The sequence below is a fragment of the uncultured Oscillibacter sp. genome (genome assembly GCF_950073225.1).
Taxonomy (GTDB): domain Bacteria; phylum Bacillota; class Clostridia; order Oscillospirales; family Oscillospiraceae; genus Oscillibacter.
This window is the reverse complement of sequence record NZ_CATMPS010000019.1, coordinates 1-54,187: the sequence shown is the minus strand read 5'-3', so window position 1 is coordinate 54,187 and position 54,187 is coordinate 1. Positions and strand designations below refer to the sequence as shown.

General features: G+C 59.7%; 59 protein-coding genes, 1 tRNA gene and 3 pseudogenes. 27 read left to right on the top strand and 36 right to left on the bottom strand.

Annotated elements, in window-relative coordinates; translation table 11 throughout:
- Window positions 1–358: 358 nt before the first annotated feature.
- The 4 genes from Q1M04_RS10415 (at window position 359) to Q1M04_RS10400 (ending at window position 4,560) form a co-directional block, all read left to right on the top strand.
- On the top strand, window positions 359–718 hold the full coding sequence (locus tag Q1M04_RS10415; protein WP_295757405.1) for a helix-turn-helix transcriptional regulator: 360 nt from the start codon (window positions 359–361) through the stop codon (window positions 716–718).
- A gap of 1,485 nt (window positions 719–2,203) precedes the next feature.
- Complete coding sequence (locus tag Q1M04_RS10410; RefSeq protein ID WP_297999585.1) at window positions 2,204–3,097, top strand: site-specific integrase; 894 nt, start codon at window positions 2,204–2,206, stop codon at window positions 3,095–3,097.
- Window positions 3,090–3,380, top strand: coding sequence for a helix-turn-helix domain-containing protein (locus tag Q1M04_RS10405; RefSeq protein WP_295757407.1), 291 nt, complete (start codon window positions 3,090–3,092; stop codon window positions 3,378–3,380). Before Q1M04_RS10410 ends, Q1M04_RS10405 begins: the two co-directional genes overlap by 8 nt.
- Window positions 3,367–4,560, top strand: a complete 1,194-nt coding sequence (locus tag Q1M04_RS10400) for a site-specific integrase (protein WP_297999584.1) — start codon at window positions 3,367–3,369, stop codon at window positions 4,558–4,560. The genes Q1M04_RS10405 and Q1M04_RS10400 overlap by 14 nt, the downstream gene beginning before the upstream one ends.
- Window positions 4,561–4,637: 77 nt before the next feature.
- On the opposite strand, the gene Q1M04_RS10395 is transcribed toward Q1M04_RS10400, so the two are convergent.
- The 7 genes from Q1M04_RS10395 to Q1M04_RS10365 form a co-directional block, all read right to left on the bottom strand.
- Window positions 4,638–4,711, bottom strand: a tRNA-Gly gene (locus tag Q1M04_RS10395).
- Between the two features lie 149 nt (window positions 4,712–4,860).
- Complete coding sequence (gene rpsR / locus Q1M04_RS10390) at window positions 4,861–5,112, bottom strand: 30S ribosomal protein S18 (protein ID WP_204789867.1); 252 nt, start codon at window positions 5,110–5,112, stop codon at window positions 4,861–4,863.
- 60 nt (window positions 5,113–5,172) lie between these two features.
- Window positions 5,173–5,643: a single-stranded DNA-binding protein gene (locus Q1M04_RS10385; RefSeq protein ID WP_297294013.1), complete on the bottom strand. Its 471-nt coding sequence runs from the start codon at window positions 5,641–5,643 to the stop codon at window positions 5,173–5,175.
- A 13-nt stretch (window positions 5,644–5,656) separates the two neighbouring features.
- On the bottom strand, window positions 5,657–5,953 hold the full coding sequence (gene rpsF, locus Q1M04_RS10380) for a 30S ribosomal protein S6 (protein WP_293279943.1): 297 nt from the start codon (window positions 5,951–5,953) through the stop codon (window positions 5,657–5,659).
- 143 nt (window positions 5,954–6,096) lie between these two features.
- Window positions 6,097–6,918 carry a metal ABC transporter permease gene (locus tag Q1M04_RS10375; RefSeq protein WP_297999581.1) on the bottom strand — a complete coding sequence of 274 codons (822 nt, stop codon included), beginning with the start codon at window positions 6,916–6,918 and terminating at the stop codon, window positions 6,097–6,099.
- Window positions 6,915–7,628, bottom strand: a complete 714-nt coding sequence (locus Q1M04_RS10370; protein ID WP_297999579.1) for a metal ABC transporter ATP-binding protein — start codon at window positions 7,626–7,628, stop codon at window positions 6,915–6,917. The genes Q1M04_RS10375 and Q1M04_RS10370 overlap by 4 nt, the downstream gene beginning before the upstream one ends.
- Before the next feature lie 39 nt (window positions 7,629–7,667).
- On the bottom strand, window positions 7,668–8,183 hold the full coding sequence (locus Q1M04_RS10365; protein ID WP_297999577.1) for a GNAT family N-acetyltransferase: 516 nt from the start codon (window positions 8,181–8,183) through the stop codon (window positions 7,668–7,670).
- Window positions 8,184–8,444: 261 nt separating this feature from the next.
- Between Q1M04_RS10365 and recQ the strand changes: the two genes are divergently transcribed.
- From recQ to iolG, 5 genes are all read left to right on the top strand, one after another.
- On the top strand, window positions 8,445–10,289 hold the full coding sequence (gene recQ, locus Q1M04_RS10360) for a DNA helicase RecQ (protein ID WP_297301489.1): 1,845 nt from the start codon (window positions 8,445–8,447) through the stop codon (window positions 10,287–10,289).
- 317 nt (window positions 10,290–10,606) lie between these two features.
- The gene (locus Q1M04_RS10355; RefSeq protein ID WP_297999575.1) at window positions 10,607–11,662 is read left to right on the top strand and encodes a sugar ABC transporter substrate-binding protein; all 1,056 of its coding nucleotides are present in this window, start codon (window positions 10,607–10,609) and stop codon (window positions 11,660–11,662) included.
- Window positions 11,663–11,816: 154 nt separating this feature from the next.
- Window positions 11,817–13,319 carry a sugar ABC transporter ATP-binding protein gene (locus Q1M04_RS10350; protein WP_297999573.1) on the top strand — a complete coding sequence of 501 codons (1,503 nt, stop codon included), beginning with the start codon at window positions 11,817–11,819 and terminating at the stop codon, window positions 13,317–13,319.
- Window positions 13,312–14,325, top strand: coding sequence for an ABC transporter permease (locus tag Q1M04_RS10345; protein ID WP_293279937.1), 1,014 nt, complete (start codon window positions 13,312–13,314; stop codon window positions 14,323–14,325). The genes Q1M04_RS10350 and Q1M04_RS10345 overlap by 8 nt, the downstream gene beginning before the upstream one ends.
- A complete protein-coding gene (gene iolG / locus Q1M04_RS10340) occupies window positions 14,325–15,341 on the top strand; it encodes an inositol 2-dehydrogenase (RefSeq protein ID WP_297999571.1) in 1,017 nt (338 codons plus the stop codon). Before Q1M04_RS10345 ends, iolG begins: the two co-directional genes overlap by 1 nt.
- A 65-nt stretch (window positions 15,342–15,406) precedes the next feature.
- On the opposite strand, the gene pgsA is transcribed toward iolG, so the two are convergent.
- The 4 genes from pgsA to Q1M04_RS10320 all read right to left on the bottom strand — a co-directional run bounded on the left by pgsA (window position 15,407) and on the right by Q1M04_RS10320 (window position 18,233).
- Window positions 15,407–15,994: a CDP-diacylglycerol--glycerol-3-phosphate 3-phosphatidyltransferase gene (pgsA, locus tag Q1M04_RS10335; protein ID WP_295757417.1), complete on the bottom strand. Its 588-nt coding sequence runs from the start codon at window positions 15,992–15,994 to the stop codon at window positions 15,407–15,409.
- Complete coding sequence (locus Q1M04_RS10330; RefSeq protein ID WP_204789879.1) at window positions 15,991–16,266, bottom strand: helix-hairpin-helix domain-containing protein; 276 nt, start codon at window positions 16,264–16,266, stop codon at window positions 15,991–15,993. Before Q1M04_RS10330 ends, pgsA begins: the two co-directional genes overlap by 4 nt.
- On the bottom strand, window positions 16,263–17,585 hold the full coding sequence (rimO, locus tag Q1M04_RS10325; RefSeq protein ID WP_295757419.1) for a 30S ribosomal protein S12 methylthiotransferase RimO: 1,323 nt from the start codon (window positions 17,583–17,585) through the stop codon (window positions 16,263–16,265). Before rimO ends, Q1M04_RS10330 begins: the two co-directional genes overlap by 4 nt.
- Window positions 17,586–17,984: 399 nt before the next feature.
- Window positions 17,985–18,233 (bottom strand): helix-turn-helix domain-containing protein, encoded by a 249-nt coding sequence (locus Q1M04_RS10320; RefSeq protein ID WP_295757420.1) that lies wholly within the window; start codon window positions 18,231–18,233, stop codon window positions 17,985–17,987.
- A 74-nt stretch (window positions 18,234–18,307) separates the two neighbouring features.
- Here Q1M04_RS10320 and Q1M04_RS10315 point away from each other — a divergent pair, with 74 nt between their 5' ends.
- A complete protein-coding gene (locus Q1M04_RS10315) occupies window positions 18,308–18,556 on the top strand; it encodes a hypothetical protein (protein WP_297999567.1) in 249 nt (82 codons plus the stop codon).
- Here Q1M04_RS10315 and Q1M04_RS10310 read toward each other — a convergent pair.
- The 8 genes from Q1M04_RS10310 to Q1M04_RS10275 all read right to left on the bottom strand — a co-directional run bounded on the left by Q1M04_RS10310 (window position 18,553) and on the right by Q1M04_RS10275 (window position 26,127).
- A complete protein-coding gene (locus Q1M04_RS10310) occupies window positions 18,553–19,173 on the bottom strand; it encodes a regulatory protein RecX (RefSeq protein ID WP_297999566.1) in 621 nt (206 codons plus the stop codon). The genes Q1M04_RS10315 and Q1M04_RS10310 overlap by 4 nt on opposite strands.
- 2 nt (window positions 19,174–19,175) lie before the next feature.
- Complete coding sequence (recA, locus tag Q1M04_RS10305; RefSeq protein ID WP_293280182.1) at window positions 19,176–20,285, bottom strand: recombinase RecA; 1,110 nt, start codon at window positions 20,283–20,285, stop codon at window positions 19,176–19,178.
- Between the two features lie 60 nt (window positions 20,286–20,345).
- Window positions 20,346–20,540: a PspC domain-containing protein gene (locus Q1M04_RS10300; protein ID WP_293280180.1), complete on the bottom strand. Its 195-nt coding sequence runs from the start codon at window positions 20,538–20,540 to the stop codon at window positions 20,346–20,348.
- A gap of 11 nt (window positions 20,541–20,551) precedes the next feature.
- Window positions 20,552–21,418 carry a peptide chain release factor N(5)-glutamine methyltransferase gene (prmC, locus tag Q1M04_RS10295; protein WP_297999667.1) on the bottom strand — a complete coding sequence of 289 codons (867 nt, stop codon included), beginning with the start codon at window positions 21,416–21,418 and terminating at the stop codon, window positions 20,552–20,554.
- Between the two features lie 14 nt (window positions 21,419–21,432).
- Window positions 21,433–22,407 carry a DUF1385 domain-containing protein gene (locus Q1M04_RS10290; RefSeq protein WP_297999669.1) on the bottom strand — a complete coding sequence of 325 codons (975 nt, stop codon included), beginning with the start codon at window positions 22,405–22,407 and terminating at the stop codon, window positions 21,433–21,435.
- A gap of 192 nt (window positions 22,408–22,599) precedes the next feature.
- Window positions 22,600–24,063 (bottom strand): cell wall metabolism sensor histidine kinase WalK, encoded by a 1,464-nt coding sequence (locus Q1M04_RS10285; RefSeq protein WP_297294022.1) that lies wholly within the window; start codon window positions 24,061–24,063, stop codon window positions 22,600–22,602.
- 4 nt (window positions 24,064–24,067) lie between these two features.
- Window positions 24,068–24,757: a response regulator transcription factor gene (locus Q1M04_RS10280; RefSeq protein ID WP_295757425.1), complete on the bottom strand. Its 690-nt coding sequence runs from the start codon at window positions 24,755–24,757 to the stop codon at window positions 24,068–24,070.
- 29 nt (window positions 24,758–24,786) lie between these two features.
- Window positions 24,787–26,127 (bottom strand): VCBS repeat-containing protein, encoded by a 1,341-nt coding sequence (locus Q1M04_RS10275; protein WP_297999671.1) that lies wholly within the window; start codon window positions 26,125–26,127, stop codon window positions 24,787–24,789.
- Window positions 26,128–26,382: 255 nt separating this feature from the next.
- Here Q1M04_RS10275 and Q1M04_RS10270 point away from each other — a divergent pair, with 255 nt between their 5' ends.
- The 5 genes from Q1M04_RS10270 to Q1M04_RS10250 all read left to right on the top strand — a co-directional run bounded on the left by Q1M04_RS10270 (window position 26,383) and on the right by Q1M04_RS10250 (window position 32,922).
- Window positions 26,383–27,150, top strand: a complete 768-nt coding sequence (locus tag Q1M04_RS10270) for an ABC transporter ATP-binding protein (RefSeq protein ID WP_204791339.1) — start codon at window positions 26,383–26,385, stop codon at window positions 27,148–27,150.
- Window positions 27,143–29,137, top strand: coding sequence for an FtsX-like permease family protein (locus tag Q1M04_RS10265; protein WP_297999674.1), 1,995 nt, complete (start codon window positions 27,143–27,145; stop codon window positions 29,135–29,137). Before Q1M04_RS10270 ends, Q1M04_RS10265 begins: the two co-directional genes overlap by 8 nt.
- Before the next feature lie 753 nt (window positions 29,138–29,890).
- Window positions 29,891–31,063, top strand: coding sequence for a glycosyltransferase family 4 protein (locus Q1M04_RS10260; protein WP_297999677.1), 1,173 nt, complete (start codon window positions 29,891–29,893; stop codon window positions 31,061–31,063).
- Complete coding sequence (locus tag Q1M04_RS10255) at window positions 31,060–31,662, top strand: TVP38/TMEM64 family protein (RefSeq protein WP_295757429.1); 603 nt, start codon at window positions 31,060–31,062, stop codon at window positions 31,660–31,662. Before Q1M04_RS10260 ends, Q1M04_RS10255 begins: the two co-directional genes overlap by 4 nt.
- A gap of 183 nt (window positions 31,663–31,845) precedes the next feature.
- On the top strand, window positions 31,846–32,922 hold the full coding sequence (locus Q1M04_RS10250) for a glycosyltransferase (protein WP_297999678.1): 1,077 nt from the start codon (window positions 31,846–31,848) through the stop codon (window positions 32,920–32,922).
- A 131-nt stretch (window positions 32,923–33,053) separates the two neighbouring features.
- On the opposite strand, the gene Q1M04_RS10245 is transcribed toward Q1M04_RS10250, so the two are convergent.
- Window positions 33,054–33,689 carry a YigZ family protein gene (locus Q1M04_RS10245; RefSeq protein ID WP_297999680.1) on the bottom strand — a complete coding sequence of 212 codons (636 nt, stop codon included), beginning with the start codon at window positions 33,687–33,689 and terminating at the stop codon, window positions 33,054–33,056.
- Window positions 33,690–33,916: 227 nt separating this feature from the next.
- Complete coding sequence (locus Q1M04_RS10240) at window positions 33,917–34,150, bottom strand: helix-turn-helix domain-containing protein (protein WP_297999844.1); 234 nt, start codon at window positions 34,148–34,150, stop codon at window positions 33,917–33,919.
- A gap of 83 nt (window positions 34,151–34,233) precedes the next feature.
- Here Q1M04_RS10240 and Q1M04_RS10235 point away from each other — a divergent pair, with 83 nt between their 5' ends.
- Window positions 34,234–34,452, top strand: coding sequence for a hypothetical protein (locus tag Q1M04_RS10235; protein WP_293280671.1), 219 nt, complete (start codon window positions 34,234–34,236; stop codon window positions 34,450–34,452).
- Here the strand turns inward: Q1M04_RS10235 and hflX are convergent.
- The 5 genes from hflX to Q1M04_RS10210 form a co-directional block, all read right to left on the bottom strand.
- A complete protein-coding gene (gene hflX / locus Q1M04_RS10230) occupies window positions 34,439–35,710 on the bottom strand; it encodes a GTPase HflX (RefSeq protein ID WP_297999842.1) in 1,272 nt (423 codons plus the stop codon). The two genes, Q1M04_RS10235 and hflX, sit on opposite strands and share 14 nt — an antisense overlap.
- A 16-nt stretch (window positions 35,711–35,726) precedes the next feature.
- Window positions 35,727–36,245, bottom strand: coding sequence for a flavin reductase family protein (locus Q1M04_RS10225; protein ID WP_297294029.1), 519 nt, complete (start codon window positions 36,243–36,245; stop codon window positions 35,727–35,729).
- A 78-nt stretch (window positions 36,246–36,323) separates the two neighbouring features.
- A complete protein-coding gene (locus tag Q1M04_RS10220; protein WP_297999839.1) occupies window positions 36,324–36,947 on the bottom strand; it encodes a CatA-like O-acetyltransferase, family 2 in 624 nt (207 codons plus the stop codon).
- Window positions 36,948–37,042: 95 nt separating this feature from the next.
- Window positions 37,043–37,246, bottom strand: coding sequence for a 50S ribosomal protein L31 (gene rpmE, locus Q1M04_RS10215; protein WP_297999837.1), 204 nt, complete (start codon window positions 37,244–37,246; stop codon window positions 37,043–37,045).
- A 178-nt stretch (window positions 37,247–37,424) separates the two neighbouring features.
- Window positions 37,425–37,985, bottom strand: a complete 561-nt coding sequence (locus Q1M04_RS10210; protein ID WP_297999835.1) for a macro domain-containing protein — start codon at window positions 37,983–37,985, stop codon at window positions 37,425–37,427.
- Between the two features lie 156 nt (window positions 37,986–38,141).
- Here Q1M04_RS10210 and Q1M04_RS10205 point away from each other — a divergent pair, with 156 nt between their 5' ends.
- The 3 genes from Q1M04_RS10205 to Q1M04_RS10195 all read left to right on the top strand — a co-directional run bounded on the left by Q1M04_RS10205 (window position 38,142) and on the right by Q1M04_RS10195 (window position 40,395).
- A complete protein-coding gene (locus Q1M04_RS10205) occupies window positions 38,142–38,900 on the top strand; it encodes a MerR family transcriptional regulator (protein WP_297999833.1) in 759 nt (252 codons plus the stop codon).
- 167 nt (window positions 38,901–39,067) lie between these two features.
- Window positions 39,068–39,547, top strand: coding sequence for an RNA polymerase sigma factor (locus Q1M04_RS10200; protein WP_297999831.1), 480 nt, complete (start codon window positions 39,068–39,070; stop codon window positions 39,545–39,547).
- Entirely contained in the window at window positions 39,547–40,395 is an 849-nt protein-coding gene (locus Q1M04_RS10195) for an RsiV family protein (protein WP_295758772.1), read from the top strand. Before Q1M04_RS10200 ends, Q1M04_RS10195 begins: the two co-directional genes overlap by 1 nt.
- A gap of 406 nt (window positions 40,396–40,801) precedes the next feature.
- On the opposite strand, the gene Q1M04_RS10190 is transcribed toward Q1M04_RS10195, so the two are convergent.
- The gene (locus Q1M04_RS10190; protein WP_300447633.1) at window positions 40,802–41,245 is read right to left on the bottom strand and encodes a transposase; all 444 of its coding nucleotides are present in this window, start codon (window positions 41,243–41,245) and stop codon (window positions 40,802–40,804) included.
- Window positions 41,202–41,639 carry an IS630 transposase-related protein gene (locus Q1M04_RS10185; RefSeq protein ID WP_300447630.1) on the bottom strand — a complete coding sequence of 146 codons (438 nt, stop codon included), beginning with the start codon at window positions 41,637–41,639 and terminating at the stop codon, window positions 41,202–41,204. Before Q1M04_RS10185 ends, Q1M04_RS10190 begins: the two co-directional genes overlap by 44 nt.
- Window positions 41,640–41,875: 236 nt before the next feature.
- On the opposite strand from Q1M04_RS10185, the gene Q1M04_RS10180 reads away from it, so the two are divergent.
- The 4 genes from Q1M04_RS10180 (at window position 41,876) to mnmA (ending at window position 45,087) form a co-directional block, all read left to right on the top strand.
- Window positions 41,876–42,211 carry a hypothetical protein gene (locus tag Q1M04_RS10180; RefSeq protein ID WP_300447627.1) on the top strand — a complete coding sequence of 112 codons (336 nt, stop codon included), beginning with the start codon at window positions 41,876–41,878 and terminating at the stop codon, window positions 42,209–42,211.
- Window positions 42,212–42,388: 177 nt separating this feature from the next.
- Complete coding sequence (nifS, locus tag Q1M04_RS10175; RefSeq protein ID WP_300447624.1) at window positions 42,389–43,576, top strand: cysteine desulfurase NifS; 1,188 nt, start codon at window positions 42,389–42,391, stop codon at window positions 43,574–43,576.
- 16 nt (window positions 43,577–43,592) lie between these two features.
- A complete protein-coding gene (gene nifU, locus Q1M04_RS10170) occupies window positions 43,593–44,024 on the top strand; it encodes a Fe-S cluster assembly scaffold protein NifU (RefSeq protein ID WP_204791958.1) in 432 nt (143 codons plus the stop codon).
- Window positions 44,014–45,087, top strand: a complete 1,074-nt coding sequence (gene mnmA / locus Q1M04_RS10165) for a tRNA 2-thiouridine(34) synthase MnmA (RefSeq protein WP_300447621.1) — start codon at window positions 44,014–44,016, stop codon at window positions 45,085–45,087. Before nifU ends, mnmA begins: the two co-directional genes overlap by 11 nt.
- Window positions 45,088–45,195: 108 nt before the next feature.
- Here the strand turns inward: mnmA and Q1M04_RS10160 are convergent, their stop codons facing one another.
- The 4 genes from Q1M04_RS10160 to Q1M04_RS10145 are packed head-to-tail and all read right to left on the bottom strand — an operon-like array spanning window position 45,196 to window position 48,613.
- Window positions 45,196–45,843, bottom strand: coding sequence for an ABC transporter ATP-binding protein (locus Q1M04_RS10160; protein ID WP_295757643.1), 648 nt, complete (start codon window positions 45,841–45,843; stop codon window positions 45,196–45,198).
- Window positions 45,833–46,705 carry a hypothetical protein gene (locus Q1M04_RS10155; RefSeq protein ID WP_300447618.1) on the bottom strand — a complete coding sequence of 291 codons (873 nt, stop codon included), beginning with the start codon at window positions 46,703–46,705 and terminating at the stop codon, window positions 45,833–45,835. The genes Q1M04_RS10160 and Q1M04_RS10155 overlap by 11 nt, the downstream gene beginning before the upstream one ends.
- On the bottom strand, window positions 46,680–47,495 hold the full coding sequence (locus tag Q1M04_RS10150) for a hypothetical protein (RefSeq protein ID WP_300447615.1): 816 nt from the start codon (window positions 47,493–47,495) through the stop codon (window positions 46,680–46,682). The genes Q1M04_RS10155 and Q1M04_RS10150 overlap by 26 nt, the downstream gene beginning before the upstream one ends.
- Window positions 47,492–48,613 (bottom strand): hypothetical protein, encoded by a 1,122-nt coding sequence (locus Q1M04_RS10145; protein WP_300447613.1) that lies wholly within the window; start codon window positions 48,611–48,613, stop codon window positions 47,492–47,494. Before Q1M04_RS10145 ends, Q1M04_RS10150 begins: the two co-directional genes overlap by 4 nt.
- Window positions 48,614–49,517: 904 nt before the next feature.
- Here Q1M04_RS10145 and Q1M04_RS10140 point away from each other — a divergent pair.
- Entirely contained in the window at window positions 49,518–50,468 is a 951-nt protein-coding gene (locus tag Q1M04_RS10140; protein ID WP_016316869.1) for a DUF3658 domain-containing protein, read from the top strand.
- A 144-nt stretch (window positions 50,469–50,612) separates the two neighbouring features.
- Here the strand turns inward: Q1M04_RS10140 and Q1M04_RS10135 are convergent, their stop codons facing one another.
- Entirely contained in the window at window positions 50,613–51,044 is a 432-nt protein-coding gene (locus Q1M04_RS10135; protein WP_297294340.1) for an Rrf2 family transcriptional regulator, read from the bottom strand.
- A gap of 249 nt (window positions 51,045–51,293) precedes the next feature.
- Here Q1M04_RS10135 and cysK point away from each other — a divergent pair, with 249 nt between their 5' ends.
- Window positions 51,294–52,226: a cysteine synthase A gene (cysK, locus tag Q1M04_RS10130; RefSeq protein ID WP_300347330.1), complete on the top strand. Its 933-nt coding sequence runs from the start codon at window positions 51,294–51,296 to the stop codon at window positions 52,224–52,226.
- A 240-nt stretch (window positions 52,227–52,466) separates the two neighbouring features.
- Here cysK and Q1M04_RS10125 read toward each other — a convergent pair.
- Window positions 52,467–52,775, bottom strand: a pseudogene (locus Q1M04_RS10125) (tyrosine-type recombinase/integrase); the annotation flags it as partial.
- A gap of 2 nt (window positions 52,776–52,777) precedes the next feature.
- On the opposite strand from Q1M04_RS10125, the pseudogene Q1M04_RS10120 reads away from it, so the two are divergent.
- Window positions 52,778–53,125, top strand: a pseudogene (locus Q1M04_RS10120) (endonuclease); the annotation flags it as partial.
- A gap of 75 nt (window positions 53,126–53,200) precedes the next feature.
- Complete coding sequence (locus Q1M04_RS10115) at window positions 53,201–53,434, top strand: helix-turn-helix domain-containing protein (RefSeq protein WP_300347332.1); 234 nt, start codon at window positions 53,201–53,203, stop codon at window positions 53,432–53,434.
- 180 nt (window positions 53,435–53,614) lie between these two features.
- Here Q1M04_RS10115 and Q1M04_RS10110 read toward each other — a convergent pair whose 3' ends face one another.
- A complete protein-coding gene (locus Q1M04_RS10110; protein WP_120424403.1) occupies window positions 53,615–53,980 on the bottom strand; it encodes a cysteine-rich VLP domain-containing protein in 366 nt (121 codons plus the stop codon).
- A gap of 82 nt (window positions 53,981–54,062) precedes the next feature.
- Window positions 54,063–54,173 (bottom strand): annotated as a pseudogene (locus Q1M04_RS10105) (helix-turn-helix domain-containing protein); the annotation flags it as partial.
- Window positions 54,174–54,187: the final 14 nt, after the last annotated feature.

Below are 54,187 nucleotides of genomic sequence, written 5' to 3'. Positions count from 1 at the left end.
AGGTGTGCCGGACGGGTATTGCTGGAGCTTGCCCAGGAGGCCGGTATTGAGGGGGTAGAATTGCTTTTGTGAATAATGCACAAAAAACAATTTTAGATTTTTCTGCATTTAACCCTTGACATTTTCCTCACATTTTCACCCGCTTTCTTTAGTTGATTTTTGAATCTGGCTGTGATAAAATAACATGACTTATAATCATAATGGACGCTAGAAAGCTATCGCTCCTCCATGCCTATGACTTCCCGTCATGTCATGGTTAGAGCATAATCCATAAATTGTTGGATGTCAATTATAAATCCGATAATTATTGGATTTTTGTATATATTGCTCTATTCTTTTTTAAGTGGTGTAGTCTTCAATGAATATTGACTTTTTTGTGCATAATATCAAAGCCCGTTGCCGCATAATGGGAATTAGCCCAACGGAAGCATGTCGTGAAAGCGGCGTTGGCAGGGGTTTTATGGATAGCATAAAACGTGGAAGTTCCCCGTCCATTGACAGAGTTGAAATGCTTGCCAGATTCTTTGACTGCACCATTGGCGAGCTGATAGGAGAAGACACGACAGGGCTGTCCAGGGGCCCGGATCAGCCTTTTTTGGTCATGCGTTTCAACGCCTTGTCAAAGGATGACCAGGAGGAGATTTTGACCCTGGTGGAAATGAAATACCAAAAGGCGCTGCGGGAGATTGCGGAGGCCCAGGAGAAATCGGATAAATGAAAAAAGGGATGTGTCCAACTTGGACACATCCCTTTTCTGCGCTTGCGTTTTTTGCCGGTTTGTGGTATCCTCTTTTCATGCAAGAAGGACGGGGCCAGCTCCGAGAGGAGGGACGCCCATGAGCGCATTGGAAGTCATAGCGCTACTTACGCTCGTGATTGCGGCTGTTTCTCTGGGCTACCAGATAAAGAAATAACCGCCCCCCGACGCTAGCGAGAAGCGGCAATTTCAAGCTACAAACTTGACAAGTTGGCCGACTTCCCTGCTTGCACCCAGGGAGACCGTCCTTCTTGCTTTTTATTATAGCCATGTAACCTGTGGTTGTCAAGTGGAGTGTTGACGGGGATGTGTCCATTCTGGGCACATCCTTTTATCGTTAGTTGACAAAACTTCACCTAGACGGGCCCAGCGACGGGCAGTATAATAGTCCCGTACCTCGAAGGCGCGAGTCCCTAGGTGGAACACTTCCACCTAGACGGGCCGTTTTCGAGCTGGTAGAATGGTTCTACTTTAGGGCGGAGCAGTTTAGGGCGGAGTAAGTTAGGAGAGGAGCGGTGCGGAAAAGGCGTAGCCTTCCCGTCGTTCTGGACAGATCAAGAACAGAAGATACCGAAGCAGGCATTGACAAAATTTGTATATTGTGATATAAAGAAACCATTATTGATTGTTTGTGCGCCCTCCGTGGAACTCGGAGCTGGGCCGCTGGCCTGGGGGCTGCCAGAGAGCAGCATTGCATACGTTGTTAAGGTTGTACGTTGCCGGTGACCCTGGTCCGCAGAAAGGCGGAACGGATGCCGGAGGCATTTAGGGGGCAGTTTGCCCATTTTTGAATTATGACGAAGGAACCGGAACGGGTCTTGACTTTCTGCGAGGCGTCTGCTATGCTGTAGCCATACAGTATCAGAGCTTTGCGAAAGCAAGCGCAGTATCCGTGTTTCAAAGTGTCCGGGTTTTCCCACTGGGAAGGCGCGGACTTTTTTGCGTCCAAAAGTAGCAGAACCCGGCGCTCCGCGCAACGGGAGGGGACCAGTCACCCCCGACCGCCAAGGGTAAAGAAAAGGAGGATTTCCCATGCAAAATCAGATGAAAAGTTATTCTATTTCCGGGCCGGTCCAGACTGCCGGCCAGTTCCGCCTCCGGCAGGGCGGGACTTCCTTCAACCCCTCGCCGTCCTTCTGCCGGGGACGGGACCACGGACGCAGGCGGGATGTTTCCCGCGCCTTGCCCAAGGCTTCGCGTCTGCCGCGGGAACTTTCTTCCCCGTCGCTTTTAAGCGGCTTCACGGCGATCATACTGACCACGATATACAACGGAGACGGACCAGCTAGATCGGCTGCTTCCGGCCTGTAAAACCTGCTGTTTTCAATGGGTCTAAGCTCATTGGCGAGGGTTCGGCCTGGGAGGTCCGGCGGCAAAGAGCCGGAAATGGCTGGACCACGCCAATGGGCGAGGTGCGTCCTTTTTCAAAAAAGAAAGGATGTACTTATGGCAAATCATTACCTTAATCTCATGTTCCAGGTGGACAAGCTCCACCGTCACAACCGCCAGGGCAGCTATAAGACGCGGGCCCGGTACTATGAAGCCATGCAGCGGTTCTGCCGCTTCCTGGCGGAGGTCTACCGCTTGGAGCGGCTGGCGAATATTGCGCCGAAGCATATTTATGCGTATGTCGCTTATCTTCAGGAGCAAGAAAAATCCGCCTCCACTATCAAGACGGATCTCTCTGCCATCCGCTTTTTCCATGACCTCATCCCCAACGCTCGGTATGAACTGCCGGGAAACGGAGACCTGTCCCTCCAGCGCCGGACGTTCGGCGGCGTTGACCGGACGTGGAGCGATGCAGAATTTAGCCGGATGCTGTCCTGCGCAGCAAAGGCAGGCCGGGAAGACTATATTGCTATTCTGCATCTGGCCCGCTTCGCTGGGCTCCGTATCCATGAGTGTTTCCGTATTGACACCGCCACGGCGGCCAAGGCGGTTAAAGAAAAGGCTATCACCATCAAAGGCAAGGGCGGTTTGATTCGGACGGTTCCGCTCTCTGAACGCCTGGTCAATTACCTCCAATTCCATCTGGAGCAAACCCGGCGGGGACACAAACTCTTTGTTCCCGATGCCCAACAGACCCACGAGGCCATCAAGGAGCTGCAGGTATTCATTTGGCTGAACCGCTCCCTGGCCCAGGATGAAGATTCCACCCGGCCTATGACCTTCCACGGCCTGCGCCATACCTGCGCTGCGGAGAAGTACCAGGGCTTCGTCAATGCTGGGAAGACCCCCTATGAGGCCAGGAAGGCCGTCTCCAAGCTCCTGGGCCACGGCCGGGACGATGTAACAAACATCTACTTGGCTTCGCTGAAGGGAGGGGAAGAAGATGCTTAACCGCCCTTTGAGCTTCGACGATATCCCCTTGGTGCTGACGGTGGAGGAGCTGATGCCTATTCTCTGCATCGGCAGGAACACGGCCTTCGCCCTGGTGCGCTCCGGCCAGATCAAGAGCATCCGCACTGGCAAGCAGATCCGCATCCTCAAGCATGAGCTGTTGGAGTACCTGACCGGTGGAACCGGGACAACTGCGCCCTGGACAGACGCCGCCGAGCCGCTTACGATGGAGGATGATTCCTGCCGGGCGGCGAAAGGAGGTATTGACAATGCCGCGCGGTAAAAAAAGCGGACGGGCCGCCTCTGGGGACGGTTCCATCCGAAAGAAGATCGTGAAGAAGAACGGAAAAGAGTATACATACTGGGAAGGTCGCTATACCAGCGGCTTCGATCCCAAGACGGGGAAGCAAAAGCAGCACTCCATCTCCGGGAAGACCCAGGCCGAGGTTGCCCAGAAGCTCCGGGAGGTCACGGCAGAGATCGGACAGGGTATTTTCCAGGAGGCGTGTAAGCTGACAGTTGGGCAATGGCTTACGGCCTGGGAACAGGATTACTTGGTCGGTATCAAACCAAGGACTCAAGAAGCATATCGGAGTATTATCAAAAACCACCTTCAGCCGGAATTGGGGGCAGCCAGACTTGACATACTGAACGCGCACACCATCCAGCATTTTTACAATGGCCTTCGTAAAAAGGGCTTATCTCCCAAAACTATAAAGAATATCCATGGAGTGTTCCATGAAGCTCTTCAACAGGCCGTTATGATCGGGTATCTGCGAGTAAATCCTTCAGAGCCCTGCGCACTGCCTCGGGTCGTAAAGAAGGACATCAAGCCGCTGGACGATGACGCTATCCGCCGGTTCCTGGAGGCGGTACAAGGCCACCGCTTCGAGCTATTGTACCTCGTCACTCTTTTTACAGGGCTGCGGAAGGGCGAAGTGCTGGGCCTTGCCTGGGACCGCGTTGACTTCGACAAGGGTACATTACTAATCGACAGGCAGCTCCAGCGGGCCAAAGATGAAACCGGGGAACGCCGGTATAGCCTTGTGTCCCTCAAGAACGATAGATGGCGTCGGATCACACCCGCCGATTTCGTGATGGAGTTGCTTCGTCGCCAGCGGAGCCGTCAGGCGGAGTGGCGTCTGCGGGCGGGCCCGGCCTGGGAGGACAGCGGCCTGGTGTTCACCGACGAGCTGGGAAAACATCTCTCTCCGTATACCGTCTATAACAACTATAAGCGGTTGGTGGCTCTGATTGGCCGACCGGATGCCAGAGTGCATGACCTTCGTCACACCTATGCCGTCGCCGCAATCAAAAGCGGGGACGATATCAAGACGGTTCAGGGCAATTTGGGCCACGCCACGGCCGCCTTTACCCTGGATGTCTACGGCCATGTGACGGACCAGATGAAGCGGGACAGTGCGGAGCGGATGCAGAAGTTTATCAAGAGCGTTTCTGGCTAATGAGGGAAACTAAAGGGAAAATATCTCCCGCGGGGGACAGAAAAGCCCTGGAACCATTGCGGTTCCAGGGCCCCTTGTGGAGCAGGGTACGGGAATCGAACCCGCCTCCACGGCTTGGGAAGCCGTTGTACTACCGATGTACTAACCCTGCGTATTCAATTTACACAACAATATTATTATAAACGAACCGGCGGGAAAAATCAAGTCCTTTTCCGCCGGGAAAAGAAATTTTTACCCCGGGAAAGACCCGGCCCGCCCCAAAGGGGACGGACCGGACTTTTTCAGTTCCTTGTTCCTCCGTCAATCGGTGACGTAGGGCAGCAGGGCGATCTGACGGGCCCGCTTGATGGCCTCAGTCAGCTGGCGCTGATGCATGGCGCAGGTGCCGGTGGTCCTGCGGGGCAGGATCTTGGCGCGCTCAGAGATGAAGCGGCGCAGCTTGGCGGCATCCTTATAGTCGATGTGCTCGCACTTCTCGGCGCAGAACTGGCAGACCTTGCGGCGCTTGCCCCGCGTCGGGCGGGCGGGCCGGGATTCACGATCGAAAGCCATGAGATTTCCTCCTTTATTCCGGTGTCCGAAGAGCTCCGCGCCCTTCGGAATCCATCAAATTCAAAACGGCAGCTCGCCGTCCTCCTCGCCGATCTCGGTGAAATCAGACCCTCCTCCAAAGCCGGAGGCAGGAGCCCTGCCGGACGCGGCGGGGGCGCCGTAGGCGGGGGGCGCTCCGTAGGAGGAGCCGCCGTATTCGCCGCCGCTGTCCCGCTTGGAGTCCCCGAAGTAGACGTTGTCCGCCACGACCTCGGCGCTGCGGCGCTTGCCGCCCTCCCGGTCGGTCCAATCGCGGATCTGCAGCCGACCCTCCACCACGGCCATGCGGCCCTTGGCGAAGTACTTGCTGACAAACTCCGCCGTGCTCCGCCAGGCGACCACGTCGATGAAGTCCGTCTCCTTCTCGCCGCTCTGGGACTTGAAGTCCCGGTCGCAGGCGATGGAGAAGGACGTGACGGCGGTGCCGCTCTGGGTGCGGCGCAGTTCGGGGTCACGGGTCAGACGGCCCATGAGAATGATCTTGTTCAGCATGCGGGGTTCCTCCTCACTCGCCCTTGCAGACGATCAGGGAACGCATGATGCCGTCGGTGATACCGAGAACGCGGTCCAGCTCCTTGGGGAAGGACGGTTCGCTGGTGAAGCTCATCAGCACATAGTAGCCGTCGTTCTTGTAGTTGATGGGATAGGCGAGACGCCGGGCGCCCCACTCCTCCACCTCGACGGCGGAGCCGTTCTGCTCAGCCAGGGTCTTGAACTTCGCAACCAGAGCGGCGATGTTCTCCTCCCCCTGTGCAGGGTCGATGATATACACGACCTCGTAATTGGCAGTAACCTTTGCCATGTTTGCACCTCCTTTTGGACAAATGGCCCTCATACTCCGATGAGAGCAAGGATATGCCTGCAGCTGCAAGCCTACTTATTATATCGGAATTTGGGGAAATGTCAAGGAAAAGTTTCCACTCCGCCCCATGATTTTCGCCTTTTTCAGCGGCCCCGCCGTCCCCGGAGGGCCGCAAGGCCGCAGGCCAGGAGGAACAGCGCCAGGTTCGCCGCCACCACCGTGGCCCCCACCGGCGTGGACCAGGCGAAGGACACGGCGAGTCCCGCGCAGAAGCACCCCACCGACGTAACGGCGGCGCAGAGGGTTACCCCCAGGAAGCTCTGAAACAGCCGCATGGCTGTCAGCGCCGGGAAAATCACCAGGGAGGAGATCAGCATGGCCCCCATCATCCGCATGCCCAGCACGATGGTCAGCGCCGTCAAAATGGCCAGCAGGGCGTTGTACCGCTCCACCCGCATCCCTGTGGCCCGGGAGAAGCCCTCGTCAAAGGTCACGGCGAAAATGCGGTGGTAAAACAGGAGGAACAAAGCCAGCACGGCGGCGCAGAGGACCACCGACAGCCCAACGTCCGCCTTGCTCATGGCCAGAACGCTGCCGAACATATAGTTGTCCACGTCCGTGGTCATGCCGGAGGTCTTGGAAATCACCAGCACCCCCAGGGCCAGGGAGGAGGCGCTGACCACGGCGATGGCCGCGTCGCTGTTCCACCGGGGGCTGTCCGCCACCCGGAGGAGGAGAAAGGCCGCGGCGACCACCACGGGGATGGAGAAATACAGCGGCGTGAATCCCAGAGCCGCCGCCATGGCCAGGGCCCCGAAGGACACGTGGCTGAGGCCGTCGCCGATCATGGAGTACCGCTTCAGAACCAAGGGCACCCCCAGCAGGGCGGCGCAGAGGCTCACCAGCACCCCGGCGACGAGGGCCCGCTGAATAAAGGGGAAGGAGAACATTTCCAGCAAGCTCATTCCGCAGCCTCCTTAAAGCGCTTCCCATAGGGGGAGGCCAGATATTCCGCCGGAGTCCCCAGGAAGGACCCGCCATGCCCGATGTGGAGCACGGCCCCCGCGTCCCGGAGGGCGGGGCGGAGGTCGTGGGTGACCATGACCACAGCCATGCCCTCCTTCTTATTTAGATAATTCAGCGTCTTGTAAAGGTCCTGGGCGGCGGCGGGGTCCAGGCCGGTGACGGGCTCGTCCAGGATGAGCAGGCGGCTTGCGGCGCAGAGGGCCCGGGCCAGGAGGACCCGCTGCTGCTGGCCCCCGGAGAGGTCCCGGTAGCTCTTGGCCCGAAGCTCCAGAACCCCCAGCTTCCCCATGTTCATCAGCGCCCGGGACCGCTGGGCGGCGGTGTAGAAAAACCGCAGCCCCTTCTGGTTCAGGCAGCCGGAGAGGACCACCTCCTCCACCGTGGCGGGAAAGTCCCGCTGGGCCCTGGTCTGCTGGGGGAGGTAGCCCACGGCCCCCCGCTCCAGCTCCGCCGCCCGCTGGATGCTCCCCGCCAGGGGCGGCAGAAGCCCCAGGAGCCCCCGGAGCAGGGTGGACTTCCCGGAGCCGTTGTCCCCCACCAAGCAGAGGTAGTCCCCGCTCCGAACCCGGAGATTCAGATGGTTCAGGACGCTCTGCCCCTCATAGCCCAGGGACAGGTCCCGGCAGACAATCAGATCGGTTTGCTCCATGTGTTGCCTCCAAGCTCGTACTTGTCAATTGCTGCCATTTTACAGCGGGGGCGGGGGGAAGTCAAGGGCCGGTGTTTCCCGGGCCGCAAAACCCTCCGGCAGCTCCATCTCGTGGTCCATCCCCACGAAGCCGTATTTCTCATACAGGGGGCGGCCCATGGCGGTGGCCTCCAGGGAAACCGCTGTGACGCCCCTGCTTCCGGCCTCCTGGACCAGCAGGCTCAGGGTTTTGCGCGCGATGCCCCTTCGCCTGTATTCGGGACGCGTGTACATATTCATAATGTAGGCCCTCTGCCCGCTGGGATTGTGATAGGTGGGCATGATCCGAAAAAAGCTGACGCCGCCCGCGCCCGCCAAACGATCTCCGTCCAGCACCAGATACGCGGTGTGCGTGCCCTCCGGGAGCGCCGTTTGATAGTAGCGGCGGGTCTGCTTTCGCACCTCGTCCATGTCCGTGCCCTCCGGCAGTCCGTTGGCCGCCAGCAGCACATTGATTCTTGTCTCCGTCAAGAGTTCCAGGTCGTCCAGGGACGCCTTTTTAAAAGTCAAGTTCATGTCCTGTCCTCCGGTCCCGATGAATGGCTCTGATTATACCGCCTCCTCGCCGGTGCGTCAATGGGGCCCGGGCGCGTTTCCTTTCTTGCATCGCCGGGGGCCTTGTGATAAAATCAAAAAAATAAGGAGGCGGACCCCACGGCGGTGCCTGGACCGTCTTCTGGACATGCAGGAGGAGATCGAGTCGGAGGGAGCGGTCCGGGGGACCATCCGCCGCTGTCTCATAGCCGCGCAGAAAGAATCCCGACAGGAGGCCGTCCCATGGACAAGCAGATCCTTTTAAAGCAGTACTTTGGACACAGCGGCTTCCGCCCCGGGCAGGAACCTTTAGTAGATGCGCTTCTTTCGGGCCGGGACGCCCTGGGCGTCATGCCCACCGGGGCGGGGAAATCCGTCTGCTACCAGCTTCCCGCCCTGCTGCTGCCGGGGCTGACCCTGGTGATCTCCCCCCTCATCTCGCTGATGAAGGACCAGGTGGCCGCCCTGGCCCAGGCGGGCATCCCTGCCGCGTACATCAACTCGTCTCTGGACGCGGAGGAGTACCGGGAGGTCTATCGCCGGGTCCGCCGGGGGGACTGCAAGCTCTTATACGTCGCCCCGGAACGGCTCCAGGCCGAGGGCTTCCGCCGCCTGCTGGGGGAGCTGCCCGTCTCCCTGGTGGCGGTGGACGAGGCCCACTGCGTCTCCCAGTGGGGCCAGGACTTCCGGCCCAGCTATCTGGAAATCGCGGAGCTGGTGCGCGCCCTGCCCGTCCGGCCTCCCGTGGGGGCCTTTACCGCCACGGCCACGGCGGCGGTGCGGCGGGACATCGAAACCCTGCTGGAGCTCCGGGACCCCCTGCGCGTCACCACCGGCTTTGACCGGCCAAACCTCTTTTTTGAGGTGGTCCGGCCCAGGGACAAGGACCTCTGGCTCAGCCGCTTTTTGGCGGAGCGGCCGGAGCAGAGCGGCATCGTCTACTGCGCCACCCGGAAGGCGGTGGACGCGGTTACCGCCGCCTTGCTGGCCCAGGGCGTCCCCGCCGCCCGGTATCACGCCGGAATGGAGGACGGCGAGCGCCGCCGGAGCCAGGAGGGCTTTGTTTACGACCAGGCCCGGGTCATGGTGGCCACCAACGCCTTCGGCATGGGCATCGACAAATCCAACGTCAGCTTTGTGGTCCACTACAACATGCCCAAGGACCTGGAAAGCTACTACCAGGAGGCGGGCCGGGCGGGGCGCGACGGCAGTCCCGCCCGCTGCGTCCTGCTCTACGCCCCCGGGGACGTGCAGACCGCCAAGTACCTCATCACCCACTCCCAGGAGGCCCAGGAGGGGGACCCGGAGCGCCTCCGCCGGGATCTCATCCGCCTGGACCGGATGGTGCGCTACTGCAAGACCACCGGCTGCCTCCGGGCGGATTTGCTGGACTACTTCGGGGAGATCCACAGCGGAAACTGCGGGAACTGCGGAAGCTGCGCCGGGGATTTCGTGGAGCGGGACATCACCGTGGAGGCCCAGAAGATCCTCTCCGCCGTGGCCCGAGTGGAAAAGCGCTGCGCCTACGGCTTGGGAGCCGCCGCCATCATCAAGCTCCTCCGGGGCAGCCGGGACCGGCGGACCCTCCAGCTGGGTTTGGACCGGCTTCCCACCCACGGAGCCCTGAAGGGCGTGGACCAGGAGCGGGTCCAGCGGTACATCGATCACCTGATGGAGGAGGGCTATCTCCGCGCCGACGGGGAGGAGTACCCCGTCCTCCGGCTGACGGCCCGGGCGGGGGACGTGCTCTTCCGGGGGCAGCGGGTCCTTCTCCGGGAGCGGGCGGCGAAGTCGCCGCCTCCCCAGGCCGGCCCGGCGCCCGGCCCGTCTTCCGGGTCCGCGCCCCAGGAGGCGGACGGCAGCCTGCTGGCGGCGCTGAAGGCCCTTCGCTCCCGTCTGGCCCAGGAGGCGGGGGTCCCCGCTTACATCGTCTTCTCCAACGCCGCCCTGGCGGATATGGCGGCGCTCCGCCCCCTGGACATGGAGGAGTTTTTGAAGGTTTCCGGCGTGGGACGGGTCAAGGCGGAGCGCTATGGCGAGGATTTTCTGAGGGCCATCCGGGATTGGAGGGCCGGAGTGAGAGAATAATTCCTCTGCTTAAGAAACCGTCCGTCGAAAAGTTGGGTATCTTTGGAAATTGCCGCTTTTTACCTTAGATACTATTCACAAAAATGCCTGCTCATTTTTTCAATAGTGTATAAATATGGTATACTCTTCTTGACTGGCGGAGGATGCCTGTGCTAAAATACGGACGTATTTGCCGGAGACATGACGGCCGCTTCTTCAAGGGGACTTTGGAAAGGGAGTACTCCCTTTCCCCGCGCTTTTTAAGCGCGGGGAGTTAGGAGCTTTTGAGGAGGCGCCCCACGTTTCCGGGAAACTATTTGAAAAGGAGAAAAGAAGTTATGAAGAAGTTCCTTGCACTGCTCCTCACTCTTGCCATGGCCCTGTCTCTGGCCGCCTGCGGCGGCAGCGGCGGCGGCAATGACGGCGGCTCCTCCGCCCCCGCGGACGGCGAACAGCAGCAGGCCGAGCCCGCCGACTCCGGTTCCTCCGACGGCGGCGACGAGAGCTACAACATCTCCGTTATCCTGAAGACCACCGCCTCCGAGTACTGGAGCTATGTGGTGGCCGGAGCCAACGCCTATCAGAAAGACCATCCCAATGTGACCGTCACGGTCAAGGGAGCCACCTCCGAAACCGCCTATGACGAGCAGCTGAACATGATCGAAACCGACATGAACAACGGCGACATCGACGGCTATGTCATCGCCCCCCTGCAGGCGGACATGGTGGCCAACATGATTGCCGACCAAACCAAGCCCATCGTGGCGGTGGATACCGACATCGACGCCCCCGAGGTCCTCTCCTTCGTGGGCACCGGCAACGAGGCCGCGGCCAAGCTGGGCGGCGAAGCCGCCGCGAAGCTGGCCAAGGAGCGCGGCTGGGAAGAGATCAAGTGCATCGAGATCGCGGGCGTCCAGGGCGACTCCACCAACGAGGCCCGTATGGCGGGCTACAAGGCCGGCATCGAGGCCGCCGGCGGAACCTTCCTCTCCGACGAGACCCAGTATGCCAACGCCGTGGCCGACCAGGCCGTGACCTGCATGGAAGCCATCATCCAGAACCACCCCGAGGGAATCGCGGTCATCTGCGCCAACAATGACGACATGGCCATGGCCGCCGCCCGTGCCGCCGCCGCCTCCGGAAACGAAAACTACAAGAACACCGTCTTCCTGGGCTTCGACGGCATCCAGTCCGCCTGCAACTCCATCCTGGCCGGTGAAGAGACCATGTCCGTCTGCCAGGAGGGCTACAGCATGGGCTACAACTCCGTTGACGCCGTGGTCCGCGCCCTCCAGGGCGAGCAGCTGGACGAGTTCATCGACGCCGGCGCCAGCATCGTCGATCCCTCCAACGCCCAGGCCCGTCTGGAGCAGCTCCAGGGCTACCTGGCCTAATAAGCAAAGCCGTACATCCCTTTTGAAGTGAGCGGAAGGGGCCCCGTTCCGGCTCCGCCGGAGCGGGGCCCCTTTTCTCTTCCTCCTGTAACATATTTCCAGAACCGGTGTGTTGCGAAACCACGGATTTCCAAGAGAATGAGGTGATGATTAGGTGGGCGAATACGTAGTTGAGCTGAGAAACGTAACCAAACGATTCCCCGGCGTTGTGGCCCTGCACAACATGCAGCTGGCCGTGAAGCCGGGCGAGATCCACGGACTGATCGGAGAGAACGGCGCGGGCAAATCCACGCTGATTAAGGTTCTCACCGGCGTCCACATGGCGGACGAGGGCGAGATCTATGTCCACGGAGAGCGGAAGATCTTCAAAAACCCCAATGAGTCCGCCGCCGCGGGCATCGCCTGCGTGTACCAGGAGCTGAACATTGAAAAGCTCCTCAGCGTCACGGACAATATCTTTATCAACAAATGGACCAAGAAGGGCTTCCTCCTGGACTATGAGGGCATGCACAAAAAGGCCGCCGAGGTCATGCAGTCCCTGGGCCAGGACATCGATCCCCGGAAGGCTGCGGGCACCTTCGGCATGGGCGTCCAGCAGATGATCGAAATCGCCAAGGCCGTCCTGATTGACGCCAAAATGATTATCATGGACGAGCCCACGTCCTCCCTGGGCGAAAAAGAGGTCAAGCAGCTGATGCAGACCTGCCGGGAGCTGAAGGCCCGGGGCGTGGGAATCCTCTTCGTTTCCCACAAGCTGGAGGAGCTCTTCGAGCTCTGCGACCGGGTGACGGTCATCCGGGACGGCGAGTTCATCGAGACCCGGGACATTGCCGGCTGGAACAACGACTCCCTCATCTCCGCCATGGTGGGCCGGACCCTGGAGAACCAGTTCCCCAAGGAGTTCGGCACCAAGGGCGAGTGCATGCTGAAAATTGAGAACCTCTCCATCGGCGGCGTTTTGAAGGACGTCAGCCTGGAGGCCTATGGCGGCCAGATCCTGGGCATGAGCGGCCTGGTGGGCGCGGGCCGCACGGAGACCGTCCGGGCCGTCTTCGGCGCGGACCCCATCGACGGCGGCAAAATCTACATCAAGGGAAAAGAAGTCAACGTCAAAAGCCCCAAACAGGCCATCGCCGAGGGCATCGCCCTCTTGACCGAGGACCGGAAGGGCCAGGGCCTGGTGCTTCAGGAGTCCATTCGCACGAACCTGGTGCTGGCCAGTTTGAAGCGGCACACCACGGGCTTGTTCCTGGACGAAAAGCGCATCCAGGAGTCCGGCGAGGGGCACATCCGGACCCTGCGGATCAAGACCCCCTCTATCGACGAAATCGTGGGCCAGCTCTCCGGCGGCAACCAGCAGAAGGTGGTCATCGGAAAATGGCTCAACAGTGAGGCGGACATCTACATCTTCGACGAGCCCACCCGGGGCATCGACGTGGGCGCGAAGGTCGAGGTTTACAATGTTATGAACAGCCTGGTAAAGGCGGGAAAATGCGTCATTATGATTTCCTCCGAAATGCCGGAGATCCTGGGCATGAGCGACCGGGTGGTTGTCATGCGGGGCGGCCGGGTCATGGCCACCGTGGACCGTGACAGCAAGCATTTCAACCAGGAGGACATCATGAAAGCGGCTTGGGGAGGTAGTTTAGATGACTAAGAAAAAGAGCGGGTCCGGGTTCCAAATGGGAACCCTGCTGGCCCTGGTAATCATGTGCGTGGTTTTGTCAGTTGCAAACTCCAACTTCTACAGCTACAGCAACCTCATGGGCATCCTGAAGCAGACGGCCTTCAACGCCTTCCTGGCGACCGGCATGCTGCTGTGCCTCATCACGGCGGGCATTGACCTCTCCGTGGGCGCCAACGCCGTGTTCTGCGCCTGCGTCATGGGCGCCATGAACAAGGCGGAGATTCAAAGCGGCGTTTTGATGATGATCGTAGCCATCGTGGCCGGCGGCCTGGTGGGCTTCATCAACGGCACCCTGCTGACCCGTCTGCACCTGCCTCATCCCTTCGTGTCCACCCTGGGCATGAAGAACGTCCTCTGGGGCCTGGCCCTGCTGGTCACCGGCAGCCAGATGGTCAACAACTTCCCCGAGTCCGTCCAGTTCCTGGGCAAGGCCACCATCGGCGGCTTCCCTGTCAGCTTCATGGTGGTCATCGTCCTCTACGTCATCATGCACCTCTTCCTCAGCCGCACGGCTCTGGGCCGGTCCATCTACTGCGCCGGCGGCAACATGGAGGCCACCCGGCTCTCCGGCATCAACACGGCCAACGTGCTGACCTTCTGCTACACCATGTCCGGCATCATGGCGGCCCTGGGCGGCATCGTCTCCATCGGCCGGTCCGGCATCTGCAACGGCGCCAACGCCAACCAGCCCTATGATACGGACGCCATCGCGGCCTGCATCATCGGCGGAGCCTCCTTCACCGGAGGCAAGGGCACCATGGTGGGCACCATGCTGGGCGCCCTGATCATCGCGGTTTTGCGCAACGGCTTTACCATGCTGTCTATTGACTCCGCGGGCCAGAACATCGTCCTGGGCCTGGTCATTATCCTGGCCGTCTTCATGGACGTGGTCCGGGCCGGCATGGAGGCCAAGAACCGCCGCATGGCCGCCGCCGCCAAGCAGGAGGCCGAGGAGAAAGAGAAGGTCGCGAAATAATGAACAAAGTAAAAGTCGGCGTTGTGGGCCTGGGCCGTTTGGGCAAGGTCCACGCCCAGAACCTTCGCTATAAGATTCCCGGCGCGGAGCTGACGGCGGCCTGTTCCATCGTCCCCGCCGAGCTGGAGTACGCCAAAAACGAGCTGGGCGTCACCGACGTCTACACGGACTACAAGGAGATGCTGGCAAAAGCCGACATCGACGCGGTGGTCATTGTTACCACCTCCTCCGAGCACTGCTGGCAGATCGAGGCCGCCCTGGACGCGGGGAAGCACGTCTTCTCCGAGAAGCCCCTGGGCGTGGATGTGGCCCAGTGCAAGCAGGCGGAGGCCGCCGTGGAGCGCCACCCGGAGCTCACCTTCATGCTGGGCTTCATGCGCCGCTACGACAAGTCCTATTCCTACGCCAAACAGAAGATCGAGGAGGGAGCCATCGGCACCCCCTATCTGGTGAAGGCCACGGGCATTGACCCGGAGGCGTTCGTGGAGGGAGCCATCCGGTTCGCCAAGAACTCCGGCGGCATCTTCCTGGACATGGCCATTCACGACATCGACCTCATGCGCTGGTTCCTGGGCTGCGAGGCAACCGAGGTCTACGCCATGGGCACCACCTTCAAGCACCCGGAGTTTAAGGACGCCGGGGACGACGAGACCGGCGTTGCCGTCTACAAATTCGAAAACGGCGCCATGGGCATGATCCATGTGGGCCGAACGGCCCCTTACGGCTACCATGTGGAAACCGAGATCGTGGGCACCGAAGGGTCTATCCGCATCTCCGCCGTCCCGGAGAAGAACCAGGCCCGGCTGTACAACACCAACGGCGTGTGCGCCGAGTGCGTGGGCTCCTTCCCGGAGCGGTTTGAGGAGGCCTATCTCATCGAGGTCCAGGAGTTTGTGGACTGCGTCCTCCAGGGGAAGACCCCCGGGGTCAGCGTCTACGACGGGACCAAGTCCACCGCCATCGGCTACGCCACCACGGAAGCGTGGAGAACGGGCAAGGCCGTGAAGCTGAACTAAGCAACGAATTAAGCGATATGAAAAGCCCCGCTGTCGAGAGACAGCGGGGCTTTTTTGCGTACTGCTCAAGCCGAGCGGATCACGTCCTTGTTCTTCACGAAGTATTCCACCCCAGAGTACAGAGTCGTCAAGGTAATGACCCAGCCGCAGATAATGTCCACCCACAGGATCGGGGGACGCGGGGCGGGGAACTGGGACGACAAATGCATCTGCATCCGAGCTGCCTCAATCTGAGGCCCCAGAGCCAGCATCACCACGATACACACCATGGTGGAGGCTGTTTTCACCTTCCCGGACCACCCGGCGGCAATCACCCGCCCGTTGTCTGAGGCAATCATCCTGAGTCCGCTGACGGCAAACTCCCGGGTGATCACAATCATCACCATCCAGGCGGGCATCCGCCCGCACTCCACAAACCACAGCATGGCCGCCACCACCAGAATCTTGTCCGCCAGAGGGTCGGCGAACTTGCCGAAGTCCGTGACCAGGTTGTACTTCCGGGCGATTTTCCCGTCCAGCATATCCGTCAGGCTGGCGATGATGAAAATTGCCAGGGCCGCATAGTCCGCGCCGGGGAAGCCCCAGTACAGCACCGCCAGGAAAATGGGCGTCAGGATGATGCGGAGCATGGTCAGTTTATTGGGCAGATTCATAGGTCCTCCTTCTCCGGATAGGGTTTGTCCTTCCAGTACCACCATTTCAGCTTCTCCGGGTCCCTGGTTTCGTGGTCCGCGTAATACACCGCCGCCCGCCAGACGTACAGGGCGCAGCGGTCTTCCTGGTAACCCTTCATCAGGCATTCTTTCAGATACAGCTCCTCCGGGTCCCGGCCCCGGAGGTCCGAGACCTCCCGGATTCCCAGGGCCTCCATGACGGCGGCGATGCGGGCCCCCACGCCGGGGATTTCCCTCAGGGGGCTTTTCATACCCGCTCTCCGGTGAGCTCGCCGTCCATCACCCCGGTGAGGCGGACGGTGACGAAGTCTCCCGGCTCCGGCTCCTCCCCGGCGGAGAACCAGATGCGCCCGTCGATCTCCGGAGACTCGGCGTAGCTTCGGCCATAGAACAGCTGGGCCTGGCCGTCAAAGCCCTCGCAGAGGACTTCCCGCTCCTCTCCCAGGATGGACTCGTTGTAAGCGTCGATGACGTCGGACTGCACGTCCACGGCGATCTCCGCCCGGCGGGCGGCTTCCTCCGCGTCCACATGCTCCATCTTCGCCGCCCGGGTTCCGTCCTCCGGGGAGAAGGGAAACACCCCGGCCCGCTCGATTTTCTGTTCCCGGAGAAATTCACACAGCTCCCCGAACTCCGCCTCTCCCTCTCCCGGAAGCCCGGCGATGAGGCTGGTCCGGAGGACCAGGCCGGGGATGCGCCGGCGAAGGGTGCGGAACAGCGCCCGGATGGACTCTTTGGTGTCCCGGCGGTTCATGGCCTTTAAAATGCCGTCGTTGCAGTGCTGGATGGGGATATCCAGGTAGGGGAGGATCTTCGGCTCCGAGGCGATGGTGTCGATGAGCTCCTCCGTAATCTCGTCGGGGTAGAGGTAGTGGAGGCGTATCCAGTGGAAGTCCAGCCCGGCAAGCTCCCGGAGCAGGGCGGCCAGCTGGTGCTCGCCGTTTAAATCCGTGCCGTAGCGGGTGATGTCCTGGGCAATGACCAGCAGCTCCTTGACCCCGGCAGAGCTGAGCTCCGCCGCCTCGTCCAGCAGCTCCGCCATGGGGCGGCTGCGGTACTTGCCCCGGAGGGAGGGGATGACGCAGTAGGCGCAGTGGTTGTCACAGCCCTCGGCGATGCGGAGATAGGCATACCAGGGGGGTGTGGAGAGGATGCGGGGGCCGTTTTGGGGGGCGGTGTGGATGTTCCCCAGATGGCAGGGCCGGAGGCCGGCTTCCATGACCTCGGAAATGGCCCGGACAATGTCGCCATAGCTGCCGGTACCCAGGATGCCGTCGATTTCCGGCAGCTCCTCCAGCACGTCCTTTTTGTAGCGCTGGGCCATGCAGCCGGTGACCAGAATCTTTTTCAGGCTTCCGGCCTGTTTCAGCTCCGCCAGCTCCAGGATGTGGTCAATGGCCTCCTCACAGGCGGAGGCCAGGAAGCCGCAGGTGTTTACCACCGCTGCGTCGGCCCCGGCGGGGGAGGGGGCGATCTCATGGCCTGCGGCCTGGACCAGGGACATCATCTGCTCGCAGTTCACTTGGTTTTTGGCGCAGCCAAGGGAGAGGAAGTATACCTTATAGGGCATGGGGGCCTCCTTTGCTTCCCCCCTGCCAGGGGGGAGGGGTTTTTTCCGGCCCTTGCGGGCGAGGGGGATTTCAGCCATGATGATGGCTGGTTCATTGCACCCCCCATTTTCTCTTTTTCTTCCAGAAGAAAAAGAGAAAACGGGCCGTGCACGGTCCAAAAGAGAAAAAGAAGGATCGCCCCTGCGGGGGGACGTGGGACGGGAGTCGCGCAAGAGGTGCTTCCTCCGGGTACGCATGTCTTCTGCCCGCGGCGTAGTCTGAGCGGGGGTTTTGGTGGTTGTCGAATGGACCAGCTCCTCTTTTCGCTGCCGCTAATCTGGTGGTAGGGGGTGGATATCCGCCTTTTTCCGGGACTGCCTTTCTATCGATAGACCACCCTGTGGGGCCTGACCCCCTGGTCAGGCCATTCCTTCAGGGTCCCCTCGCCATGTGGGGTCGTCGGTAATGCCTACTAAATAGTCTGTGGAGACATGGAAATGCTCCGCCAGAATTACCAGCTTGTCAATGGTAGTACTGCGCCCACCACTTTCCAGCATGCTGATGGATTTACTTGTAAGCCCTAAAATCTCCCCCAATTGATGCTGGGTAAGACCCTCCGCTTTCCGAAGTTGATAAACCCTGTCTTTCAATAAAATGACTGTTTTCATAAAAACCTCTTGACTATACCTTTAAGTAGGATTATAATACTACTTAAAGGTATGCTGAATAGGAGGATGCAATTATGTTTGATATCTTGACGGCACTTCAATATGGTGACCTCACCAGCCTGCGGGGCAAGATGCCCATGGAAGCGCCCCATACGATTGCAGAGGAGCACATTCTGCGCCGGCTGAACGCGCTGGAGCCAAAGGCGGCTGACGATTTCCAGCATGAAATACAGGCCTTGGCCCTGGAACAGCGGGACGCGGCTTTTCATAGCGGCGTCCGTTTTGGCGCACAGCTCATGGTACAGCTGTTAGAAGATTTTTAATCCTCTTGCATTTCCTCCCCCAGCCGCCTCCAGGCGGCCTTAACCTCCCCCCAGGGGAAGCCCCGGCGCAGCAGCGCATTGGTCAGCCGCCGCTTTTCCTTCTCGTCCGGCGGGCGGCCCCGGAGCTTGCTTCGGAGAAACGCGTCCACCTGCCCGCCGTCGGCGGGAAGCTCCTCCAGCGCGCCCTCCCACAGCTCCCGGGGGACGCCTTTTTCATAGAGCTTCTCCCGCACCCGGGCGGGGCCGTAGCCCAGCCGGGAATAGTGCCGGACCAGGGCGGCGGCGTATTCCGCGTCGTTCAGAGCCCCGATGGCCTCCAGCCACTCGGCGGCGTAGCGGGCCTCCGTCTCGCTGGCCCCCTTCTCCTGGAGCTTCCGCTCCAGATCCCGGCGGCTCATGGCCCGCTTGCCGATGAGATCCGCCGCCGCCGCCCGAGTGTTGGAGACTCCGGCGGCCTCCTTCAGCCGCCTCAGGGTTTCCTCGTCCAGCTCGTCCCCGGAGCGGAGGCCGAAGTCCAGCAGCTCCTGCTCCGTGATTTTCAGACAGGCCCCGTCCCCCAGGAAGACCAGGACGCGGCCTTTTTTATGCTTCGACGCCTCTACTCGCTCTACCCGCATGGTCAGTTGCCGGAGTCGTCGAAGTCGTCGGCGCTGACGTCCACGGCCCGCCCGGCGGCCTTGGCGGCGGCCCGGGCCTGGTTGCTCATGAGCTTGTCGAAGTTCTTGCGGATGTCCGCCTCCAGCTGGTCCCGGATCTCCGGGTTTTCCTGGAGGTACTTCTTCGCCGCTTCCCGGCCCTGGCCGATGCGGGTTTCGCCCATGGAGAACCAGGAGCCCGCCTTCTGCACCAGATCCAGCTTCACGCCCAGGTCGATGAGCTCGCTTTCCCGGACGATGCCCTCGCCGTACATGATGTCGAACTCCGCCTCCCGGAAGGGGGGCGCCATTTTGTTCTTTACCACCTTGGCCCGGGTCCGGTTGCCGATGAGCTCACTGCCGTTTTTGATGGCCTCGATCCGCCGCACGTCGATGCGGACGGAGGCGTAGAACTTCAGCGCCCGGCCGCCGGTGGTGACCTCCGGGTTGCCATACATAACGCCCACCTTTTCCCGGAGCTGGTTGATGAAAATGACGATGGTGTTGGTTTTGCCGATGGCGCCCGTCAGCTTCCGCAGGGCCTGGCTCATCAGCCGGGCGTGGAGGCCCACGTAGCTGTCGCCCATCTCGCCCTCAATCTCCGCCCGGGGCACCAGGGCCGCCACGCTGTCCACTACAATGACGTCAATGGCCCCGGAGCGCACCAGGGCCTCCGTAATTTCCAGGGCCTGTTCGCCGGTGTCCGGCTGGGAGATCAGCATGTCCTCCACCTTTACCCCCAGAGCGTGGGCATAGGTGGGGTCCAGAGCGTGCTCCGCGTCCACGAAGGCCACCTCGCCTCCCTGCTTCTGGGCCTCGGCCACCACATGGAGGGCCAGGGTGGTCTTGCCGGAGGACTCCGGCCCGTAGATCTCGATGATGCGCCCCTTGGGGAGCCCGCCGATGCCAAGAGCCACGTCCAAGGCCAGGGAGCCTGTGGGGATGACCTCCACATTCAGGGCCGTCCGGTCCCCCAGGCGCATAATGGAGCCCTTGCCGTACATTTTTTCAATTTGGCTCATGGCGCTGTCGATGGCTTTTTTCTTGTCCGCCGCCGGAGCTGCGGTGGGCAGGGGCGCTTTATCCTTTGCCATGCTGATTTCCTCCCGAACAGATATATAGATAATTTATGAAATGCTTTCTAAAAACACAAATCAGAATTCCTCCGGCTCCCGGGGGAAGATGGCGGCGCAGAGGATGTAGGCGATGATGCCGCTGCAGCCCATGGCGGAGAAGATGATCCAGGCCAGCCGCACCAGCGTGGGGTCCAGCCCGAAGTATTCGGCGATGCCGCCGCACACGCCGTCCACCATCTTGCCCCGGTTGATTTTGTACAGTCTCTTTTCCATGACGCTCCTCCTTAAATCTCCTGGCAGAGGGTGCCCAGCACCACTCTGGGAATTTTGTGATGATCCTTGATGATTTGCAGATCCCCGAAGCCATGGCTCCGCATCAGCCGGAGCACCGCGTCCGCCTGGCCGATGCCCACCTCAAAGTAGATCCGCCCGCCGGGGGTCAGGGCCTCCTTCCACTGTTCCGCAATGGAGCGGTAGAAGTCCATGCCGTCCGCCCCGCCGTCCAGGGCCATATGGGGCTCGTAGTCCCGGACGGAGGCTTCCAGCCCGGCGATGTCCCCCGTGGGGATGTAGGGCGGGTTGCTGACAATGCACTGGAACTCCCCCAGGGAGCGGGCGGGCTTTTCCCGGGCGTCCATCTGAATGGGCATGACCCGCGAGGAGAGGCTGTTCCGCCGGATGTTCTGGCGGCAGATTTTTAAGGCGCTGTCGTCGATTTCCCCCAGCACCACCCGGGCCTGGGGCGCCTGGGAGGCGATGGCCAGGCCCACGCAGCCGCTGCCGGCGCAGAGGTCCAGCACCCGGCACTCCCCCAGCGTCTGTATGTAGGCGATGGCCTGTTCGGCCAGCACCTCGGTGTCCGTCCGGGGGATGAGCACGTCCTGGGAAATGTCCAGGGGGAGGCCGTAGAACTCCCACTCGCCGATGAGGTAGGCCACCGGCTCCCCGGCCATGCGCCGCTCCACCAGCCGCCGGACCTGGGCCTCCCGCTCCGGGGAGGCGTAGAGGCGGCTGTCCCGCTGGAGCTCCTCCCGGCTCTTGCCGGTGCCGAAGCACACCAGCTCCCGGGCTTCCAGGGTGGACGCCTCCACGCCGCTCTCCCGGAGCCGCTGGCGAACGTCCAAGTACAGGTCATTATAGGTTATCGCCAAGGGAACTCACCCCTTTACCATGTGTCTTTTCCTTTTTCGGAGGGTAATACCAATTCCAGGGACCGGATGGCGCACTCGATCATGCCGTCGTCCGGCTCGTTGGTGGTGAAATTCTGCATCCACAGGCCCGGAGCCGTCAGGATCTTCGCCAGGAGGCTTTCCTGAACGTGCCGCCCCACCCAGCGGTTAAACTCGTAGGTCACCCCCACCACCAGGGGCAGCAGGAGAAGATGCACCGCCGTCCGCAGCCAGGCGTTGGTGATGGGCCAGATGCCGAAGAAGATGCTGGAGAAAATGATGGACACGCAGATGACCACAAACAGGAAGCTGGTGCCGCACCGGGGATGGTGCCGGGGCTGGACCCGGACGTTTTCCACCGTCAGGGGCAGGCCCGCCTCATAGCAGAAGATGGTCTTGTGCTCCGCCCCGTGGTACTGGAAGACCCGGTAGATGTCCTTCTGCCGGGAGCAGAGAATCAGGTAGGCCATGAAGATGATCACCTTCAAAAGCCCCTCCACCAGATTCCGCCCCCAGAAGGGGAAGCCGGGGAAGAAATGCAGGATGCCCCCGGTGAGCAGGGTGGGCAGGACCATGAAGAGGAAGACGGACATGCCTACCCCCAGCACCACCGCCAGGGCCACCACGGCGCTTTCCAGCTTTTTGCTGGAGAGGTGCTTTTCCAGCCACAGCTCGAACTTGGAGGGCTTTGCCGCTTCCTCCTCGGGGTAGAAGTCGGCGGAGTACATCAGGGCCTTCACGCCATTGACCATGGAGTCCAGGAAGTTCACCGTCCCCCGAATCAGGGGGAAGCCCAGAATGGGGTAGCGGTCCTTGATGAAGCGCAGGGGCTCCACCTTTTCCACCAGCTTCCCCTCCTGGTCCCGGACCACGATGGCCTGTTTCTCCGGGCCCCGCATCAAAATGCCTTCGATAAGCGCCTGTCCGCCGATGCTGGTGCGGAAGGCGCAGGATTTGTTTTCTTCTGCCATGAAGTTTCCTTTCTGTTGGGTTGGTATAGAGTCTAACATAGGTTCGCGGAAAAATCAAACTTCCGTTTGATTTAAAATTATTTTTGCGACGACATGCGCGTCGCAAAAATTCCGATACTCCAGCCGCCTTGGGCGGCGTCACCAGTCCGCAGACTGGTGGGGGGAATCTAAAGGGGGGACGAAGTCCCCTCTTTAAGCCCGGACCGGCAGTTTGATCGTCACCACCGCCCCGCCGCCGTCAGCGTTGCCGATGGAGAAGGTCCCGCCGTGGAGGCCGATGATCTCGTCGCAGACCGCCAGGCCGATGCCGCTGCCCCGGGCCCGGGAGGTGCCCTTATAGAATTTCTGCTTCACGAAGGGCAACTCCTCCTCCGGGATGCCGGGGCCGTAGTCCCGGATGCGGACCACCTGGTGCCCGCCCTCCTGGTTCACGGAGGCGGTGATCCGCCTGCCCGCCCCGCCGTGCTTGGCGGCGTTGTCCAATACGTTGCAGAAAACCTGCTTCAGGCGCTCCGAATCCCCCTGGATAAGGGGCAGCAGGTCCCCGTCGCCGGGGTGGTACTCCAGGGCGATGCCGTCCTGGCGGAAAAGCTCCTGATAGGTGAAGATGGCGTCCTCCAGCTCCGCCTGGAGGTCCACGTCCTCGATTTGGAGGGTGAAGCGCCCGTCCTCCATCTTGGAGAAGTCCAGCAGCTCCTCCACCATGGTGGACAGGCGCCTGGACTCGTTGACGATGACCCGGATGCCCCGGCGGAGCTGCTCGGGGTCGTCGGTGAGGCCGTCGTCCAGAATGGTTTCCCCCCAGCCGTTGATGGCGGTGAGGGGGGTTCGGAGCTCGTGGGAGACGGAGGAGATAAACTCGCTTTTCATTTTTTCATTCTGGCTGATTTTCAGGGACATGTCGTTGATGTTGTCCACCAGCTCCCCCAGCTCGTCGGAGTACTTGTTTTCGATCCGGGTGCCGTAGCTTCCGGCGGAGATGCGCTTGGCCGCCTCCGTCACCACCGCCACAGGCTCCACCACGTTGTTGATAAAGAGGAGGTTGGAAAACACCACCAGCAGCATGCACACCAGGGCGATGAGGAAAATCGCCAGGACCACGAACATCACCTGCTGATCCACGGACCGCAGGGAGGTCACCAGCCGCATGACGCCCACCACCCGGCCGTTGACGGTCAGGGGACAGGACACGGCCAGGATTTCCTCCCCCGTCTCCAGGTCCCGGCCCTGGTAGGGCGTGGGGGTCATCTTGTTTTCCTGGAGGACCTGAAGGATGTCGTCGGTACCCGGGTAGGTCCCCGCCGTCAGCCCGGAGGTGGAAACCTGGATGCGCCCGCTGGAGCCGATGAACTGGAGCTCGATGCGGTTTTTATCCTCGAAGCTCTCGGCGGACTGGACGGCCTTTTGATAATAGCTGGAAAAGCCATTGTCCATAAAGTATTCGTTGAAGGAGTTGGCCAGGGCCTGGGCCCGGGTTTCCAGGCCCTTTTGCATGGTGCCGTAGTAGTAGTTGGAAACGCCCGCGGAGAACAGCGTCACCACCAGCACCAGCAGGGTCCCGATGGGGAGGATGGAGTTGAAAATCCAACGCTGCCGCAGGCCCCGCAGGCGGAGGGATTTCCACCGCTGCTCCTTTTCCATCACCTGTTCTTCCATACCGTCACAGCCCCCACTTGTAGCCGTAGCCCCAGACCGTGGTGATATAGGCGGGGTTCTGGACATTGTCCTCGATTTTCAGCCGGAGGCGGCGGATGTTCACGTCCACGATTTTCAGCTCCCCAAAGTAGTCCCGGCCCCACACCATGTCCAGAATTTCCTCCCGGGAGAGGGCCTTGCCGGGGTTTTCCATAAAGACCCGCATGATGGAATACTCCACCTGGGTCAGCTTGATCCGCTGGCCGTTTTTTTCCAGGGTCCGGTTCCGGGTGTTCAGCAGGAAGGGGGGCTGGCTCAGCTCTCCGGTGACCTGGGGGGGCTCCTCTCCGCCGGAGCGGCGGACCAGAGCATCCACCCGGGCGGTGAGCTCCGCCGGGGAGAAGGGCTTGGTCACGTAGTCGTCGGCCCCGGTCATGAGGCCCGTCACCTTGTCCATCTCCTGGGACCGGGCGGTGAGCATGATGATGCCGATCCGGCTGTTGGTGGCCCGGATGCGGCGGCAGACCTCGAAGCCGTCGATGCCCGGCAGCATGATGTCCAGCAAAGCCACCCGGGCGTCCGGGTTCTCGTGGAGGCGTTCCAGGGCCTCCTCGCCGCTCTCGGCCTCAATGACGTCGTAGCCGGCCCGGCGGAGGTTGATGACGATAAAGCCGCGGATGCTGGCCTCGTCCTCTAAAACCAACACTTTCTTCATGGCGTCCGTTCCTTTCAACAGTATGCGCCTCAGTTGTCCCCGGGTATCCACTCCCGGGCGATGAGGCTGAAGGCCCCCCGGACCTCCTCCGCCGTCATGGCCTGATCCCAGGGCGGGATCTCCGGCAGCTCGGCGGTGTAAATCACGTCGGACTGGCGGCTGAGGGGGAAGCGGCTTCCCCGGGCGGCCCGGATCTCCCGGCCCGTGCCGGTGAGGGCGGTGATGCGCAGAATGGCCGCGTCCCGGACGCCCTCCTCGTTCAGCATGTAGAAGGTGACGCTGGCGTCGCCGCCCACGCCGCTGCGCTCCGTTTCCACCCGGCCCACCCAGGCCTCAGGCAGCTGGAGGTACCAGCCGTCCTCTACGCAGTGGTAGGTGGAGGCCGCCGCCTCCCCCGCGCCGTCCAGGCCGAAGGCCCGCCAATCGATCCGGTGGAAGGGGGGCGCGCCGTCGGAGGAGGAGGGGGCGGGGACCTCCGTCCAGCCGTCGCCGTTGATGTCCATGGGATAGAGGCCGTAGAAGGGGGCAATCTCCCCGGAAACCCCGGTGGCCTCGGAGAGGACGATGTTGGTCAGCTCCCCGTTCCGCAGGGCCAGGATGTCGGTGACCGCGCCGGATTGTTCCGTCACCCCGGTGACGAAGAGGGCCGGCGTGCCGCCCTTCAAGGTCCCGGTGGTCAGGCGGCCCTGCTGGCTCAGCTCCGCCATGGTGACGGAGATGCGGGCCGGGGACTGGGGCGCCAGGGCCCCCTTCCGCCAGTCGTAGCAGTCGGCCACGCCGTCCCCCTCCTCGTCGGCGTGGAGGACCACCAGCTCCCGGAGGCCGTCGCCGTCCAGGTCGATGCTGGCGTAGCGGACATAGCTGACGCTGCGCAGCAGCTCCTGGGGCCCGGCGGCGTCCAGAGCGTAAACCGAGAGGGCCTGGAGCTCGGCGTTGACCCGCCAGCCCACGATGATCTCCGTCCGCCCGTCTCCGTCCAGGTCCGTGTAGACCACGCTGTAGACGGACGCGCCGCTGCCCTCGATGACGGCGGACTGCTCATAGCTGTCCTCCTTGGCAGAGAAGATATAGATTTTCAAGGGCTTTTCGTCCTCCGCCTTGCGGAAGAAGGCGACGGCCTCCTGCTGCCCGTCGCCGTCCAGGTCCGTCAGCTGCACGGGCTGGATGTTGGCCCCGGACGTGGGGGCGGCGTACTCGGCGCCGTCCTCCAAAATGGCGTTGAGCCGGGCGTTCAGCTCCGTGTACTTGGCGGGCAGCTCCGGCAGGGCGTAAAGCTCCTCGGGGTTGAACTCGAAGTTGAACCCGCCGCAGCCGCCCAGGGACAAAGACAGCAGCAGCGCCGCCGCCAGGGCCTGTATTTTTTTTGCCATTCCGCCGCCTCCCTTGCCGCTTGAAGCGGATTTGAAGTCCCTTGGCAGGGACCTGAAAACTCTAATATCTTATCATACCACGTTTTCCCCCGTTTGGGTAGTGTTTCTTAACTTGATTTTGCCCCGGATTTTTTCCCGTCCGGCCCGTATCTTACAAAATTGTAAGACACGCACCCAAAACTGTAAGGCAAATCCATGGCATCCCGGCCCCAAGCCTGTTACAATAAGGCCATCACCCAAGAGGAGGAATCCGATATGCCTTTACTGGAAGTACAGCACCTGCAAAAAATTTACACCACCCGCTTCGGCGGCAATCAGGTCACCGCCCTGGCGGATGTGAATTTCTCCGTGGAGTCCGGGGAGTACGTGGCCATCATGGGCGAGTCCGGCTCCGGCAAGACCACCTTATTAAATATTCTGGCGGCCCTGGACCGCCCCACCGCCGGGGAGGTCTTCCTCAATGGAAAGGCCCTCTCCGACATCCGGGAGCGGGATCTGGCGGCTTTCCGCCGCTCCCACCTGGGCTTCGTGTTCCAGGACTTCAACCTCCTGGACACCTTCTCCCTTCAGGACAACATCTTCCTGCCCCTGGTCCTGGCGGGGAAGGACTACCGGGACATGAAAAAGAAAATCCAGCCCATCGCGGAGCAGCTGGGCATCGCCGGTATTCTGCCCAAGTACCCCTACGAGGTTTCCGGCGGGCAGAAGCAGCGCTGCGCCGTGGCCCGGGCCCTCATCACGGACCCCCAGATCGTCCTGGCCGACGAGCCCACCGGGGCGCTGGACTCCCGGGCCGCCGACAACCTGCTGGAGCTCTTCGGAGAAATTAACAAAGGGGGCCAGACCATCCTCATGGTCACCCACTCCGTGAAGGCCGCCAGCCACGCCGGGCGGGTGCTCTTCCTCCGGGACGGGCAGGTCTACCACCAGCTCTACCGAGGGACCCAGAGCGCCGAGGCCCAGTTCGCCAAGATCTCCGACACCCTGACGGTGCTGACGCAAGGCGGTGAGCCCCGTGCGTAAGTCCGGCTTCTTCCCCCGCCTGGCCCTGGTGAATCTGGCCAGAAACGGGCGGTTTTACGGCCCCTACCTCCTCTCCTGCGTGGTGACGGCGGCTATGTACTACATTTTGCTGTTTCTGGCCTATAACGAGGGGCTGGACAGTGTCCGGGGGGCCATGTACCTCAAGAGCTTCGCCGGGGTGGGCTGCTTCGTGGCGGCGGGCCTGGCGGCGGTAATCCTGCTCTACGCCAACAGCTTTGTCATGAAGCGCCGCCAGCGGGAGCTGGGGCTCTACAACATCTTAGGGCTGGAAAAGAGGCACATCGCCCGGATGTGCTTCTGGGAGACCGTGTTCTGCGCCGCCGTCACCCTGGCGGGGGGCCTTCTCCTGGGCATCCTGTTTTCCAAGGCGGTCATCCTGCTCCTTTTAAAGCTGGCCCGCGTCCCCGCCCAGTTCGGCATGGAAATTTCCACCCGGGGCATTTGGGAAACCGCGGCGCTCTTCGGCGCGCTGTTCCTGTTCACCCTTGCGCGAAATCTTTGGAGCGTCAGCCGGGCCAAGCCGGTGGACCTGCTCCACAGCGCCTCCGCCGGGGAGCGGGAGCCGAAAACGAAATGGCTGCTGGTTATCCTGGGGGTGCTGACCCTGGGAGGCGGATACTTCATCGCCATCGCCACCCAGAACCCCATTGAGGCCATGCTGTTCTTTTTCGGGGCGGTGTTCCTGGTCATCATTGGCACGTACTGTCTGTTCACCGCCGGGTCCATCGCCATTTTAAAGCGCCTCCGGGCCAACCCGAAATTTTACTACCAGACCCGGCATTTCACCGCCGTCTCCGGCCTTCTCTACCGGATGAAGCAGAACGCCGTGGGCCTGGCCAGCATCTGCATCCTCTCCACCATGGTGCTGGTGACGGTCTCCACCACCATCGCCATGAACATCGGCCTGGAGAACTCCCTGAATGAGATGTACCCTTATGACATCGAATTCCTCCAGGACCTGGAAAACCAGCCGGGGGACCCTATGGACCGCTTGCGGGAGGTGGAGGCTGCCGCCAACGCCTCCGGGGGCTTTACCGATTCCCGGTACTACACCCGCTATTGGGTCTACTGCGGCGTTCGGGGCAGTGAGATTTCCCTGAACCTGGATCAGAACTGCCTGCGGGCGGAGTTGGAGGTGGTGACGGCGGAGGACTACAGCCGCCTCACCGGAAAGAACGTCATTCTGGCTCCGGACGAGGTGCTGGCCTGTTCGAAGGGCCCGGCGGATTTCCCGTCGGACTTTACCGTCTCCGCGAACTTTGGCGAGGCGGGCCTGTCCTTCCACATCCGGGAGGAAATCACGGAGGTCATCCGCCACGCGACCAACACGCTGCTGGGCTCTGAGGAATCGTCGCTGTTCCTGGTGGTGGCGGACCGGGAGACGGCGGAGGCGCTCATGGACCTGGATACCTCCCGCAGCGCCCGGCAGTTCCGGGTTCAGATGAATCTGGCGGGGGAGGATTATGAGGAAAAGCTGGCCCAGACGGAGCGGCTTGTGTTCGAGCTGAGCAAGCGGGACGGCGGCGTGAGCTTCACCAGCAAGCAGGACAATGCCCAGGAGTTCTACGCCATGTACGGCGGGTTCCTGTTCCTGGGGGTCTTCCTGGGGCTCCTCTTCCTGCTGGCTACCGTCCTTATCATCTACTATAAGCAGATCTCCGAGGGCTGCGAGGACCAGCGCCGCTTTTTAATCCTCCGTCAGGTGGGCATGAGCGAAAAGGAGATCAACGCCTCCATCCACAGCCAGATCCTGCTGGTGTTCTTTCTGCCCCTGGGGGCGGCGGCGCTCCATGTGTTCATGGCCTTCCCCATGCTCTCCAGAATGTTGGAGCTGTTCAACCTCCACGACGGGAAGCTCTTCGTCCTCTGCACGGCGGGAACCCTGGCGGTGTTCTGCCTGATCTACGCCCTGGTCTTCGCCTGGACGGCCCGGGCCTACAGCCGCCTGGTGGGCGCAAACAGCTGAGCCCTCTCTTTTCAGACCCCGCCGGTCAGGATAAGCCCTCCGGCGGGGCCTGGTTTTAATCTGTCGAAACCGTTAGATTTCAGAAAGACTCTGGACACATTTCTGTGTTACGCTGGGCATAGAAAAAGGGCCCCTGGCAGGCCCGGAATTTGACAAGATACGGCGTCGGTGCTATGATGACATGCAGAAGGACGCTGCTGCATAAAAAGGCGGTTGGCCGCTCCCTTGCGAAAGGGGGTGAGGCGGATGGGAAACGGGCGCTGGATGAAAGTCCTGCGCTATACGGTGTCGCTGGCGGCGGTATTGCTGCTGCTGGCGTACTTAGCCCCAAAAGCGTGTTGACCGCTCGGCTGGCTCCCGAACGGTCAACATAGGATTTCTATGCTTGAACAGTAGGGGCTGATCGCCATGCAACAGCGCCCTTCTATATTCATTATACCCAAATTCGCCGCCTTGTCAATGGGGACAGGGCGGTTCTTCTTCTCCCCGGAAAGGGGCAAAAATGACGAGAGATTACAAAACTGTACCCCTTTTGTAACTTCCTTTACCAGTAAATGGTGTATGCTTACCAATAACACACCGGGTTCCGCTTTGGAAAAAATCTTCTGTCTCCTCTTGACAAGCTGTACCAACTGTATTATTATTGCTAATACGATAGTACAATAACACAGGAGGGAAATTTTTTCAAAGCCTTTGAAGAATTCCCCCCGGCTGTCCCGTAATATACTTGAGACATGAGAAGCGAGGTCTGACATGAAAATTCTGATTACATCCGACTGGTACCTTCCCGCGGTGAACGGCGTGGTCACCTCGGTGAAGAATCTCCGCCGTGAGCTGGAGGCCCGGGGCCACGAGGTCCGGGTGCTGACCCTCTCCCAGAACCGTCATTCCTGCCGGAAGGACGGCGTGACCTGCCTGGGCTCCGTGGCGGCGGGGCTGATTTATCCCGGCGCCCGGCTGCGGACGGCCCTGGCGGGGAAGTGGGTCCGGGAGATCGTGGAGTGGGGCCCCGACGTGGTCCATTCCCAGTGCGAGTTCTCCACCTTCTTCCTGGCCCGGCGCATCGCCGAGGAGCTGGACATTCCCCTGGTCCACACCTATCACACGGTGTACGAGGACTACACCCACTACTTTTCCCCCAACGTCCGCTTTGGGAAGAAGGCCGCCGCCGTCTTCACCCGCTGGGCCGCCTCCCACACGGACTGTCTCATCGCCCCCACGGGGAAGGTGCGGATGCTTCTCCAGGGCTACGGCGTGGAGAAGCCCATCTTCGTGGTGCCCTCCGGCATCGACCTGCGGCGCTTCCGGGATGAGCCGGACCCCCTGCGGGGCGCGGTGCTCCGGGCCAGCCTGGACATTCCCCGGGAGAGGACCGTGCTGGTCTTTGTGGGGCGGCTTGCCGAGGAGAAGCGGGTGGATGAGCTTCTGCGCTTCCGGGCCAACATGGGCCCGGGGGGCGTGACCCTGCTTCTGGTTGGCGACGGGCCGGACCGCAAGCGCCTGGAGGGCGTGGCCCAGAGCCTGGGCCTGGCCGCCCCGGATGTGGTGTTTGCCGGGATGGTCCCGGCGGAGCAGGTGGCGGACTGGTATCAATTGGGGGACCTGTTCGTCAGTGCCTCCACCAGCGAGACTCAGGGCCTCACCTATGCCGAGGCCCTGGCGGCGGGCGTGCCGGTGCTCTGCCGGGCGGACCCCTGCCTGCTGGGCGTGGTCCGGGACGGGGAGAACGGCTGGCAGTACCACGGCGAGGCGGAGTTCCGCCAGCGGCTGGAGGACTTCCTGGCCCATCCCCAGCGGCGGGAGGCCCTGTGCCGGGCCGCCCGGGAGACGGGGGAGGAGTACTCCGCCCAGCGCTTCGCGGAGCGGGTAGAGTCCATTTACTTAGAGCAGATCGAGCGCGGCTCGTTACGGAGGATACCGGCATGAAACAGCAGAGCGTTCCCATTGAAAAGCGGGCCCTTCAGGCGGCGTCCCTCATCGGCTTCGCCATCTGCGTGGCGGTGGCGGTCTGGGGCTGGCGGACGGGGGTCTTGACCTCCCAGGAAAAGCTCCAGGAGCTGGTGGCGAAATGGGGCTTTGCCGGGGCGCTGCTGTTCACCGTCTTCCAGGCGGTGCAGGTGGTGGTGCCCGTGCTGCCGGGGGGCCTGGGGTGCCTGGTGGGAGTGGTGCTCTTCGGGCCCATCTGGGGATTCACGTATAACTACGTGGGCATCTGCATCGGCTCCCTCCTGGCCTTCGCCGTGGCGAAGAACTGCGGGCGGCCCCTGCTGTATCTGCTGTTCTCCGAGAAGACCATTGAAAAATACGACGCGTGGACCGAGAAGCGGGACCGCTTTGCCAAGCTTTTCTTCTGGTCCATCTTCCTGCCCATCGCCCCGGACGATTTCCTCTGCTACCTGGCGGGCACCACCACCATGACCTGGAAGCGGTACACCGCCATCATCCTCCTGGGAAAGCCCTTTAACATCGCCCTGTACAGCATGGGGCTGGTGGCCCTGTGGAAGGTGCTCTTCCCCGGCTTTTGAAAAATTTGCCGTCATAGATAGACGGTTCTCGTGTCAAACTCAACAGGAGCCAAAAAAAGCGGACAACCCGTCCGCTTGGATTTCTGCGCCCAAAATGGGAAAACCATTTGGAAAACAGGCGGACCGCGGGCCGGAAAAACGCGGAGGCCACAGCGAGGCAACCCACTGCGGCAAGGAGGCTGTATGCGCATCTACATTTACGGAGGCGGGGAAAAACTGGTGGGAAAAAGCGGCGTGGGACAGGCCATCCGGCACCAGCGGGAGTGCCTCCGGCGCTCCGGGGTGCCCACCACGGACCGCTGGACGGCGGACGCCGCCGCCATCCACGTCAACACCATTCTGCCGGACTCCGTGCTGGCCGCCCTGGGGGCCAAGCTCCGGCGGCGGAAGGTGGTTTGGTACGGCCACTCCACCATGGAGGACTTCCGTTCCTCCTTCAAAGGCTCCAACGCCCTGGCGCCCCTGTTCAAGCGCTGGATCACCTTCTGCTACGGCCTGGGGGACGTGGTGCTGACCCCCACGGAGTACTCCCGGAAGCTCCTGGAGGGCTACGGTCTGAAAAAGCCGGTGTACAGCATTTCCAACGGCGTGGACACGGACTTTTTTAAGCCGGACTCCGCCGCCCGCTCCGCCCTCCGGGCCCGGTACGGGCTGGGGGAGGAGGAAAAGGTGGTGGTTTCCGTGGGCCACATGATCGCCCGGAAGGGCCTGCCCGAGTTTTTGGAGCTGGCCCGGAACGTCCCGGAGGCAAAATTCCTCTGGTTCGGCTGGACGAATCCCAAGCTCATCCCCCAGGAGATTGTCCGGGACATGGAGAACGCCCCGGAGAACGTGATCTTCCCCGGCTTCGTGGGCCGGGAGGAGCTGCGGGAGGCCTACCAGGGGGCGGATGTGTTCGCCTTCCTCAGCCATGAGGAGACGGAGGGCATCGTGGTGCTGGAAGCCCTGGCCTGCGGTGTGCCCACGGTTCTGCGGGACATTCCCGTCTACGGCGGCTGGCTGGAGCACGGGAAGAACGTATACAAAGCGCCGTCGGAAAGCGCGTTTCAAGAGATCGTATCCGGCCTTTTGAACCGCAGCCTCCCGGACCTCACCGCCGCCGGGCGGGCCGCGGCGGAGTCCCGGAGCCTGGAACAAGTAGGGCGGCGGCTGAAGGCCATCTATTTGGAGCAGCGGGTTCTGCCGCCCCTGCCCGCCGCGCTGCCGCAGACGCTGGCGTTCCCGGCGGACGCGAGGTCCCTCAACAGCCCGCGCCCCTGAAAAACGGAGGTTCCGCCAAGCCGGGAGGATGGAAAAAGCAAACGCCGGAAGGGAAGGCCCTTCCGGCGTTCGTGTCGTTGCGGCGGCGCCGCTTCGCCCGGCGTATCCCCGGATTTCCGGGGCGGACGCACCTAAAGCGATTCCCTCGGCCCTGGTAAGTACTCCTCTCCCGCCGGGATCATTTCCAGCTTCCCCGCCGACAGCTCCGTCAGCCGCTGGGCGAAGGCCGCCGCCCCCTCCTGGGAAAAGGCGGCGTGGAGGGTCACCTCCGCCCCGTAGTCCGCGTCCCGGAGGACGCCCTCCTGGGCGGCGATTTCCAGCTTCAGCCGCTCCAAAAGCGGGTAGGGGCAGGGTACGTCCCAGAGGGTCCAGAGGCTGACCCAGGCGGTGCCCGCCGCCTCCAGGCCGTCCCTGGCCCCCCGGCCATAGGCGCGGGTCAGGCCCCCGGCCCCCAGCAGCACGCCGCCGAAGTACCGGGTGACCACGCAGCAGACGTTGGTGACCTCCTGGCGCTGGAAGACGTTCAGCATGGGCTGGCCCGCGGTGCCCTGGGGCTCGCCGTCGTCGGAGTAGCGGACCGCGCCGCCCTCCCGGAGGAGGTAGCACCAGCAGTGGTGCCGGGCATCGTAGTGCCGCTTGCGGATTTCCTCAATTTTTGCCCGGGCCTCCGCCTCGGTCTCCACCCGCCAGAGGTTTGTGATGAAGCGGGAGCGTTTTTCGGTGAATTCGGTTTCGGTGTCCGCGAAGGGAACCCGGTAGCCGGACATGGGCAGCACCTCTTTTCTTCCCGTCAGGGGAGGGTTTTTGCTCGCCCTTGCGGGCGGGGGAGAATGGATACCAGCGATGGCTGGTTCATTGCACCCCCCATTTTCTCTTTTTCTTCCAGAAGAAAAAGAGAAAACGGGCCGTGCACGGTCCAAAAGAGAAAAAGAAGTATTGGCCCTTCGGGCCTGTTTTTTTGTCCTTCTATTGGTAGAATACCTTCCCGATTTCCTCAAGACTCCCCAGAGGGCGGCAGCATCTCCCGGACATCGGTCCGGCCCAGCAGGTAATCGGCGTTGACCTGGAAATGGTCCGCCAGGGCGATGATGTTCTGAAAGCTGGGCAGATTTGTACCCGCTTCAAACCGCTGATAATGGCGATCTACCAATCCAAGAGCCGCCGCCGTCTGCACCTGTGTCTCTTTCCGCTCTTTCCGCAAAGCCCGAAGTCTTTCTTGAAATATCATGGCTCCCCCTCTTGACACGCTATAATCGTTGTGTTATACTATCTATAACACGCTAAATTTTATGTTTTTGAAAGGCGGTTTATATGTCCGACTTCATGCTCTGGCTCCACGCCAACTACATCAAGCCCCAGCTGGAAACCCTTACGAAAGAAAGCGACTACGCCCTTCGCATAGAGCTCCTGCAAGGCCAGCTGGATGGCGGCGGAATGGAAGACCTGGACAGAGCCCTGGAATTCACGGCCATCCAAGCCTTCCTCCTGGGCCTGCGCACCGGGGAGGGCCTGGCCCTCAGCCGTCCGTAAACGCCTCCACCCGTCCCAGGGTCCGGGGGGTGCACACCGCCGTCACGTCGATGGCCGCCCCGTACTCCACCTTCTCCACCTTGGCCTCCTTATAGAGGAGGTCCAAAAGCCCCCCCTGATCATAGGGCAGATGAATGGTCACCCGCCGGGACCCCTTGTCCAGCCGCCGGGCAATCATTTCCAGCAGCTTGTCCACCCCCGCGCCGCTCTTGGCGGAGATGGCGCAGATGTCCTCCCCGTGGGGCATGATCTCCCCCGGGGGCAGCAGGTCCGCTTTGTTGAACACGTCGATGCGGGGCAGCTCTCCTGCCCCCAGCTCCAAAATCAGGTCCTCCACCACACGGGCCTGGCCCTGCCAGTCCGGGCTGGACACGTCGATGACGTGGAGCAGCAAATCCGCGTATTCCAGCTCTTCCAAAGTGGCCTTGAAGGCCTCGACAAGCTGGTGGGGGAGCTTGCGGATAAAGCCCACGGTGTCGCTGAGCACCACGTCGGTGGTGTCGCTGACGTGGAGGAGGCGGCTGGTGGTGTCCAGGGTGTCGAACAGGCGGTTGTTGGCGGGGATGCCCGCCCCGGTGAGCTGATTGAGCAGCGTGGACTTCCCGGCGTTGGTATAGCCCACCAGGGCCACCACCGGGATTTCGTTTTTCCGCCGCTGGCGGCGCTGGGTGTTCCGTACCCGGCGCACGTCCTCCAGGTCCTCCCGGAGCTTGTCAATCTTCCGGTGGATGTGCCGCCGGTCGGTTTCCAGCTGAGTCTCGCCGGGGCCCTTGGAGCCGATGGGCCCGCTGCCGCTGGTGCCCGCCTGGCGCTCCAGGTGGGTCCACATGCCCGTGAGGCGGGGCAGCAGATACTGGTACTGGGCCAGCTCCACCTGGAGCCGTCCCTCCCGGGTCCGGGCCCGCTGGGCGAAGATGTCCAGAATCAGCCCGCAGCGGTCCAGCACCTGGACCCCCAGCAGCTCCGTCAGTACCCGGAGCTGGGAGGGGGAGAGGTCGTTGTCGAAGATGACCATGGTGGCCTCGGTGTTTTCGCAGTAGAGCTTTACCTCGGCGCACTTGCCTTCGCCGATGAAGGTCCGGGGGTCCGGGGAGCTCCGGTTCTGGAGGACCATGCCCACGGTTTCCGCCCCGGCGGTCTCCACCAGGGCGGAGAGCTCTTCCAGCGTGTCCTCCCCGGCGTTCTGGTCCCGCTTGAGCACGGGGGAATTCAAGCCCACCAGGACCACCTTGTCTCGAATCTTGTCTGTCTCTTGCATAGTACTTCCTTACTTGTTATTTGACGGAGTAGGCCTCCACAATCTCGCCGGTGTAAACCCGGTGCCAGCCGCCCTTGGCCCCGTAGCTGGGCAGGATTTTTTCTTCTCCGGCGGGGAGCACACAGGCGGGCTCCAGGTCCTGGGCATAGAGGGTCCGGCACACCAGCACCAGCTCCGCCTCCTCAAAGAAAGGGGCGCCGCCCGCGCCGGCGCGGACCGTCAGGCCGCACTCCTTGATTTTGTCCATGTCCCGGCCGCTCTTCGTGCCGCAGAGGGCCATGGCGTTTTTCATGTCCTTGGGGAGGACGGAGACGGTGAAATACGCCTGATCCTCCATAAACTGATAAGTGTACCGCTCCGGCCGCACGTAGACCGTGCAGGTTTGCAGACCCCACAGCCGTCCCGCCTGGCACCAGCCGATGGTCATGGTGTTGCAGCGGTCCGCCGTTCCGGCGGTGAGCAGGGCGTTTTCCGCCCCCAGGGCCGGGAGAAGCTCCCGGACGGCGGCTTGGGAATCGGTGAGATGTAAGCGCATGGCGGAGGACTCCTTTCTAAGTTCACTGCTTCCAGTATATGCGTTTCTCCAAAAAACGCAACGGGAAATTTGGATTTGTCACGGGTTCAAGGCCCGGATTTCCTCCTGGAGGTTCTCCAAAAACCGGGCGGCGTGGCCGCCGTCCATCTGGGTGTGGTGGAACTGGAAGGAGATGGGCAGGGACGCCCGCCACAGCTTCTTCCGGTATTTTCCCCAGACCAGGAAGGGGTTGTTGTAGCATCCGGCGTAGATGTTCACCGCCCCGTCAATCTCCGTCTGGGGCAGGGCGGAGGTCCCGATGACCATGTAATCGCCGTTCAAATCATAGGGCGCGCCGGTCTCCCGCACCTGGGCGGTGAGGGCCAGGTAGTCCCGGCGGAATTGGTCCAGGCTTTCGGAAAAGGGGACGTCGCAGGTGGCGATGCCCCCGTCCCGGAGGGACGCCACGGTGTTGACGGCCAGATTTTCATAGCGGATCAGCTTCTCTCCCACCGGGAGGGTGTAAAATTCCTCCACCCGGGAGGCGGCTTTGCCAATGCACCAGCAAAGGAGCAGGTTGAATTTCAAATCCCCCCTGCGGCTCAGCCGCGCCGGACGGGTGACGTCCAGGGTTTTCACCAGCGTCACCATGGGCATGGGGGCCCGCATCCAAAGCTGGAAGGCCTCCGCCCGGCCGGTTTGGTTCGGGTCCAGTTCTTTCATGCTTCCTCCTCAGCCGCTCCGGGCTCCGCCGGGCAAAACGCGAAAAAGAGCGCGCCGGACTACGGCGCGCTCTTTTAGCAGTGATTGTGTCGGACTCACTTGACCAGGCCGAACCTCTTGTTGAACTTCGCGACCCGGCCGCCGGTGTCCACCAGCTTCTGCTTGCCGGTGAAGAAGGGGTGACACTTAGAGCAGACTTCCACCTTGATATCCTTCTTGGTAGAACCTGTCTCAATCACATTACCGCAGGCGCATGTAATCGTAGTCTGCTGATAATTGGGATGGATTCCTTCCTTCATTGCTCTGTTCACCCCTTTCTAAAACGAACTTCGCCGCATAGCTTTCACTATAACAGCAACTGTCAGTATAGCACGCCGGTTTTTAAATTGCAAGCATTTTCTTCGATTTGGGGAAGTTTATTTTTTGAGGCCCGGTTGCGTTTCCCCACCGCCGGGTATATGATAAAAAATGCAAATGTTACGCATTGCCGTCCTCCGGGGAAAGCAGCCGCTCCGCCTTCTCCCCGGCGTACCACATATTATAGGTCTGCCGGTAAATCTCCGCCGCCGCCTCCGTATGGCACACCATGCGCACCCGGCGGGGGAGCTCATGCTCCCGGAGGAAATCCATGATGGCTTTCAGGGCCACGCCGGCGGCCTGGGCCATGGGGTAGCCGTAGACCCCGGTGGAGATGGAGGGGAAATCCACGGTTTCAATGCCCTGCTGCTCCGCCAGCTCCAAACAGGAGCGGTAACAGGAGGCCAGCAGCGCCGCCTCCCCGTAAGTCCCGCCCCGCCAGATGGGGCCGGGGGTGTGGAGCACGTATTCCGCGGGGAGGTTATAGCCCCTGGTCAGCTTGGCCTGCCCGGTTTCGCAGCCCCCCAGGGTCCGGCACTCCGCCAGAAGCGACCGCCCGGCGGAGCGGTGAATGGCCCCGTCCACGCCGCTGCCCCCCAGCAGGGTGGTGTTGGCGGCGTTGACAATGGCCTGGGCGTCGGATGCTGTGATATCGCCCACGAGGATGGAAAAACGGTCCATGGCAGGGTCCTCCTTGGTTGATGAAGTGGTTATCTTCTATAGTATCGGACCTTCGCCGGGAAGGCAACAAAAATTTTTTCGGGAAATTTTCAGATTTCCCTTGACCTTGCCGTAACGTCAGCCCTTATACTGCGGTTTGTCAGGAGGGATACCGCTATGGAATACACCGTAAAAGCCCTGGCGGAGCTGGCCGGGGTGACGCCCCGGACCCTGCGCTGGTACGACCAAAAGGGCTTGCTCAAGCCCCGGCGGACCACGAAAGCGGGCTACCGCCTCTATGGCCCCGAGGAGGTGAACCGTCTCCAGGCCATTCTCTTTTACAAGGAGCTGGGGCTGGAGCTGGAGGCCGTCCGGGAAATCCTGGACGCGCCGGGCTTTGACCGTCTGGCGGCGCTGCAGAGCCACCTGGCGGAGCTGGAGGCCCGGCGGCGGAGGCTGGACGCCCTGATCCTGACGGTAGAGAAAACCATCGACGAGGCAAAAGGAGGAACCCAAATGTCCGACAAGGAAAAATTCGAGGCGTTCAAGCGCCGGGCCGTGGAGGCCAACGAGGAGCAATACGGAAAGGAAATCCGGGAACAGTACGGCCCGGAGGCCGTGGAGGAGTCCAACGCCAGGCTCCTTTCCATGACGGAGGAGGAGCACGGCCGGTGGAAGGCCCTGGAGGCGGAAATTCTCTCCGCCCTGGCCGCCGCCGTCCGGGCGGGGGAGGCCCCGGCGGGCCCGGAGGGGCGGCGCATTGCGCAGCTCCACCGCCGCTGGCTGTGCTGCACCTGGGCCAAGTACACCCCCCAGGCCCACCGGGGTGTGGCGGAGCTGTATACGGCGGACGAACGCTTCGCCGCCTATTACGACAAGGAGGTCCCCGGCTGCGCCGCGTTCCTGCGGGATGCGGTCCGGGCCTATACGGAGTGAGCAGAGGGCCCGCCGGAAAGGCGGGCCCTTCCGCGTTTTCCGCTGGCGGCAAAATAATTTCGTCCCCCTCAAACTTTCCGCCCACCTTTTCCGTCTATACTACAGACGCCGCCAAAGCTCAGGCGCCGGACAGGGCGGCGGGAACCCTTTCAGAAAGGAGCATCGATGTGACGAAGGAAGAAACCTTAACCTCGTTCCTCATCGAGACCCAGGCCCGGTCCTACCGGCTGGCGTACAGCGTCCTCCGCAACCGGGAGGAGGCCCTGGACGCGGTGCAGACCGCTGTCTGCCGGGCTTTGGAGCACCAGAACAGCCTCCGGGACCCTGGGGCCGTCAAAACCTGGTTTACCCGGATTTTGATGAACGCCTGTCAGGATACCCTCCGCCAGCGGGGCCGGGTGGTCCCCTTCCCGGAGGAGGGACCGGAGCTGGGCCAGGAGGACCCGGAGCCCGCCGACGACACACTGGCCCGGCAGGTGAACGCCCTGCCGGCGGAGGTGGGGACCGTTATCAAGCTGCGGTTTTATGAGGAGATGACCCTGAAGGAAATCGGCGAGGTCACCGGGCAGAACATCAGCACGGTGAAAAGCCGCCTGTACGCGGGGCTGAGGAAGCTGCGCGTCGCCATGGAAGGAGTGGAGATTTGATGAACGAATTCAAAAACGCCAAAGAGGCTTACGACAACACCCCCATTCCCGCCGAGCTGTCGGAGCGGGTCCGGGCGGGCGTCCGGGAGGGGAAGGCCCGGTACCGGGCACGCCGGGGCCGGACGCTCCGCCGCTGGGGGGCCACCGCCGCCTGCTTTGCCGTACTGCTGGCGGGGCTGAACCTGTCCCCCACCATCGCCAAGGCGGCGGCGGAGGTGCCTGTCCTTGGCGGGCTGTTCCAGGTGCTGACTTTCGTGGATTACGACAAGACGGAGGACGGCATCCACTACGACGTGACCGTTCCCCAGCTGGAGGCGGAAGGGGACCTGGCCGGGAAGGTCAACGCCGTCATCCAGGAGAAGGTGGACGCCCACCTGGCCAAGGCCCAGCAGGACTGGGACGACTACCGGGAGGCCTTCTTCGCCACCGGCGGCACCGAAGAGGAGTGGGCGGACCGGGAGATGGACGTCATCGTGGACTATGAGATCAAGAGCCAGTCGGAGTCCCGGGTTTCCTTTGTGGTGACCTTTGCCGAGGGCTGGGTGTCCTCCATGGAGGAGCGGTACTATTACAACCTGGACCTCAGCGAGGACCGGGACCTGACCCTCCGGGACTGCCTGGGAGAGAACTGGGTGGAAACCTGCAACGCCGCCATTGAGCGGCAGATTGCCGAGAGCGTGGACGAGGAGGGCTTCACCTTCTTCTTCGCCCCGGAGGAAGGCGGCTTTACCACCGTGGACGAGACCACCGGCTTCTATGTCCGGGAGGACGGCACGGTCGTGGTGTGCTTCCCCGAGTACAGCATCGCCGCCGGCGCGGCGGGCATCCCGGAGTTCCCCATCAACTGAACACTCGATAGAAGCAGAGGCCGCCCCATTCGGGCGGCCTCCCAGCCTGTCGAAAAGCGGCCTGTTTGGAGAATATCCAGACAGGCTGCAAAGATATTGAAGGATAAAGGAACCGCTGATTTAAGGAAGCACTGATTAAATCGAATTTTCAAAAACGATGTGATTTCCAAGATGCAAAGCAGAGATACCTCGCTATGCTTTTGCAATAATTTAAACTTTTTCGCGCCATTCGCTTTGCCCGCAGCGATTAAATCAGTGGTTCCTTAATCCCCCGAAATGATAAAAGACAGCCTGAAGCTGGACCAGACGGTCCGGTGCTCAGCTTGTCAAAAAAGTGCTGGCCGAACGGGAAGAGCGCTTTCTGGCTTTCCAGCTCGCCAGCTTTTTGAGGTTCATGGCAGCAAATTTAAGCCTCACCCTGTTGGATACCCGGGTCAAACCACGGTAAAACGTGTAGCGCATTTTCGATTGGATTCAAATCAGGGCTGTACGCTGGCAAGTACCGTAATTTCATGCCAGCCCCCTCCAAAAGCGTCCGGACCTCTTTGCCGTGATGCGTACGCATATTATCCATGACAACAATATCCCCTTCGTGCAGTGTGGGAATGAGCGTTTCCTTAAGATAGTCCAGAAATTTTTCGCGGGTCGTTCCACCGCTGTAAATCGTATAGGCCGTCTCACCATTGCGTCTTATGGAGGAAAGAATCGTGGTATTGGCAGGCGTATTCAAGGGAGTCTTGTCTGCTGACCGCTCCCCGCCAATGGCCCGCCCACATCGGCGGCTCAAGTCCGTGTTTACGCCGCTTTCATCCAGAAATACCAGTTTGTCCGCTTCGCATTGCGTGATCATTCCACTCCAGGCTTCTCTCGCCGCCACAACATCGAACACGCTCCCGCTCTGCCGCGTAAAAGGACTTCTTCTTGTAAACATAACTCAGTCTAATCACGGCCTTTCCCACCGTTTCGTTACTGACAGACAGTCCCTGTTTTTCGATGATTTCGTCGATTGTAATATCCGGCTGGGCTACGATCAGTTGGTCTATGCCCTGCAAATCTTCTTCCGTCAGGGCCGGTTTCCTTCCTCGCTGACTGGTTTGACGTTCTACACTGCCGGTTTTCTTCTTTTGTCCGCTCAAACGATACACGGTACTGGTACTTACCTGGAAACACTTTGCCACTGTCTGTGCATCGTGGGTCTGTTCATATGCCTGTACCAGCAGTCTTCGCGCCTCGTTGTGCAACATACCTATCACCTTCTGATAGCATTCTACACCTTTAGTCAATTCACTGCTATTTTATTGGATTGCTATAGAACCTATATTCACAACCGGCGAACGCTGTCCGGCTGGTTATGAATACAGGTTCTCAATCTATTTGATGAATCCTATGGTTTGGTGAAAAACATCAATCAGAAGTAAAATTAAAAAACGACCGCTAAATGCAAAACCAGCTTATTGAAAGCAATGCGGGAGACGGCGAAATGACGAAGATCAAAATCTGCGGGCTGCACCGGCCCTGTGATATCGAGTATGTCTACAAGGCGCGGCCCGCCTGGTGCGGCTTCATCATCAACTTCCTCAGGAACCACCGGAGCCTGCCCCCGGACCAGGTCCGGGCCCTGGGGCGGAAGCTGGACGGTGCCGTCGTCCCCGTGGGAGCCTTTGTGGACCAGCCGGTGGAGACCGTGGCGGAGCTCCTGAAGGACAGAACCATCCCCGCGGCCCAGCTCTGCGGCCATGAAAACGCTTTCTATATCGCCGCCCTCCGGTCCGCCGCCCCAAGGCGGCCTTCGGCTGGTCCCCGGCTGGGGGCGTGACCCAGCCCTATCTGCCGCAAAAAAGGAATGAACATCTGCCGGTCCTCTGGTGATTGCGAAGAACGGTATCCTCTCCGATAGTGTTCAAAAGCTCAAATTACCTATTGACATTATAGGTTATTTGGAATAATATATAATTACCAACAAACATACCAGGTTATTTAACGGAGGATTTCTATGATGATTTACGCGGATAACGCGGCCACGACGAAGATGAGCCGGACCGCTGTGGACGCTATGCTGCCCTATATGGACGAGCTTTACGGCAACCCCTCTAGCCTCTACGCCTTCGGTCAGGAGGCCAAGGAGGCTTTGGAGGACGCCCGGGGACGTATCGCCGCCTGTCTTGTCTGCGAACCAAGGGAGCTCACCTTCACCTCCGGCGGCAGCGAGGCGGACAACCAGGCCATCCGTTCCGCCGCCGTCCTGGGGGCCCGGAAGGGCAAGCGCCACATCGTCTCCACCGCCTTTGAGCACCACGCGGTGCTCCACACCCTGAAAAGGCTGGAGGGCGAAGGCTTTGCCGTCACCCTGCTGGACGTCCACGAAAACGGCCTGGTGACGCCGGAGCAGGTCCGGGAGGCCATCCGGCCCGACACCTGCCTGGTGACCGTCATGTACGCCAACAACGAGATCGGAACCGTCCAGCCCATATCGGAGATCGGCGCGGCCTGCCGGGAGGCGGGGGTCTTGTTCCACACCGACGCGGTCCAGGCGGCGGGGCACCTGCCCATTGACGTCCGGGCCCAGAACATCGACCTTCTCTCCCTCTCTGCCCACAAGTTCCACGGGCCCAAGGGCGCCGGCGCGCTGTACGCCCGCCGGGGCGCGGCCCTGACGAACCTCATTGAGGGCGGGGCCCAGGAGCGGGGCAGGCGGGCCGGGACGGAGAACGTCCCCGCCATCGCGGGCATGGCGGCGGCGCTGGAGGAGGCCTGCGCCCATCTGACGGAGAACGCCGTCCGGGTCTCCGCCCTGCGGGACAGGCTCATGGCGGGCCTCTCGGAGATCCCCCACAGTGTCCTGAACGGCGACCCGGCGAAGCGGCTCCCCGGCAATGTCAACTTCTGTTTCGAGGGCATCGAGGGAGAATCCCTGCTGCTCCTGCTGGACGACAAGGGGGTCTGCGCCTCCTCCGGGTCCGCCTGTACCTCCGGGTCCCTGGACCCCAGCCATGTGCTGCTGGCCATCGGGCGGCCCCACGAGATCGCCCATGGCTCCTTGCGCCTGACCATCAGCGAGGAGACGACGGAGGAAGAAATTGAATATTTGATCGAAGCCGTCCGGGACGCAGTTTCGTATCTGCGGAGTATGTCCCCCGTCTGGCGGGACCTGGAGAGCGGCAAAGCGCCGCATATCATCTAAGAGGAGGAATCAAATCATGGCTTTATACAGTGAAAAAGTGATGGACCATTTCCGCAATCCCCGAAATGTGGGGACCATCGAAAACGCCGACGGCGTGGGAGAAGTGGGCAACGCCAAATGCGGGGACATCATGAAGATCTATCTGAAAATCCGGGACGGCGTTATTGAGGACGTGAAATTCGAGACCTTCGGCTGCGGAAGCGCCATCGCCTCCAGCTCCATGGCCACGGAGCTCATCAAGGGAAAGCCGGTGTCCGAGGCCATAGCCCTGACCAACAAGGCCGTGGCGGAGGCCCTGGACGGCCTCCCGGCCCACAAGCTCCACTGCTCCGTCCTGGCGGAGGAGGCCATCAAGGCGGCGCTGAAAGACTACTACGACCGCCAGGGCATTGCCTATGATCCGGCTCAGTTCCCGGACTGCGCCCACTGTGAAGGCTGTGGGAGGTAGAGTCCTGGTCGCGATGAGCGGCGGCGTTGACTCTTCCGCTGCCGCTCTCTTGCTGAAGCGGCGGGGCTATGACTGCGCGGGCTGCACCATGAAGCTCTTTGACAGCGGGGACGCGGGACTCAGCCGCCGGACGTGCTGCTCCCTGGAGGACGTGGAGTACGCCCGGGCGGCGGCCTTCCGGCTGGGGATTCCCCACTGGGTGTTCAACTTCAAGGATGCCTTTCGGTCGGCGGTGATGGAGAAGTTCGCCGCCGGTTACGAAAGCGGCCTGACGCCCAATCCCTGCATCGACTGCAACCGGTATCTGAAATTCGGGAAGCTCCTGGACCGGGCCAGGGTCCTGGGCTTTGACTATCTCGCTACCGGGCACTATGCGAGAATTGAACGGCAGGGGCAGCGCTATGCCCTGAAAAAAGCCCTGGACGAATCCAAGGACCAGAGCTATTTTCTCTACGGCATGACCCAGGACCAGCTGGCCCATACCCTGCTCCCTCTGGGAGGGCACCTAAAGTCCGAAGTCCGCAAAGCTGCCTGGGAAGCCGGACTCGCCAATGCGGGAAAACGGGATAGCCAGGATATTTGTTTCGCCCCAGACGGGGACTATGCCGCCGCCGTGGAGCGCATTTCCGGCAACGCCGCTGTCCCGGGGAACTTTGTGGATATCGCCGGAAGAGTCTTGGGAACGCACCGGGGCATTGTCCGCTATACCATCGGCCAGCGGCGGGGACTCGGCGTTTCCGCGCGAGAGCCTCTCTATGTCTGCGGGATTTCGGTCCGGGACAACACCGTTACCCTGGGCGGAAAAGAGGCGCTGCTCCGGGCCTGGATGGAAGTGGGAGCGTTTCATTGGATTTCCGGGACGGCTCAGGAGCGGCCGTTTCCCTGCGGCGTCAAGCTGAGAAGCACCCAAAAGGAGCTGCCTGCCACGGCTTATCCCGCCGAAAAAGGCCGGGTGTGCGTGGTATTTGACGAACCCCAGCGGGTTCCCGCGCCGGGCCAGGCGGCTGTGCTCTATGAGGGAGACACCGTGCTGGGCGGCGGCGAGATTCTCCCCTCGGCCTAGAAAAATGGCGAAGAGGCGGCACGGCTCTGGCTGAGATGATAGAGAACGGAGAGACAGTCACGATTTCTGTCTTCATTTTCCTAGGGGTCCATCCGTATGTAATTCACATTAACGTATTTTCTTCAAAATCCCCCCCTCCATTCCATGCACTTCGTCACATAGAATGTCAATATCATCCCGAACATGGCTTGCGATGATGATCAATTTACCGTTTTCCTTCATCTTTAATAAAACCATTCTTATATCTTCAACACCATTGCTATCAAGCGCATTCATCGGCTCATCCAATATAAGAATGTCTGGATTTTCCATTAACGCCTGCGCAATTCCAAGGCGCTGTTTCATACCAAGCGAATAATTTCCGACGCGCTTTTTGTCATCAGGATTTAGTCCTGCGAGCCCCATGTATTTTCGTATTTCACCTTCTTTAACCCTTCCCCTGATAGACGCTAAATACTTCAGGTTTTTTAGCCCGGAATACCTTGGAAGAAAGCCTGGCGTCTCAATAATAAATCCTATATTTTCCGGATAATCCACATCTTTTCCAACAATTTTGCCATTAACTGTTACTGTCCCTGCCGTGGGATGCAGCAAGCCGCAAATGCATTTAAGCAGAACGGTTTTGCCGGAGCCGTTTCTTCCTACGATTCCATAAATTTTCCCCATTCCAAATTTTGCGGACACGTTTTTCAGCGCATCCTGCTCGCCAAACACTTTCGTCACATTCTCTACAAAAATCCCGCATTTATCTTCCATGAATACGCCTCTCAATGATTCGATTGATTACCTTTTCCCTGTAATTTGCGGCCATGCATAATGCGCTGAGGCTTACGATTGCAATCATGAAAAATTTCTCTGCATATGCCAGATTGATCCCCCATTTGGGCGCAAAGCCATAAAACAGTCCTAACTGCGCCAAGCTTACCGGAGAAACCCCATACGCCCAGTCCAGCCAGTCATTTGAGACGCATATATCCAAAACAGCGATCAGCGCTCCCGCAAATGTTCCTACTGATTTGGCGGACATCTTATTTCCAAAATAGACCAGCAGTCCAATATACAAAATGCAGGAAAATTCCAGGAATATGCTAATAAACAGCGCATTGACAGGCTCATATTGCCGCATAATATTCTGAGATATTGACAGTTCCACGCCGAACTCCGCTCCGGCGTTTGTTTTTCCCAGTGTTCCCCAAATCTTTCCCCATTCGTTTGACCATTGAATATGTCCAAGAAACGGAATGATCGTTGCCGCTGTCAAACAAGCAGTATAGAGAATCGACATTTTTGTGATATAAAGGATCTGCCCCAATCCCCACGCCAGTTTTCCTGCTCTGGAAATCATATATTGATAGGATTCATCTTCAAATGGCGCATTACAAAACAGGATGACTGCGCATGCCGCTATAACAAACTGCATCCCGTAATGATTGACTATAAAGACAAAGGCAAACGGTGTAACATCTATATGTACACTCCGACTGAAGGCTGAAACGGCAAAAAGGCTTTCCATCACGTACAGCGCAACCATAATAAGGGTGAATGGTATTCTTATATTTTCCCGCAACATCCTCATATTATAGTTTGATACCTTATTTGCTTTCATAAAACATTCCATCTCGAAGCCCCCTTGCCAACCTTTCCGTAAAATATACACCCATCAGGAAAACCAAAATACCCGAAACAAAGGCCGCGGCCATAACCGTGTATCCGCTATTGTGAATGACTGTTCTGCCTATCAATATTTGATCAAACCGCCAGTTAGCATCAAGGGATGCGATCTGACTTGCTTTAACGATTACATAGCTGCCCAAAAACGGAAACATCGTAATGACGAATTTATCCCTTATATATAATGACACAAGCAAAGAAGCGCCAGCCCATAACATCCCGCGCATAAATCCAAGAGCCGCCTCTGTCACGCAGTAGAGGACCGGGTAATGAACCGCCAGCCATTTATGAAATAAATCCGCCGCGCTTTCAGCCGATGCCCCATAATAATCACTTGTCATCTGGAGCCTTATGCGCAAAAATAACATCAGCAAAACCGTGCCTGACGCAACCACCAGCCCGCCTATCAGGATATTTACGATATATTTCACAGCGCCATACCTTCGCATACCCTCTCTGGAAACAATGTATGCAACCGCCTTGCTGCTTCTTTCCTCGCAAAGGCTGGCCGCAAAAGGCAGCGCCGCAAAAACAGGCAATATATAATTTCTGCACATTCCTCCGAATGCGGAATTGCTTATAAAATAGTATACGCACCAGACAGGATTGCCGCTTTGCATTGCGCTGACCAAATCATTCCATGAATCAAAGCAAATGCAGAACATAACGCCAATAACCGCTAAGAAGGTGCTTGTATTGATTGCCCGTTTCCATTCATTTATAAATACCCGGCTCACGAAATTTCCTCTCCTGTGACTGCGTTGAATCGAATCGAATACCTGCTGTCTTCAACCGATTCTCCATCTACTTCAAAATCAACGCACCATGCCGGAATCAAATCCATTTCGGTAAAGGAATCTTCCCTCAGAAGCGGGAAATACTCCATCCAGATATTCTTCGCCCTAAACTCGCTTGTTAAAATCACGTCGCCAAATTTTTTCATGATTGCTTCTTTGATGCCGTCTTCGCCTATAATAGCCGCTTCCTTCCGCTGTTCCTCATAAGGCTCAAACATTCCCATCATGGTTATCATTTCGATCCCATTATTTGATAACAATGCCGTTACAGCGGCTGGGTAAGCCAAAAATCTCTCACTTGTTTGCCGCAGATTTGGCTCGCCTCGGTATACGGGGGACCCATTTACATTTATTCGAAAAACGATCCGGTACACTTCCATGCCTTCCTCAAACGTATCGCTTCCATATCCCTTTGCTGACAAAAACTGATAGTCGCCATCTTCCATAATCGCTTTTTTCACATTCTCAAAATCCGCTTGATCCATAGCAACCACATCAAGAGCTTCCAGCTCTCCGCCCACTCCAAGCATCCCTATAAAATTCTGAATCCTTGCAGCAGCATCCGCTTGGGGCATAAAAGACAACTCCCTGTCATCTGTCAATCCCATCTCCCCCGCATAGGAACAGTAGGTGTCCAAATGGTTTGCCATATCATTTCTTTGATATGTAAGTGAGCCGCTCATAAACCCGTCGTTCCCATCATCAACATCAAGGCTTCCTTCTTCATTTTGCCCGATTGCTTCCTGCGCTTTCGCATAGTCAAAACTTTTTAATTGCGTTGCATACTCATAAAGTATTTTTTCCGGCATTTTCAATTCCGCACTGATGAACAAGTTCTCATCCAATTTTTCATCTATGAAAACGGATGTGTTCTGTTCATCTCCGGCAGCGGCATTCGTTTCGTCCTGTGCCCCAACGACTTGGGAATCTGTATCTATACGGCCATCATCAATATTTGATTGTTCTTCGCTCTGAGATGTATGGGCGCATCCTCCCAATAATGCCAGGAGAACTGCCGCGCTTATTGCAATCTCCATCATTTTTTTGATCTTTTTCATTTTAACCTCCACTTGTCTTGAAATTATTTCGCATATTAGGCCTTCATGCGAAAAAAATATAGGGGTCTATTGCATTTCCTGCGAGACAATCCCCATATTTTCCATAGTATGCGCTTTCGTTTCATCATTTTTGCATCATGAACGGCAAGGCCCGATAGCCCTATTTGAGGGGGGACGTAAGCGTCTCCGGCGCTTCAAACAATCATTTTTCAAAAAAGCCAGTCCTGTGCATTGCCGGAAGTCTGGATGTTCACACGCCGCCGGAGCTCCATTGCCTCCCTCTGGAGCGGGCCATTCAGGCGCGGGGCGGCGTCATATTCCACACGGTCAGTTATCCGACGGACCATTTCTTTTCCGACTGCCGGGAAACCGCCGCCAAGACGGCCGAGAGCTTTCTCCTGAGATGTAATGTATAAAGGGTGGTTTCACCAAGCCACTACATTACATTGACTGCGGTTCATTTGTGGCAGAATGGCACAGGATGGAGGGATGGTGATTTACCAGCAGGAGGGAACCGAAGCGGGAGCGTCCGGGGATGACCTGGGCGCTCCGTTCTCTCTGCCGGTCCTCTCGAAGAGCGCACTTACTCACCACCCGCAAGCGAGCGGTGGTACTGCCTGCGGCAGTCGTGCGTTCGACCAGGGAGACCCGCCGAGCGTCCCTTCCCTGCCCAGTATGGACAGGCCAGCAGACGCCAACGGCGGCTTGTGCATCGGGCGGAGCTTCACCGATGCACCGGGGGCTTGGGGGTCTTCGGACACCAACAAGCTGCACCAGGTATATACCGGTGCATTGCTTGCTACTACTATCTGCATCTATAACTGGGGTTGAAAGTTACTTGCGGTGATGGTATACTTGGTTCGTGTCAATTCGATAAATAAGAGTTTGATATGGAGGTCTTACCATGCTACAGGTTGTTTTCTCCGACAGCGAACGCGGGTCGTTGAAGCTGGCTACCCACTGTTCCTGCATCAATAGCGAGGACGGACCTATCGGGTTCATTTTTGGAGAAGGCGAGACCACACCGGAGGAACAGGAGCGGGCCATGGCAAAACTCAAGGCCCAGTGGGAGGAGGAGAAACGTCGGGCACGACCTGTGGGTGGCAGTCCTGGAGATGTACTGTGTCCTTCCTACGGTCTGGATATGGGTCCCCTTAGCGGACCCAATGTGGATAAGGCTCGGTTTAATCTGCTTACCGCCTGGTTGGGGGGCGACTTCCCTCTCCCAGACAGTACCCCTGAGGACTACGCCCAACAGCGTGATCAGATGTGGGAGCAGCGTCAGCAGGATCGGTTACGACTGTTGGAGACGGCAGAAAACGGCGAGGCAGTACGCATCTGGTACAGCCCCGCCGCACCTTGGTCCCTGTGTGGGTTTTACGAAGTGTGCTGGCTGCTTCGGAGCTTCGATTGCCCCGTGACCGCCTTAGAATTGCCTCAGTGGATGCCGAGGGAGGACGGTACAGTACAGTCCTGTCTTAGCTGGGGGGAGTTGGTTCCAGGGGACTGGGCGGCGTTCCTTCCCTTGGAGCGGGAAATCCCCAAGAGTGTCCGCCGGGCCATTGCCATGGAGTGGGCAGGACTGCGGAAAGAGAACGCCCCCCTACGGGCTGTGGTCAACGGGCGGCTGGTCAGTGTGGGGGAGGATTTCTACGATCCATTTATCCGTGCCCACATTCCCAATGGGGTCTTCCGGGTGGCCCAACTCATCGGCGAGGTACTGGGCCGTGAGCGACTGGGTATTGGTGACTGGTGTCTGGCCAAACGCATCAAGGCAATGCTCGACCAGGGCGAACTGATTACGGTGTCTAAGGGTGACGGTTTCTACCGGGATGAGGTGCGCCGAGCTTCATAAGAGAGAACTTTCAGTTTATCGGGGGGATTTCATCTTTTGGGTGAAATCCCCCTTGACAAATGTTTTCTTGGAACAGCTTTCTATTGAAAAGAGCTGATATAAGGGCCGCCGGGTCCCGCAATTCTGCGGAACCCGGCGGCTTCTTTATATTACATAATCGTTCCCGGCATCGCGCGAATGTATGAGATCCGCCACCGTGATGTGATCCAGATACTCGTTGATGACCCGATTCAACCCCTTCCAGACCGGCAGAGTACGGCAATTCAGGGCCCTTGGGCAGATATCCGCGGTTTCGTCCAGACAGGCAACAGGGGCCAGCGTTTCCTCCGTCAGCCGCAAAACCTCGCCTACCGTGTATTGCTCCGGAGGGTGGGTCAGCTTGTAGCCGCCCCCCTTGCCTCGCACGCCGGTGAGCAGACGGGCCTTGACCAGAATTTTGATGATGGCCTCCAGATATTTTTCCGAAATTTCCTGCCGCTGCGCGATTTCTTTCAAGGGAATGTACCCCTCTGACGGATGCTCAGCCAGGTCGGCCATAACCCGCAAGGCATAACGGCCTTTCGTTGAAATCAGCATATGGCGACGCTCCTTTTAATAGAATATATTACCTATTATACAACATGGTTAGTTGGGTTTCAAGCAGGATTTTACACAATGACGATTGACAGGGAAGATCTTTCCTTCTATAATACAAATAAACCCACTTGGAAGATTGGGATATAAACGATCCACATCCTGGATTTCGATGTCGTATCCATCATAGCTGACGGAGCGGGACAAACGCCGCATTATTATTAAGATTGAGATTATGAGGAGGAAACCGCTATGAGCAAGATATACACATCCGCCGATCAGCTGATCGGCAAAACGCCCCTGTTGGAGCTGGTCCATATCGAGAAGGAAGAGGGACTGGAGGCCCGGGTCCTGGCGAAGCTGGAATATTTCAACCCCGCCGGGTCCGTCAAGGACCGGATTGCCAAGGCCATGATCGACGACGCCGAAGCCCGGGGCCTTTTGAAACCCGGCTCCGTCATCATCGAACCCACCTCCGGCAACACCGGCATCGGCCTGGCCGCCGTGGCCGCCGCCCGGGGCTACCGCATTATCATTGTCATGCCCGAAACCATGAGCGTGGAGCGCCGCCAGCTGATGAAGGCCTACGGCGCGGAGCTGGTCCTCACCGAAGGGGCCAGGGGCATGAAGGGCGCCATCGCCAAGGCCGGCGAGCTGGCCAAGGAGATTCCCGGCGGCTTCATTCCCGGACAGTTCGTGAACCCCGCCAACCCTGCCGCCCACAGGGCCTCCACCGGCCCGGAGATCTGGGAGGACACCGAGGGGAAGGTGGATATCTTCGTGGCGGGCGTTGGCACCGGCGGCACCGTCACCGGCGTGGGAGCCTACCTGAAGGAGCGGAATCCTGCCGTGAAGGTCGTGGCTGTGGAGCCCGCCGCCTCCCCGGTGCTGAGCAAGGGGAGCGCCGGGAGCCACAAAATCCAAGGCATCGGCGCGGGCTTCGTCCCGGAGGTGCTGGACACCGGCGTCTATGACGAGGTCATTGCCGTGGAGAACGAGGACGCCTTCGCCGCCGGGAAGCTGGTGGGCCGGAAGGAGGGCGTCCTGGTGGGTATCTCCTCCGGCGCGGCGGTGTGGGCGGCGGTTCAGCTGGCCAAGCGGCCGGAGAACAGGAGCAAGACCATCGTGGCCCTGCTGCCGGACACGGGGGACCGCTATCTCTCCACACCGCTGTTCCAGGATTAAAACCGGCCTGGTGTCACAACACTTTGGCAGGTCCGGCAGACTTTTTCCCGCCGTTTGTTTTTCATTGAAAATTTATGGTGAATTTAGATTATCTCTTTAGAAATTCTTATATGTCGGTATAGCCCGTATTTTCGGGCTTTCCCGGCATTTTAGATATGGGGAGAAGTTCTTATATACCCTCATAACCTCTTAGGTTTTCCCTCTCAATAGTAGTAAAAGAAGTAGTAAATCCGTCTGCGACTATGCTGCAATCAGCCTTTCCATTTCAGCCTTTGCGGAAGCGAAAGTTGCGTGTGCGTAATAGTTCAGCGTCATGGTAATGTTGGAATGTCCCATGATGTACTGTAACGCTTTCGGGTTCATGCCCGCATTGGCTAAATTAGTACAGAACGTGTGACGTAAGGTGTGCGGTGTCATAGCCTTTGGTAAGGCTTCCTCATGGCTCTTGTTGTACTTCTTCGCAAGCCCCCGGAACATATTAGAATAATTCACACCCGTTTTGGGGCAACCGTCCCGGTTAAGGAAAAGGAAATTGCTGTAACCGTCAACAGTTGCTGATTAAGAACGTCACTACCTACCAAAAGACAAAGCCCCTCTATGAAGCCTACCGCAAAGCCCGGAACAAGGAGAAATACCGGGCAGAGCATGAACGGGGTATTATCCTCTATGAAGCGGCGGTAAAGGCACTAAAGGCGGCGCAGATCGGCGGCAAGCTCCCCAGCGTCCCCGCCCTCCAAGCGGAGTATGAAAAGCTGCAAGGGCAGAAAGAAAGCCTTTATGTCGATTATGGCAAGCTGAAAAAGCAAGTACAGGAATATGACGTTATCAAGCGGAACATAGACAGCATTTTACAGACAGAGAAGCAGACGGAACGGGAAAGGGAAACAGAGCGCGGATAAATCCGCTTGTAGTGGAAATCTTCAAACTAGCATGATACAATAGGGGTATCTTAAAGCAGATAGGAGAATGAAGCTATGGCAGAAATGAAAAGTCCAGATTTTGCAACAATCCAAGCCGCCGTTGCGGGCGAACAGTGGGCGTTGGATAAAGTGCTGGAATGTTACGGTGACAAAATCAACTGCCTTTCTACGGTAAGGAAACGGCAGCCGGACGGAAGCATGAAAGCGGTGGTTGATGAAGATATACGGCAGCAGCTTATTACAAAATTGTTACAGGCTATCCCCCAATTTCCCATTGAGGAACCATAAGCAATAAAAAAGAACCGGGACGCGGCAGCTATCAGATAGCCACCGCGCCCCGGTTTTCTTATGGGTGCAGAGATTGGATTGTTACGCAATAGAACGGCATTTCCGGGGGTAAAGGTATAAATCCCTTGCTGCCTTATTTCTTCGCCCGGAAAGCCGCATAAATCAAGGCTTATTTCGCCCCTATCGCGTCACATTCGCCCGCAGTTTCCTCATACGCTCGGCGGTCTGTCTGCGGGTGATACGCTTCCGGCAGTCCGGGCAGTAAATCGCCCGGTTGGAGCTGGACGCAAAGGGCGCACCGCATACGCTACAACGGCGCATATCTCCCGTTTGGTAAATTTCGGCGTACAGCTCCTTATCTGCGGGCAGTACAGCAATGCGGAACCATTTACAGAGCAGGGAATAGGAAATAAGCTGCGGACATACGCACTCGTCCCCGTCGTCCAGCAAAATACAGTTTCCGCTATCATAATTGCAGCACGTCCGGCGTACAAGGGCGTTGACTTTCCGGCTTTGGGGCGGCGTGAGCCGCTTGATCTCGTTCATACCTCGTCGGCGGGGTAAACGGCAAGCCCCGCAAACTCCGCTTCGGTCATGCGCCCCACTTTGGCAAGGGTGCGGGCGGCAAAAGCATTTGCGACAAAAGCCCCTTTGCCTTTAATGTCAGTTCCTTGTTGCGTAAATGGTGGTTGCTCATAACGGTATAGCCCTTGTTGCGCTCCACTCGGAAAACTGCCATAGCTTCATCACTCC

Bases quoted from the DNA above. Each gene is read 5' to 3' on its own strand.
- Q1M04_RS10145 (WP_300447613.1), bottom strand. From the start codon at position 48,613: ATGAAAAAGATCAAAAAAATGATGGAGATTGCAATAAGCGCGGCAGTT.
- Q1M04_RS10315 (WP_297999567.1), top strand. From the start codon at position 18,308: ATGTTTGATATCTTGACGGCACTTCAATATGGTGACCTCACCAGCCTG.
- Q1M04_RS10250 (WP_297999678.1), top strand. From the start codon at position 31,846: ATGCGCATCTACATTTACGGAGGCGGGGAAAAACTGGTGGGAAAAAGC.
- Q1M04_RS10375 (WP_297999581.1), bottom strand. From the start codon at position 6,918: ATGAGCTTGCTGGAAATGTTCTCCTTCCCCTTTATTCAGCGGGCCCTC.
- Q1M04_RS10410 (WP_297999585.1), top strand. From the start codon at position 2,204: ATGGCAAATCATTACCTTAATCTCATGTTCCAGGTGGACAAGCTCCAC.
- Q1M04_RS10290 (WP_297999669.1), bottom strand. From the start codon at position 22,407: ATGGCAGAAGAAAACAAATCCTGCGCCTTCCGCACCAGCATCGGCGGA.
- Q1M04_RS10135 (WP_297294340.1), bottom strand. From the start codon at position 51,044: ATGCTGATTTCAACGAAAGGCCGTTATGCCTTGCGGGTTATGGCCGAC.
- Q1M04_RS10220 (WP_297999839.1), bottom strand. From the start codon at position 36,947: ATGAAAGAACTGGACCCGAACCAAACCGGCCGGGCGGAGGCCTTCCAG.
- Q1M04_RS10355 (WP_297999575.1), top strand. From the start codon at position 10,607: ATGAAGAAGTTCCTTGCACTGCTCCTCACTCTTGCCATGGCCCTGTCT.
- iolG (WP_297999571.1), top strand. From the start codon at position 14,325: ATGAACAAAGTAAAAGTCGGCGTTGTGGGCCTGGGCCGTTTGGGCAAG.
- Q1M04_RS10260 (WP_297999677.1), top strand. From the start codon at position 29,891: ATGAAAATTCTGATTACATCCGACTGGTACCTTCCCGCGGTGAACGGC.
- nifU (WP_204791958.1), top strand. From the start codon at position 43,593: ATGGCTTTATACAGTGAAAAAGTGATGGACCATTTCCGCAATCCCCGA.
- Q1M04_RS10405 (WP_295757407.1), top strand. From the start codon at position 3,090: ATGCTTAACCGCCCTTTGAGCTTCGACGATATCCCCTTGGTGCTGACG.
- hflX (WP_297999842.1), bottom strand. From the start codon at position 35,710: ATGCAAGAGACAGACAAGATTCGAGACAAGGTGGTCCTGGTGGGCTTG.
- rpmE (WP_297999837.1), bottom strand. From the start codon at position 37,246: ATGAAGGAAGGAATCCATCCCAATTATCAGCAGACTACGATTACATGC.
- Q1M04_RS10330 (WP_204789879.1), bottom strand. From the start codon at position 16,266: ATGAAAAGCCCCCTGAGGGAAATCCCCGGCGTGGGGGCCCGCATCGCC.
- Q1M04_RS10210 (WP_297999835.1), bottom strand. From the start codon at position 37,985: ATGGACCGTTTTTCCATCCTCGTGGGCGATATCACAGCATCCGACGCC.
- cysK (WP_300347330.1), top strand. From the start codon at position 51,294: ATGAGCAAGATATACACATCCGCCGATCAGCTGATCGGCAAAACGCCC.
- Q1M04_RS10205 (WP_297999833.1), top strand. From the start codon at position 38,142: ATGGAATACACCGTAAAAGCCCTGGCGGAGCTGGCCGGGGTGACGCCC.
- Q1M04_RS10245 (WP_297999680.1), bottom strand. From the start codon at position 33,689: ATGTCCGGCTACCGGGTTCCCTTCGCGGACACCGAAACCGAATTCACC.
- pgsA (WP_295757417.1), bottom strand. From the start codon at position 15,994: ATGAATCTGCCCAATAAACTGACCATGCTCCGCATCATCCTGACGCCC.
- Q1M04_RS10280 (WP_295757425.1), bottom strand. From the start codon at position 24,757: ATGAAGAAAGTGTTGGTTTTAGAGGACGAGGCCAGCATCCGCGGCTTT.
- Q1M04_RS10345 (WP_293279937.1), top strand. From the start codon at position 13,312: ATGACTAAGAAAAAGAGCGGGTCCGGGTTCCAAATGGGAACCCTGCTG.
- recA (WP_293280182.1), bottom strand. From the start codon at position 20,285: ATGGCAAAGGATAAAGCGCCCCTGCCCACCGCAGCTCCGGCGGCGGAC.
- Q1M04_RS10185 (WP_300447630.1), bottom strand. From the start codon at position 41,639: ATGTTGCACAACGAGGCGCGAAGACTGCTGGTACAGGCATATGAACAG.
- Q1M04_RS10275 (WP_297999671.1), bottom strand. From the start codon at position 26,127: ATGGCAAAAAAAATACAGGCCCTGGCGGCGGCGCTGCTGCTGTCTTTG.
- Q1M04_RS10370 (WP_297999579.1), bottom strand. From the start codon at position 7,628: ATGGAGCAAACCGATCTGATTGTCTGCCGGGACCTGTCCCTGGGCTAT.
- recQ (WP_297301489.1), top strand. From the start codon at position 8,445: ATGGACAAGCAGATCCTTTTAAAGCAGTACTTTGGACACAGCGGCTTC.
- Q1M04_RS10180 (WP_300447627.1), top strand. From the start codon at position 41,876: ATGACGAAGATCAAAATCTGCGGGCTGCACCGGCCCTGTGATATCGAG.
- Q1M04_RS10270 (WP_204791339.1), top strand. From the start codon at position 26,383: ATGCCTTTACTGGAAGTACAGCACCTGCAAAAAATTTACACCACCCGC.
- Q1M04_RS10285 (WP_297294022.1), bottom strand. From the start codon at position 24,063: ATGGAAGAACAGGTGATGGAAAAGGAGCAGCGGTGGAAATCCCTCCGC.
- Q1M04_RS10365 (WP_297999577.1), bottom strand. From the start codon at position 8,183: ATGAACTTGACTTTTAAAAAGGCGTCCCTGGACGACCTGGAACTCTTG.
- Q1M04_RS10385 (WP_297294013.1), bottom strand. From the start codon at position 5,643: ATGCTGAACAAGATCATTCTCATGGGCCGTCTGACCCGTGACCCCGAA.
- Q1M04_RS10190 (WP_300447633.1), bottom strand. From the start codon at position 41,245: ATGATCACGCAATGCGAAGCGGACAAACTGGTATTTCTGGATGAAAGC.
- Q1M04_RS10310 (WP_297999566.1), bottom strand. From the start codon at position 19,173: ATGCGGGTAGAGCGAGTAGAGGCGTCGAAGCATAAAAAAGGCCGCGTC.
- Q1M04_RS10240 (WP_297999844.1), bottom strand. From the start codon at position 34,150: ATGATATTTCAAGAAAGACTTCGGGCTTTGCGGAAAGAGCGGAAAGAG.
- Q1M04_RS10160 (WP_295757643.1), bottom strand. From the start codon at position 45,843: ATGGAAGATAAATGCGGGATTTTTGTAGAGAATGTGACGAAAGTGTTT.
- Q1M04_RS10300 (WP_293280180.1), bottom strand. From the start codon at position 20,540: ATGGAAAAGAGACTGTACAAAATCAACCGGGGCAAGATGGTGGACGGC.
- Q1M04_RS10400 (WP_297999584.1), top strand. From the start codon at position 3,367: ATGCCGCGCGGTAAAAAAAGCGGACGGGCCGCCTCTGGGGACGGTTCC.
- rpsF (WP_293279943.1), bottom strand. From the start codon at position 5,953: ATGGCAAAGGTTACTGCCAATTACGAGGTCGTGTATATCATCGACCCT.
- Q1M04_RS10155 (WP_300447618.1), bottom strand. From the start codon at position 46,705: ATGGAATGTTTTATGAAAGCAAATAAGGTATCAAACTATAATATGAGG.
- Q1M04_RS10195 (WP_295758772.1), top strand. From the start codon at position 39,547: ATGAACGAATTCAAAAACGCCAAAGAGGCTTACGACAACACCCCCATT.
- Q1M04_RS10115 (WP_300347332.1), top strand. From the start codon at position 53,201: ATGGCAGAAATGAAAAGTCCAGATTTTGCAACAATCCAAGCCGCCGTT.
- Q1M04_RS10140 (WP_016316869.1), top strand. From the start codon at position 49,518: ATGCTACAGGTTGTTTTCTCCGACAGCGAACGCGGGTCGTTGAAGCTG.
- rimO (WP_295757419.1), bottom strand. From the start codon at position 17,585: ATGCCCTATAAGGTATACTTCCTCTCCCTTGGCTGCGCCAAAAACCAA.
- Q1M04_RS10415 (WP_295757405.1), top strand. From the start codon at position 359: ATGAATATTGACTTTTTTGTGCATAATATCAAAGCCCGTTGCCGCATA.
- nifS (WP_300447624.1), top strand. From the start codon at position 42,389: ATGATGATTTACGCGGATAACGCGGCCACGACGAAGATGAGCCGGACC.
- Q1M04_RS10235 (WP_293280671.1), top strand. From the start codon at position 34,234: ATGTCCGACTTCATGCTCTGGCTCCACGCCAACTACATCAAGCCCCAG.
- Q1M04_RS10320 (WP_295757420.1), bottom strand. From the start codon at position 18,233: ATGAAAACAGTCATTTTATTGAAAGACAGGGTTTATCAACTTCGGAAA.
- Q1M04_RS10110 (WP_120424403.1), bottom strand. From the start codon at position 53,980: ATGAACGAGATCAAGCGGCTCACGCCGCCCCAAAGCCGGAAAGTCAAC.
- Q1M04_RS10225 (WP_297294029.1), bottom strand. From the start codon at position 36,245: ATGCGCTTACATCTCACCGATTCCCAAGCCGCCGTCCGGGAGCTTCTC.
- rpsR (WP_204789867.1), bottom strand. From the start codon at position 5,112: ATGGCTTTCGATCGTGAATCCCGGCCCGCCCGCCCGACGCGGGGCAAG.
- Q1M04_RS10255 (WP_295757429.1), top strand. From the start codon at position 31,060: ATGAAACAGCAGAGCGTTCCCATTGAAAAGCGGGCCCTTCAGGCGGCG.